Consider the following 57416-nt stretch of genomic DNA (forward strand, 5'->3'; position numbering starts at 1 on the left):
GCTCCTCAACCCGCCGACGGGCGTTCAGCCGGCGGTTTCGAGACGCGTCCTCCTGCGTCGGGCGCTCCTCAACCCGCCGACGGGCGTTCAGCCGGCGGTTTCGAGACGCGTCCTCCTGCGTCGGGCGCTCCTCAACCCGCGAACCTCTCGCGCCGCGGCCTCCTCGGCCTGTTCGGTGCGGGCGCCGCCGGAGCGGCCGTGGGCTTCGCCGGCGGTGCGGCTGCCGTGGGCGCCGCGATGTCGTCGGCCGCCGCGGGCGCCGCCGGCTCCGGGGCATCCTCGTACGCCTTCTACGGCGCGCACCAGGCGGGCATCACGACGCCGGCGCAGGATCGCCTGCACTTCGCCGCCTTCGACGTGGATGCCTCGCTCGATCGCGACGGCCTGATCGAGTTGCTCACCGACTGGACCGACGCCGCCGCCCGGCTCACGCAAGGCCTCGACGTCGAGGAGGGCGGCGCGGTCGGCGGCTCCGACTATGCACCGCCCGCCGACACCGGCGAGGCCCAGGGGCTACCCGCAGCCGGGCTGACGCTCACCTTCGGCTTCGGCCCGGGCCTGTTCGTCGATGCCTCGGGTGCCGACCGCTTCGGACTCGCGAGCCGTCGCCCGCCCGAGCTCGCTGCGCTGCCGCGGTTCCAGGGCGACGCGCTCGAGCCCGCCCGGACCGGCGGTGACCTCTGCATCCAGGCGTGCGCCGACGACCCGCAGGTCGCGGTGCACGCGATCCGCAACCTCAGCCGCATCGCGTTCGGCCGTGCGACGCTGCGCTGGTCGCAGCTCGGCTTCGGCCGTACCTCGTCGACGTCGACCACGCAGGCGACGCCCCGCAACCTGTTCGGTTTCAAGGACGGCACGGCGAACGTCAAGGCCGAGGAGACCGACGTCGTCGACGACCAGGTCTGGGTCGCAGCATCCGACGGCCCCGCGTGGATGGCGGGCGGCTCGTACCTCGTCGCGCGGCGCATCCGCATGATCATCGAGAACTGGGACCGCGTGCAGCTCGGCGAGCAGGAGTCGCTCGTGGGTCGGTCGAAGGGGGCGGGGGCGCCGCTCTCGGGCGGCACCGAGTTCACCGAGCCCGATTTCGCAGCCGAGGGCGCGACGGGCGCCCCGCTCATCGCCGAGCACTCGCACGTGCGGCTCGCGCACTCGTCGAACAACGGCGGTGCCCGCATGCTGCGCCGCGGCTACAACTTCGTCGACGGCAACGACGAGCTCGGCCGCCTCGACGCCGGGCTGTTCTTCCTGTCGTTCCAGCGGGCGCCGCAGCAGTTCATCGACATCCAGACCTCGCTCGCGACCGACGGGCTCAACGAGTACCTCAAGCACGTCGGCTCGGCGATCTTCGCGGTGCCCGGCGGCATCGCCGAGGGCGAGTTCGTCGGGCAGAAGCTGTTCGCCTGAGGGCGCCGTCAGCAGCCGGCGAGGTCGGAACTCGCCGCGCTCAGAACTCGACGACCTCCCACTGGTCGGCCGAGATGTGCCGCAGTTCGCCGAGCTCGCCGTGCTGCCCGTCGCGCACGCCGTTGAACGCGAGCACGGGCTGCCCGCCGGAGCGCTCGTCGCCGCCCGCCCAGATCTCCGCCTCGGAGTAGCCGAGCGACGCGAGCGCGACCCGCTGCGCCGCGGCATCCCATGACTGCGACATGCCCCAGGTCATGAGCCCGCCGGCGACGACGGCGCCGAGGGCGACGAACACCCCGAGCTCGATCAGGGGCGACCGCTTGCGGCGGACGCCCACGATCACGACGGCGGCGGCGCCGGCCAGCACGAGCAACGGAAAGACGAGCGGCCACGGATTCCAGCCCGCGATCGTCACGATCTCGTTCATGCCGCCTCCTCGTCGCGCCGGTGTTCCAGATGCTACCGGGCGGGCCCGCTGATGGGGAGTGCTCCCCATTCACCCCGATTCGGTGGGGCGGTTATGGTCGAACATGTCGCCCGGTCAGGGGTGGCGAAGGTTTCTACGGATGGGGTTGATGATGGCTGATTTCAAAGCGTCGTACGGTGAGATGGAGTCGATGGCGGGCCGTCTCGACACGGGTCGTGAGGAGATCGGCGACGTGCTGCGTCGTCTGAAGGACGACGTCGACCGTCTGCTCGGTGACGACTTCAAGACGCAGCACGCGTCGGGCAAGTTCGGTGAGGGGTACACCGAGCTGACCACGGGTCTGGAGAAGGCGATCGAGGGCATCAGCGACATGGGCGAGTCCCTGCGCAAGATGATGCAGGCCATCAAGGACACCGACCAGGCCCTCGCCGGCAACTGATCGCACCACGCGCAGTCACGAAGGGAAGCGGCGTCGCCGCTTCCCTTCGTCGTCTCCACGATGTTCGCGGCCGCCGGCTCGATGGGTGCGGCGGCCGCGGCATCCCGCTCAGTCGGCCTCTTCGACCTCGGTGACCTGCCATCGGTCGCCGCCCGTGCTCTTGAGGAACCCTCGCACGCGCTCGCCGTCGCGCTCGGCCTGGAAGGCGACGACGCCGGGCTCGCCGGGTCCCACGATCTGCTCGGCTGAGAACGTCGGCGTCTCGTAGCCGAGGCCGATGAGCGCGTCGGCGCGGGCGCCCTGGTCCCACGAGCCGGGCATGAACGCGAACATGGCCGCCCCCGCGAGCGCCGCGAGCACGAAGATCGCGCTGCCGAGCTCACGCACGGGCTTCGAGCGGTGGCGGGTGCCGCGACTCGACACCACGATGCCGACGATCGCGATCACGATCGGGATCGCGAGCGGCCAAGGGTGCCACGGGGCGACCGTGACGATCTCGTTCATGTGCGGACTCCGGTCGGTGCGAGGGGTCGCGGCGACGGCCGCGACGCGGAAGAACCGCCGCCCCCGACGGCGACCCGCGCACCTCTGATGATCCCGCCGCGTCGGGGACGACGCAAGAGGCGACGGATCGCGGTCATGCGATCGCGTGGGTGGCGAGGATGCCGCGGGCGATCGTCGCCACGCGCTCGAGCGCCGCGGTCAGGGCGAGGTCGCCGACGGCGGCGTAGCCGATCACGATGCCGGCGGGTCCAGTGGTCGGCGGCGGGGCCGGGTGCCCGAGCGAGGGATTCGCGCCGGCGCCGGCGGAGTACGAGCTCAGGGCGGCGACGACGATGCCGTCGGCGGCGAGCCCGGCCACGAGCTCGCGCTCGTGCGCTTCGCCGGGCAGCTCCAGCACGGCGTGCAATCCGCCGTCGAGGGCCCGCAACCGGGCACCGCTCGACTCGAGGGGTTCGAGCGCCGCGAGCACGAGCTCGCGGCGATGCCGGTACTCGCGGCTCGACGCGGCGATGTGCCGCCGCAGTGCCCCGCTCGAGATGAGGTGCGCCATCGCCAGCTGCACCGGGCCGGCCACGGGGGTGTCCAGCCGATCGCGAGCGGTCACGAGGGCGGCGCGCAGTTCGGGATGCCTCGGCAGCACGAGGTAGCCGAGCCGGAGCCACGGCGTCAGCACCTTCGAGAAGCTGCCGACGAGCACCACCCGCTCGCCCCCGTCGAGCGAGGCGAGCGCGGGCAGCGGTGCGCCGGTGTGCCGGAACTCGCTGTCGTAGTCGTCCTCGATCACGAACGCGCCGGCGTGGTCGGCCCAGTCGAGCAGGGCGAGCCGGTCGGCGACGGGCAGCCGGCCGCCGAGCGGGTACTGGTGGCTCGGCGTGACCATGATTGCGTCGACTCCGTCGGCCGCACCGGCGGTCACGGCGGCGACGTCGAGTCCGTCGGGCGCGAGCGGCAGCGGCAGGAGGTCGGCGCCGTGCTGCAGCAGGGTGCGGCGGCCGTTGCGATAGCCGGGACTCTCGACACCGATGCGCGGCGCGGCGCCGCGCATCGCGCGCAGCGCGTGCGCGACGAGGATGAGCCCTTCGCTCGTGCCGGCCGCGACGACGATGTCGTCGGCGTCGACCGCGACTCCGCGCGCATGTCGCAGGTGCTCGGCGATCGCGGCCCGCAGTTCGGGAACCCCGGGCGACGGTGGCGCGGAGCCCGACGGCGAGGCCGCGGCGGCGCGCCAGGCGGCCCGCCAAGCTCGCTCGTCGATGCGGGACACCGAGGGGATGCCGGGGGAGAGGTCGATCACGGCCGGGGCGGCCCGCCGGGCCGTGCCGGCCGGCCCGGTGCCGGCGGCGGCATCGGCAGCGTCGGCGGGTGCGGCCGCGGGCGGCGTCGTCCTCGGAGCGGGCACGTCGGGCCGATCGGCGGGGCCGCGCTGCGTGTTGGCCGCGACGCGGGTCGCGGCGCCCTGCCGCAGCTCGAGGTACCCCTCGCCGGCGAGCTGCTCGTAGGCGGCGACGACCGAGCTGCGTGCGACGTGGATCTCCGCCGCGAGGGCGCGGGTCGAGGGCACGGGGTCGCCCGCGCGCAGGCGGCCCTCGAGGATGCCGTGGCGGAGGCTCTCCACGAGCTGCGCCACGACGGTGCGTTCGGCCGTGCGGTCGATGACGAGCAGCGGGCCGTCCATAACCCTCCACTGGTCGGCATGAATTCGTGAGAACTGGTCTTCGGATGCTACCAGTCGGCGGCGCACGATCGAAGCATGACCACGATCACCGCTTCGCACCAGACCGCTCCCCGCACGCGCTCGCGCGACGGCGACGCCTCGCCCCGAGGCATCCGTCGCAAGCCCGATCGCCAGCGCACCGACCGCGCATCGATCGAGGCGCTGCTCGACCAGGAGTTCGTCGGCCACCTCGCCGTCGTCGCGCACGGCGCGCCGATCATCGTGCCGACCGGCTACGCGCGAGTGGGCGACCACATCGTCATGCACGGTTCGACGGGTGCCGGGTTCGTGCTGCGCGCCGCGGCCGAGCGCGCGACCGTCGCGTTCTCGGTCACCGCGCTCGACGGGATCGTGTTCGGGCGGTCGACGTTCGACAGCTCCATGAACTACCGCAGCCTCGTCGCCTACGGCGTGCTCGAGGAGCTCACGGGCGAGGAGGAGCGGAGTGCGCTCGTCGCGATGACCGACCGGCTCATGCCGGGCCGCTCGAGCGAGGTGCGCGCCGCCACGAAGAAGGAGTACGCGCAGACGCGGGCGCTCCGGCTCGCGCTCGACGACGTCGTCATGAAGGTGCGCGACGGCGGCGTCTCGGAGGAGCCCGACGACGGCGAGGACCACGACGTGTGGGCCGGCGTGCTGCCGCTCGCGCGCGCCTGGGGTGCGCCGCGTCCCTCAGGGCTGACCCCGGCGGGCACGCCCGTGCCCGGTTCGGTGCGCGCGCTGATGACGCGACCCGACGACTCGCGAATGCTCTCCTGACGGAAAGGACACCACTCATGCTCTTGCTCATGCTCGCCCTCGGAATGCTCGCCGTCTCGGCGATCGTCGCCGCGGTCGTCGAGGTCCGCCTCGACGGGCTCGGCCGCCCTCGACAGGTTCACGGCGCACCCGGTTCGCGGTCGTCCTGAGGCCGCCGGCCGCTCCCGGCGGAGAAGGAAATAGGGCGATCGTCCGATGAGCCGCAGAGGCCTTAGCGAGGAATCTGAGGTCATCGATCGGGGCGGTCGATGCCGACACAGGAGGAACCATGCAGTACTCAGCAGATCTCGTCGCGGTTCGCACCCATGAGGCGAACGTGCTGCTCGCCGAGCGTCGCCTGGCGCAGCGCCTCGCGCTCGAGGAGCAGGCGGCCGAGGCCGACGCCGCGGGCGCGGCCCGGTCCGTCGGCGCCGGGCGGCTCCGCCGTCTCGGCCACCGTTCGCCGCAGCTCGCACTGCGGTGAGCATCGCCGCGATCGAGGAGATCGCGACCACCCCGGGTGTCACCGGCCCGTGGGACGATGGGTTGGTGACCACCGCCGCGTCCAGCGCCACGATGATCGGCCGCGATGCCGAGCTCACCTGGCTCGACGGCCTCCTCGACGAGGCCGCGGCCGGCGTGCCCCGCACCGTCGTCATCGGCGGTGAGGCCGGCATCGGCAAGAGCCGCCTCATCCGCGAGTTCCGGCAGCGGGCCGAGCGCACCGCTCGCGTGGTGCTCGGGCAGTGCGTCGACCTCGGCACGGTCGCCGCGCCGTACGCGCCGATCAAGGCGGCGCTGCGCGCGCTCGTCGCCGAGGTCGGCGCAGAACGCGCCCTCGAGATCGTCGGGCCGGGCCGCGCGGCCTTCGTCGCCCTCCTGCCCGAGCTCGGCGGCGTCGGCGAACCCATCGACGCCGGTGCGATCGCGGGTGGAGCCGGGGCCAGCGGCCAGCTGCACGAGGCGATCGCCGTGCTGCTCGAGACGCTCTCGCACGAGCGACCGATCGTGCTCATCGTCGAAGACCTGCACTGGATCGACCCGGCCAGCCTCTCGCTGCTGCGCTTCTTCCTCCGCATGCTCGCCTCGAGCCGGGTGCTCATCGTGCTGAGCTACCGCAGCGAAGACGTCACCCGCGGGCACCTGCTGCGCCCCTTCCTCTCCGAGCTCGAGCGCGACCGGTGGGTCGAGCGCCGCGAGCTCACCCGGCTCTCGCGCGACGAGGTGCGCGAGCTCGTGGCATCCATCGCCGCCGAGTCGCCGACCGAGGGCGCGCTCGACGTGCTCTTCGGCCGCAGCGACGGCGTGCCCTTCTTCGTCGAAGAGGTGCTCGGACTCGACGGGTGCCGCGACGACTCCGACCTGCCCGACACCCTGCGCGAACTGCTGCTCGCGCGCTACGAGCGGCTCTCCGACGCCGCCCAGCAACTGCTCCGCCTCATCGCGACGGGCGGCGTTCGCGTGCCGCACTCGATGCTCACCTCGGTGTTCCGCGGCGGCGAGGCCGAGCTCGACGAGGCCGCCCGCGAGGCGATCCTCGGCGGCGTGCTCGTGGTCGACGGCGACGACTACGGCTTCCGGCACGCGCTCGTGCGCGAGGCGATCCTGGCCGACATCCTGCCGGGTGAGCGCGCCCGCTACCACGCGCGGTACGCCGAGGCCTACGAGGCCCTGGCCGCGGGCGGCACGCGCCGTCTCGCCGCCGAGATCTCGTACCACTGGCTCGGTGCGAACAATGCGACCAAGGCGTTCCCCGCGACCGTGCAGGCGATGCACGAGGCACGCCGCTCGACGGCGTTCGCCTCGGCGGCGCAGCTCGGCGAGCGGGCGCTCGCCCTGTGGGACGTGGTCGACGACGCCGCGCAGATCGCGGGCATGAGCCGCACCGAGTTCATGGGCCGCACCGCCTCGCACCTGCGCAACGCCGGCGAGAACGAGCGCAGCCTCAAGCTGCTGAAGTCGGCGCTCGCCGAGTCGGCGCCCGACGACCCGAACTTCCCCCGGCTGCTGCGCGACGAGGCGCTCAGCCTCGCCGGCGCCGGGCGTCCCGGATCGATCCCGCTGCTCGAACAGGCGCTCGAGGTGCTCGGCGACGAGCCGTCGCTCATGCGCGCGACGGTGCTCTCGGCGCTCGCCGGCCGGCAGATGATCGAGGGCCGGCTGCGGCAGGCGATCGACACGGCCGAGTGCGCGCTCGAACTCGCGCTGCACGAGGGGTCGGCCCGCACGGCCTCGGTGTCGCTCAACGTCGCGGCCGTGTGCCGGGTCAACCTCGGCGAGGTCGAGCGCGGCCTCGCCGACCTCGAGCGCAGCCGCGAGATCGCCGACGGCGACGGGCCCGCGCTCCTGCGGTACTGGGTCAACGCCTCCGACGTGCACTACCTGATCGGCGAGTACGCGCGTGCCGTCGAGCTCGCCGAGGCGGGCCTCGTCCGTGCCCGACAGCTCGGCCTCGAGCGCAGCTCGGGCGTGATCCTCGCCTCGAACGCGGTCGACCCCCACTATGCGCTCGGCCAGTGGGAGCAGGCGGCTCCGCTCATCGAGCGCGCACTCGCGCTCGACCCGCCGATGCAGTTCAAGGTCTACCTGCTGCGGGCGAAGATGTGGGCACGACTCTGGCAGGGCGACGTCGAGGGCGCCGACCGGGAGTTCCGGTCGCTCCGGCCGATCACGGTGCATCCGGTCGACATCGAGATGCAGACGCGACTCTCGATCGGGCGGTTCGCGACGGAGCTCGCCCTCGCGCGCGGTGATGTCGCGGGCGCATGGCGCGAGGCTCAGGGGCTCTTCGACCCTCGTGAGCGGCCCGCCGTCGCGCTCGGCCTGCCCTACGCGTGGGCGGTCGCCCGCGTCATCTCCGCGGCGAAGTCGGGTGCCGGCGCCGCCGACGCCGAAGGCGCCGCACTCGTGGCCGAGGCCGCGTCGGCCGAGCCGTCGCTCCGTCGACTCCTCGACGGCTTCGACGAATGGCCGCTCGCCCCCCTCTGGTCGTCGCTCATCGACGCCGAGCTCGCCGAGCCCGCGCCCGGAGAGCGGGTCGGCACCGACGTCGAGGCCTGGCGCACCGCGGTCGCCGCGGCGTCCGAGCGCACCGCGGAGGCCTACCTCAGGCCGTACGCGCTGCTGCGGCTGGGCGAGGCCGAGCTCGCGGCGGGCGACCGCGCGGCTGCGCGCTCGACCCTGCAGTCGGCCCACGACGAGGCCGAGGCGGGCGGCGTCGGCTCGGTGGTCGCGTCGATCATGCGCGTCGCGTCCGCGGCCGGGCTCTCGCTCGAGGCCGATCGGCGGGTCGGCGCCGAGGTCGTCGGCGTGACCGACGGCATCGCCGCATCGACCGATGCCGCCGCCGAGCTCACCGCCCGCGAGCGGCAGGTGCTCGAGCTCATCGCCGAGGGGCTCAGCAACCGGCAGATCGGCGAACGGCTGTTCATCAGCGGCAAGACGGCGAGCGTGCACGTGTCGGCGATCCTGCGCAAGCTCGGCGCCTCGACGCGCACCGAGGCCGCATACCGGGCGGGCGCGCTGCGCTGAGCATTGCGAAATGCCGCTCGTCGTGGGTGCAGCACGCCCTCCGGCGGCCGCGGGAGAGATCGATCGCCGTGAGCGGTGGTGAAGCAGAGAAGTGGTGCGGCCATGCCGGTCACCGGGTCCGATAGCGTCGAACCCATGACGCGTCGCATCACCTGGGCCGGGCTGCCCAACACGTGGGATCTCGGCGGACTCGACGGGGCACTCGGCACGACGCGGCACGGACGGGTGTACCGGTCGGCCATGCTCGACGAGCTCGACGAGTCCGGGCGCGCCGAGCTGTACGACGGGGGTGTGCGCACGATCATCGACCTGCGCAACGACGACGAGGTCGACGCGGCGATCGATGCGCCGTTCATCCGGCACCACCGGCCGGTCGAAGACCAGACGAACGCCGAGTTCATGGCGCGGTGGGAGACGCTCGACTCGCCCGGCTACTACCCCGAGGTGCTCGAGCGCTGGCCCGAGCTCATCGTCGCCGTGTTCGCCGAGCTCGCCCGAGCCGAGGAGGCGCACGATTCCGGGGCCGTGCTCGTCCACTGCGCGCACGGCCGCGACCGCACGGGCATGATCACCGCGATGCTGTTGCAGCTCTGCGAGGTCGACCGCGGCGCGATCGTCGCCGACTACCTCGCCGCGGTTCGCGCCATCGACGCGCACGAGCGGGTCGTCGCCGCCGACCGGGTGGCTCCGGCCGCGGAGTTCGAGGCGCTCAATTCGCGCCGCGTGCGCGAGCTCGATGAGTTCCTCGACGGCCTCGACGTGCCCGGCTACCTCGTCGGCGGCGGGCTCGACGCCCGCGACCTCGACCGCGTGCGAGCCCGGCTGCTCGGCTGAGCGGCCGCCAGGCCGCCGGCAGCCCGCAGACGCGGGATACCCTCATGACGTGCAGACTCCCGCGACCCCTCCGGTGATCCGTGCGGCCCGCGCGGGCGACGCGCCGCACATCGCCCGCATGCACTGGGACATCCACCAGTCGACCTACATCGAGTCGGGCGCGGTGGCCCGCGAGCGCATCGAGGCGTGGACCCTCGAACAGCGCACCGCCGGCTGGGAGCGAGTGGTCGAGCAGGCGACGAGCGGCGAGCGCACGGTCGTGCTCGCGGTCGACGGCGATCGCGTGATCGGCTTCGCCGACGCCAGCCCCGCCGACCCCGCCGAGCAGCCGGAGCCGCCGCGCGACCTCGAGCTCAAGGGTCTCTACCTGCTCGACGAGTACCAGGGCTCGGGGCTGGGCCAGGCCCTGCTCGATGCCGCGATCGGCAGCAGGCCGGCGTTCCTGTGGGCCATGGCGGGTGAGACGCGGGCGCGCGCCTTCTACCGGCGCAACGGGTTCGAGCCCGATGGCGTCGAGCAGTTCTTCGAACCCTGGGACATCATGACCGTGCGGCTCGTGCGCTGAGCCGCGCGCACGCCCGGTAGCGTTGAGGGTCGACCACGAGGAGCACCCCCGCACATGAAACCCGGCCCCAGGCGCAGCGTCAGCCAGTCCGACATCGTCGACGCCGCGTTCGAGATCCTCGAGGAGAAGGGCGTCGCCGCGGTCTCGGTGCGCGGCGTCGCCGCGGCCCTCGGCCTCACGCCGACCGCGATGTACACGTACTTCTCGTCGAAGAACGCGCTGCTGCAGGCGATGGTCGAGCAACTGCTGGCGGGCGTCGCGACGAGCTTCGAGCACGGTGCGGATGCCTCGGCCCCGGGTTGGCGCGAACGCGTCGTCTCGATCGCGCTGACCCTCAGGGCGCGCCTCGCCGAGCATGCCGGCTCGATCGTGCTCGTGACGAGCGGACCGCTCGACGGACCGAACGCGCTCGGTGTGGCCGAGACCCTCATCGAGGCTTTCGTCGAGTCGGGCCTCGAGGTCGACGACGCCGCGCGAGCGGCCCACGCGGTGCGCGCCTGCACCTTCGGCCAGGCGGCGCTCGAGGCAGCCCGCCGTGCGGCGCCGGTCGAGGCATCCGTGCAGCAGCCGCTGTGGTCGGACTCGCGCCACCCGCTCGTGGAGCAGACCGCCGGACTCGATCTCGATGGCGAGGGCGACGCCGAGTTCGCCGCCGCGCTCGGTCGGCTCATCGACGGCTTCGTCGGGGCGCCGGCCGCCTAGCGGGCGAACCGCACCGTGGCGCGCCTGCGCGGTCGGTGCTGCCCGGGCGCGCCACACTGGTGGCGTGCTGCACTTCAGGATGATCGTGCCCGTCGAGCTCATGCTCTCCGTCGACGCGGTGCTCGCCGAGCACGACGACGTCGTCTCGAACGTCATCGTCCTGCCGCAGGCGGGCGCCTCACCGAAGGGCGACGTGATCCTGTGCGACGTCGCGCGCGGAGCGGCGAGCGACCTGCTGCAGGAGCTGCACCGCATCGGGCTCGACCGCACCGGGTCGATCACCGTCGAATCGCTCGACCTCGCCCTGTCGCGGCGCGCCAAGCACACCGCCGACTCGGTGTTCGGCGGCGACGACGATGCCATCGTCTGGCAGGAGGTCGAGGCGCGCGCCGGCGACGAGGTGCGGCTCTCGGCGACCTTCATCGTCTTCATGGCGGTGGCGACCATGATCGCAACGGTCGGCGTCGTGAGCGACCAGCCGATCCTGATCGTCGGCGCGATGGTCGTCGGCCCCGACTTCGGGCCGCTCGCCGCCATGGCGGTCGGCATCGTGCGCCGCAAGTGGCGGGTCGTCGGGCGCTCCGCGCTCGCCATCGGCGTGGGATACGCGTCGGCCATCGTCATCTCGATCGGCTTCACGTGGCTCATGGTGCTGATCGGCATCTTCCCGCGCGATCCGCTGTCGACCGATCACCCGATGACCGAGTTCATCTGGACGCCGAACGTGCTGAGCTACATCGTCGGCCTGCTCGCCGGCATCGCCGGGGTGCTCTCGCTCACGTCGGCGAAGTCGGGCGCACTCATCGGCGTGCTCATCTCGGTGACGACCGTGCCCGCGGCGGGGGCTGCGGCGCTCGCCTTCGCCTCGGGCGAGTGGGTGCTCGCCGGCACCTCGTTGTGGCAGCTGCTCGTCAACCTCATCGCGATCGTGACCGGCGGTGCGATCACGCTCGCCGTGCAGATCACGGTCGTGCGGCGCAACGACCGGCGGCGACGCGAGCTCGCGGAGGCCGCGGGGGCGCGCTGAGCGCCGACGAGCCCCATCGCGGAACGCGGCGAGGCGCCGACCCCGGAGGGGCCGACGCCTCGTCGGTGTTGCGAAGGTACTGCGGTCAGCCGGCCGCCGGGGGCACGACGCGGATGAGCGCCGCCGTGTTGCCCTTGAAGGCCTTCTTGACCTGGATGACGGTGCCGAAGCCCACGCCGTCGTCGGCGGGGTTGCCCGAGCCGAGGACACCGATGCCGCTGAGCTCGGCCCCGTAGAGGTCGGTCAGCGGGTTGCCCTGCATGTCGTAGATCGGCACGCTGTACGGCGCGTTGCCCACCGAGGGGACGACGGTCGAGGCGTCGCGGTCGCGGTAGAAGAACGACTTCCCGTTGAACGCGAAGCCCGGCACCCAGCTGCGGTCGTCGGTGAAGGTGCTCACCGGGTCGAGCGCGGGGATGTCGGTGCAGTACTCCTTGAGCGCCGCGTCGGTGATGCACTCCGTGAAGGGGTGCGTCTTCTCGAGGCCGAACGCCGCGTTCGAGGACTGCGCCCGCGAGGCCATCACGTTGAGCGTCGACGGGTCGACGTCAGCCGCCCCACCCGTGCGCTGCAGCGGGTTGAAGTGGCTGTCGACGATGAGCAGGCCGCCCTTCGCGCCGTAGCTCGGCAGGGCCGACTCGTTCGCGATGGGCATGTTCGTGTTGCCGTACGTCGTGTCGCGGTACCAGATCAGTGCACCGGGGGCGTTGTAGGCGAGCTTCGCGACCTTCCACGCGCCGTCCTGGTAGATGCTGTTGTAGCCGTACTTCAGGCCCTCGTCGAAGCCGTCGAAGTTGCGCCACTCGACCAGGTAGTACTGCGCCTTGGTCGAGGTGCCCGAGTCATGACGCCAGCCGGGGCCCGAACCGTCGACGAACGTCGTCGCCTCGGCGGTCCAGCCGTTGTCGCCGTTCTCGACGTCGTCGCTCCACGTGGTGGCGCCGCCACCCGTGACCGCGAAGTCGTCGCTGAACCAGCCGCGCTCCTGGAACGCCTCGTCGGTGGCCATGCGCAGGCGCACCTGCACGGTCTGGCCTGCGAACGACGACAGGTCGACGTAGTCGTGGCGCCAGCCGTTGGTCGAACCGGTGAGGCCGTACTTCTTGCCGCCGAAGTCCGTCATGCGACCGTTCGGGTCGGAGTAGCCGTCGTTCGTCGAGACGAGCGTGCCGGCCTCGTTGTAGACCTTCTGCTCGGTCCAGGTGGTGCCGCCGTCGGTCGAGACCTCGACGAACCCGTAGTCCCAGTCCGCCTCGATGACGTAGTCGTTCCACATCCAGAACTTGGCGTCGGCCGCGTCGGGCACATCGACCGTGCGGCTCAGGCGCAGGTCGGCCCACGCGTAGTCGGCTCCCGTGTACCACATGTCGTCACCGCTGTGCGGCGTCGCGAGGGTCACGACCTTGTTCGGCAGGTTGACCTTGATGCCGTCTTCGCTGCCCTTGGCGGGGCGCGACGACTGGCCGACCTTGATCGACAGCTCGTCGTCGCCGGGGTTCACGACCTTCGGGTCGGCCCAACCGAGCACCCACTTGTCCCAGAGGCCCATGTGGGTCGGCATCGACTGGAAGATCGGCCCCGAGTGCGAACCCGAGCTCATGAGGTCCCAGAAGTCGACGTCGCTCGAGGCGGCGTTCGAGGTGTCGTAGAGGTCGGGCAGACCGAGGTCGTGGCCATACTCGTGCGCGAACACGCCGACGCCCGAGTCCTCGGGCTGCACGATGTAGTTCGACAGCTGGAGGTCGGTGCCGGGGATCTTCGCGCCGCCGACGACCGACGACGAGTGCGCCCAAATCGCGTAGGTGCCCTGGTCACCGCCGCCGCCCGACTTGTCCTTGCCCGCGTGCACGAGCACGACGTGGTCGATCACGCCGTCGGGCTCGTTGACGTCACCGTCGCCGTCGCGGTCGCCCTGGTCTTCGATGTCGTAGTCGGCCCACGGGAAGTCGGGCTGCTGCGCCGCGAGCGCCGCGACCGCGTCGATCGGGAGCTGGCCCGGGCCGAGCTTGTTGGTCGGCGTGTAGCCCTGCTGATCCTGCATGGGGCCGGCGACCCATTCGCCCTTGTCGTTCTGGTGGCAGACCGTGGCGCCGTAGTACGCCTCGGAGTGCGGCACCGTCACCCACGGGGTCGCCGCGCCGTGCACCGTGTAGGCGCCGCGCGACATCTCCTCGTACATGTTCTTCATCGTGTAGCCCGAGATGTCGAAGCCCGGCTGCCCGTCGGGACCCGTCAGGTCGGTGCGCACGCGCTCGGTAAGGCCTTCGTCGGTGAAGAGCATCTTGTTGTAGTGCTCGCTCGAGAAGTCGGGCACCCACATCGAGTTGTTGTCTTCGAGCTCGTACGACGCGGGGTCGGGGATGTTGTTGTGCAGGGGGCCCGACTGGGGCGCACCCGGCTTGCACGTCGTCGCACCGAACTCGGTCGGCACGTACAGGTCGCTGAAGTCCTCGGAACCGCCGAACTCGACGAGGATCGTGAGGAGCTTCGCCTCTTGCGTGCCCTTGGCCTGCTTGAGGCTCTTCGGGCTCTTGCCCGTCTTCTGGGCCTTCGCCTCGGTCTTCGCCAGCTGGCGCGCGGCGACGGGGTTGCCCTGCGCGAACTTCTGGTCGACCGACTTGGCGAGTTCGAGCGGCGACTCGGCGCTCGGTGCGCCCGCCTTCGCGCCGGCGACATCGACTTCTTCGTCACTCGTGCCCAGCTCGGACTCGACCTGCGGTGCGACGTAGTTCATGTAGTACTCGTCGGCGCCGATCACCGGCGCGGAGGTGTGCGATGGCGACGCGTTCGCGGGCACTGCGCCGAAGGTCGCCAGACCGGCGGCCGCGAGCGCAAGCGCGGAAGTCGTCGCCACCACGCGCCTGCGCGCGCGAGTGGAGTTTCCAGACATGCTTCTCCCTTCGAGTGCCGCGGCGGGGGGTGACCGTCGTCGGCACACACGGCGCCCGTCGGTAGACGGACGTAATCGGCATCCTGCCGTTAACGTGCGCGCCTATGGAAGACCTGAATACCGATCTGTGGAGAACTCCGTCCATCCGTCGCGCGGACGGCGGCGATCAGGTCACGATGTCCGCGATCGCTTCCACATGGCGGGAGCGTCGAATAAACTCCGACCTTCCGGTCGGTCGGTGGGAGTTTCGCGCCGGAGAACGCGGTTCGGCGGGGTCGGCTCAGCCGATGAGCAGCCCGCGCAGCTGGTCGGTCGAGTGCACGATCGCCATGGCGTCGCCGGCCTCGGCGGGCGAGCCGTAGCCCCACTCGACGAGGATCGTCGGCACGCCGTTCGCGAGCGCGCCGATCGTGTCGTGGCTGCGGTCGCCCACCATGACGGCGTGCGAGGTGTCGATGCCGTCGTCCTGCAGGCGGCGCAGCGCCTCGGCGACGACCTGCGACTTGGTGCCGCGCGTGCCGTCGGTCGTGGCGCCCGTGATCACGGTGAAGTACTGCGCGAGCCCCGCGTTGTCGAGCACGGCCCGGGCGGTCGGCTCGGGCTTCGACGTTGCCAGGGCGATGGGCACGCCCGCGGCGTGGAGTCGCTCGAGCAGTCCCCGCACACCGGGGAACACGGGCGACGAGAGCACGTGGTCGGCGTAGTGGGCGCGGTAGGTCGCGACGGCCTCGTCGGCCAGCGCGTCCTCGAGGCCGTGGCCGGCGCCGAACACGTCCCGGAGCGGCGGGCCCACGTACGAGCGCAGCGTCGCGTCGTCGGGAACGGGCAGGCCGAGGGTGCTGAACGTGTGGGCGAGGGAGGCGGTGATGTCGGCGGCCGAGTCGATGATGGTGCCGTCGAGGTCGAAGAGCACCGCCGACCAGGTGCGGGTGAGCGTGGGGGTGGGGGAGGTCACCGTGACATCCTAGAGTCCCCGAATGCGAGTGATGCTCAGAGTTCGCCCAGAACTGGGTCGGGTGACCCAATTCGCCGCGGCGACGCAGACGTGCCGGAGCGGCTCAGAACAGCCGCGAGTGCCCGTCGTCGACGCCGCGCATCGCGTCGTAGTCGAGCACGAGGCAGCGGATGCCGCGGTCTTCGGCGAGGGTTCGAGCCTGCGGCTTGATCTCCTGCGCGGCGAACACGCCCTTCACGGGTGCGAGCAGCGGGTCGCGGTTCATGAGCTCGAGGTAGCGCGTGAGCTGCTCGACGCCGTCGATGTCGCCGCGGCGCTTCAACTCGACCGCGACGCTCGCGCCCGAGGCATCCGTCGCCAGGATGTCGACCGGGCCGATCGCCGTCATGTATTCGCGTCGCACGAGGCGGTGGCCTTCGCCCAGCAGTTCGATCTGCTCGGCCAGGAGCTTCTGCAGGTGCGCCTCGACCCCGTCCTTCTGGAGGCCCGGGTCGATGCCGAGGTCGTGCGCGGAGTCGTGCAGCACCTCGTGGATCGACACGATGAGCCGGTCGGCGGTCTTCTTGTGCGTGACCGTCCACAACTGCGTGATGCCGGCCTCGCGCTGCTCGTCGTCGGGCTGGGCCGTCTCGAGCGTGCACGGCGGGCTCATCCAGTTGAGCGGCTTGTAGCTGCCGCCGTCGGAGTGCACCAGCAGGCTTCCGTCGCCCTTGACCATGAGCAGCCGGGTCGCGAGGGGCAGGTGGGCTTGCAGCCGCCCCGCGTAGTCGACGGAGCAGCGGGCGATGACGAGGCGCACCCGACGAGTCTACCGGCGGGGTCGGGCGACGCCCGCGTGCGGGCCGGTCAGGCCCGACGGTACGCGACGAGCACGGTGCCGTTGTCGAACCGCTGCGTCTCGGCGAGCTCGAGCGACTGCCGCACCCCGTCGGGCAGTGCGCGAGTGCCGCCGCCGACGATCTCGGGCACGAGGTACAGCTCGACGTCGTCGACGATGCCCGCCCGGAAGGCCTCGGCCGCGAGCGTCGCCCCGCCGACGAGCACATCCGCGTCGGACGCCTCGACGAACGCCCGCACCTCGTCGGCGTCGAACCGGGGCTCGAGCCGGGTGCGCGGCGTGGTCGGCTCAGTGAGCGTCGACGAGTAGACGACCTTGTCGGCCCCGCGCCAGACCGCGGCGAAGTCGGCCTGCATGGGCGGCAGCTCGGCGAGGTCGACCTCGTGCCAGAACGCCATCACCTCGTACAGCCGGCGGCCGTAGAGGTGCGTGCCGATGCCGCGCATGCGGTCGTTGATGAAGGCGTGCAACTCGTCGCTCGGCACGCTCCAGTCGAAGCGGCCGCCTGCATCGGCGATGTAGCCGTCGAGCGAGCAACTGGTGGAGTAGATGAGCCTGGCCATGCGGCACCTCCCGCCGCCCATCGTGCTCCGTCGGGCGGGATTCCGCCAGAGGCGCAGCGATTCCGCGAGGTCGGGCCTGCGCGCCGGGTCGGCACCGGTCAGGATGCCGCGGTGCGGGCGTTCTCGCGGGCCGCCGGCGCCGCGAGGAAGGAAAGCACGAGCAGCACGAGGATGACGAGCAGCGCGTTGAGGATGCCGAAGTGCTGGCCGATGAAGCCGAGCAGCGGCGGACCGGCGAGGAACGCGCAGTAGCCGATGATCGCGACGGCGCTCACGCGGGCGGCGGAGTCGGTGGGGTGGTCGGCGGCGGCCGACATGCCGACCGGGAAGCCGAGCGACGAGCCGATACCCCAGAGCACGGTGCCGACGACGAGCATCCACGTCTCGGTGCCGAAGATGAAGAGCGAGAGCCCGGCGATGCCGACGACCGCGAGCGTGCGCAGCACGGGGACGCGGCCGAACCGGTCGAGGATCGGGCCGCCGACGACGCGGCCGGCCGTGATCGAGACCGTGAAGACGCCGAACATGAGCGCGCCGGTCGTCGCGTCGAAGCCGTGCCCGTCGACGACCGCGAGCGCCAGCCAGTCGTTGGCGGAGCCCTCGGCGAACGACATGCCGAGCATGATGACGCCGATGAGGAGGAGCCGCACGTCGGCCCAGACGGCGAGGTTCGCCTTCAGCCGCTCGGTCCACGGCGGACGAGGGCCGGTGTGCGTGTCGTCGCCGACCTCGGCGCGCACGGGCACGTAGCGCACGGCCACGAAGATGCCGGCGGCGATGCCGAGCGCCATGACGCCGAGGTGCCACGAGACGGGGATGTCGAGGGAGGATGCGGCGGCCGCGACACCGGCGCCCGCGACCGTGCCGAAGGAGAAGAAGGCGTGCATCATCGGCATGACCGTGCGGCCGATCTCGCGCTCGGCCTCGGCGCCCTCGACGTTCATCATCACGTCGACGGTGCCGTTGCCGAAGCCGAAGAGGGCGAGCCCGATGACGACGAGCGGCACCGAGGGCAGCAGGTCGGAGCCGCCGACGCCCGTGAACACGAGCCCCACCGACACCGTCACGAGCGCGCTGATCATGCCGAGGCGCGCGCCGAGGCGGGCGAGCAGCCACGGGGCCGCGACGAGGCCGGCCACGGCGCCGATCGACGAGGCGAGGATGACGAGGCCGACACCCTGCGTCGTGAGCCCGGTGTCGTCGCGGATCGCGGGGATGCGCGCCACCCAGCTCGCCATCGCGAGCCCCGAGAGGAAGAAGATCGCGAAGATCGCGTTGCGCCAGGCGACGAGCTCGCGCGTCGAGCGTGGCACGGTCGCGCTCGTGCGGGGGGTCTCGGTCATCGTGCTTCCCGGGGTCGGCCGGCGCCGTCGGACGCCTATCGAATCGATTCGATCGCACTCTATCCGGGGGTTTCGCGAGCCGCAAGCCGTGCCGCGACGGCGGCGGGGTGAGCGCGGCGCGCGCAGCCGATCGTCCCGGATCTCGCCGACGCGCTTGCGCGAGTGGCGCGTGCCTCGCTACTGTCTCGTGTTAATCGTTTAGCTAAACGATTAACATCCGCGGGCTCCGCACCGCACCCCTTCACCAGAGAGACAGATCCAAAGGAGGATCGGATGCTTCGACGTGCAATCACCCGCCGCGGTGCTGCCGCACTCGCCGTGGCCGCGACCGCCGCGCTCGCGATGAGCGCCTGCAGCGGCTCGGGTTCGAACGGAGGCGACGGCGAGGACGTCACCATCACGTACGGGATCTGGGACGAGAACCAGCAGCCCGCGATGGAGGAGATCGCCGCGGCGTTCACCGAAGAGCACCCGAACGTGACGGTCGACATCCAGCTCACGCCGTACAAGGAGTACTTCACGAAGCTGCAGACCTCGGTCTCGGGCGGATCCGCTCCCGACGTGTTCTGGATGAACGGCCCGAACTTCCAGCTCTACGCATCGAACGGCGTGCTCGCCCCGCTCGACGACCAGGGCGTCGACGCCGCCGATTACCCGCAGGGCCTCATCGACCTCTACACCTACGACGGCTCGCTCTACGGCGCCCCCAAGGACTTCGACACCGTCGCGCTCTGGTACAACAAGGAGCTCTTCGACGCGGCCGGCGTCGAGTACCCGAAGGCCGGCTGGACGTGGGACGACCTGAAGGCGGCCGCCGCGAAGCTCACCGACCCGGCGAAGGGCCAGTACGGCATCGCCGCGAGCCAGTACGGCCAGGAGAACTTCTACAACTCGATCGCCCAGGCCGGCGGCCAGGTCATCAGCGCCGACGGCACCGAGTCGGGCTACGGGTCGCCCGAGGCCCTCGCCGGCATCGAGCTCTGGACGGACCTCATCGAGGCCGGCTCCTCGCCGACGGCGCAGCAGATGACCGACACGAACCCCGAGGACTTCTTCCTCTCGGGCAAGGTCGCCATGTTCCAGAACGGCTCGTGGGCCGCGGTCGCGTACGCCGACAACGCCGACATCGCCGACAAGGTCGACGTCGCACCCCTCGCCGAGGGCGCCACCGGCAACCAGAGCGTGATCCACGGCATCGGCAACGTCGCCAACGCGAAGGGCGAGCACGTCGACGTCGCCAAGCAGTTCGCCGCGTTCGCCAGCTCCGAGCAGGCCGCCGAGATCCAGGCGGAGACCGGCACGGTCATCCCGGCCTTCAACGGCACCCAGCAGGCGTGGGTCGACGCGCTCCCGCAGTACGACCTGCAGGTCTACATCGACGCGCTCGACACGGCCGTCGCCTACCCCGTCTCGAAGAACACCTCCGCGTGGACCTCGATCGAGAGCGAGGTCCTCTCGCAGGTGTGGGCCGGCACCGTGACGCCCGAAGCGGGGCTCCAGGACCTCGCCGAGCAGATGCAGGCGGCGCTGGACGCGGAGTCGGAGTAACGCCATGTCTGATCTGATCGCGCAGCGCACGAGCGCGCCGATCACCGAGCTCGACCGGGAGCGGCCCGCGGCCGCTCCCGGCCGGGGGCGGCGCGGCGGGCGCGGACCGGGCCAGTCGCCGTGGTGGGCGCTGCTCTTCATCGGGCCGACCGCCGCAGGCCTGCTCGTCTTCTACCTGTGGCCGACGGTGCGCACCTTCCTGATGTCGTTCACCGAGTCCGGCCCGTTCGGCGGGTCGGAGTTCGTCGGACTCGACAACTACGCACGGCTCGTCCAGGATCCCGAGCTCATCGAGGCCCTGCGCAACACCGCGGTCTACACGGTGATCGCACTCATCGGCATCCCCATCGCGATCGCGATCGCCGCCCTGCTCAACACCGCAGGTCTGCGCGGCCGAGGCGTGTACCGCACGCTCTACTTCATCCCCGTCGTCACCATGCCCGCGGCGATCGCGCTGGTCTGGCGCATGATCTACAACGGCGACTACGGCGTGCTCAACGCAGCGCTCGCCGTCTTCGGCATCGAGGGCAAGAGCTGGCTCACCGACCCGAACACGGCGCTCGTCGCCATCGCGGTCGTCGGCATCTGGGCCGGACTCGGCACCAACATCGTGATCTTCCTCGCGGGCCTGCAGGGCATCCCCGACACGATCATGGAGGCCGCCGACCTCGACGGCGCCGGCCCCGTGCGCAAGTTCTTCTCGATCACCATCCCGCTGCTCAGCCCGAGCATCTTCTTCGTGAGCGTCATCAGCGTCATCGGCGCGCTGCAGGTCTTCGACCTCATCTACATGATGCTCGGCCGGTCGAACCCGGCGATGCCGAGCACCCGCACGATCGTCTACCTCTTCTACGAGGCGGGCTTCCTCGACAACCAGCAGGGCTATGCGGCGGCGATCGCCTTCCTGCTGCTCGTCATCATCCTCGTGCTGACCGTCGTGCAGTTCCGGCTGCAGAAGAAGTGGGTGCACTATGAGTGACCTGGCCGTCGACACCCGTGCCATGACGGGCGCCCCGCCCGAGGCATCCGCCCCGCGACCCGGCCGCACCGGCCGGGGCCGCAAGCAGGGCCACTGGCTCGTGCACCTGCTGCTCGCCGGCGGCGCCGTGCTCATGATCTTCCCGTTCGTGTGGCAGACGCTCACCGCGTTCAAGACGTTCCAGGACTCGGTGCAGGTGCCGCCCGTCGTGTTCCCCGACCCGTGGGTGTGGACGAACTTCGCCGAGGTCTTCGAGTCGATGCCGTTCGGCCAGATGTTCCTCAACTCGGTGCTGCTCACGATCGGCCGCACGGTCGGCCAGGTGGTGCTCTGCACGATGGCGGGCTACGCGTTCGCGCGCATCCCGTTCCGCGGCCGCAACGTCGTGTTCGTGCTGTTCCTCTCGGTGCTGATGGTGCCGTCGCAGCTCTACCTGCTGCCGCAGTACGAGATCATCCAGAACCTCGGCTGGCTCAACACCCTGCAGGCGCTCATCGTGCCGGGCATCTTCAGCGCCTTCGGCACCTTCCTCATGCGGCAGTTCTTCATGTCGATGCCGGCCGAGCTCGAAGAGGCGGCGCGCATCGACGGCGCGAACCCGTGGCAGACGTTCTGGCGGGTCATGGTGCCGCTCGCGAAGCCCGGCATCGTCGCCCTCACCGTCTTCACGGTGCTGTGGTCGTGGAACGACCTGCTGTGGCCGCTCGTGGTCACGACCGACCCCGAGAAGATGCCGCTGTCGGTGGGCCTGTCGCAGCTCGTCGGCCTCCACGGCACTGACTACCCTGTGCTGATGGCGGGCGCCCTGCTGGCGACGCTGCCCATGCTGGTCACGTTCATGATCCTGCAGAAGCAGTTCATCCAGGGCATCGCCTTCTCAGGGACGAAGGGGTGACGTGATGGTGCGGGCGAACACTGGCGGACCGACCGGGCACGGCAGCTCCGGCCCCGGGGGAGGCGCGAACGCACGCCGCCGCCCCACGCTGCGGATGGTCGCCGAGCTCGCGGGCGTCTCGACCGCGACCGTGTCGTACGTGTTCTCGGGGCGCTCGGGCGGCGGCTCGGGCGTGGCCGAAGCCACGGCCAAGCGCGTGCTCGAGGCCGCCGAGCAGCTCAACTACCGGCCCAACCGCGCCGCCCGCACCATCCGCACCGGACGCAGCGACACGGTGCAGCTGTCGCTGCACATGCTGAGCGACCCGTGGTCGCTCGCCGTCGCCGCCGCCGTCAACGAGGAGGCCAACCGGCACGGCCTCACGACGCTCATCCTCGCCGACGGCGACTGGTACGCCGCGCTCGACCGCGTCGAGAGCGACGTCGCCTACCTGGACGCGGCCGTCGGCACCGACGAGGTGCGTCGCAAGCTGCAGGCGCTCGCCGAACGCGGCCAGCGGCTCGTGGTCTTCAGCGAGACGCTCGAGCCCGACGGCTACGACGTGATCCGCTCCGACGCGATCCCCGGCTGCTACCTCGCGATGGACCACCTGCTCGAACGGCACACGGCGATCGGATGCCTCGCGGCCGACGACGCCGTCAAGGCACCCGAGCGCTCGCGGTACGCACCGTACCTCGCCAGGATGCGCCAGCGGGGCCTGCCGATCGTGCCCGAGCACACCGCCACGTACTCGAACACGCAGGCGAGCGCCTTCGCGGCGGCCGTCGCGCTCCTCTCCCGCGACGACCGGCCGACCGCGATCTACGCGACGACCGACTTCGCGGCGATCGCGGCGATCAACGCCGCGCACATGCTCGGCCTCCGCGTGCCGCACGACGTCGCCGTCATCGGCGTCGGCAACACGCCCGACGCGCAGTCGATCGCGCCGACCCTGACCACCGTCGGTCCCACCGACTTCTACCGCCGGCAGGCCGAGATCATCGTGGCCCGCGCGCTCGACTCGGGTGCGAGCGAGCCCGGCCTGCACGAATTCCCCTGGTCGCTCGTCCCGGGCGGCTCGACCGACCTCGACGCACCGCCGCGCGCGGCGCGCACCCTGTAGCCCTGCCTGCGCAGGAACATCTTCGAAGGAGCACCACGCCGTGGATCTGAACATCGGCATCGTCGGCTTCGGCGCGCGCTCGACCCTCGCCATGGAGGCCCATCGGCCCGGCCGGGGCTCGCGGGTGACCGCCGTCTGCGACCTCTCCGAGCGCTCGCGCACCGAGGCGCGGTCGGCCCTGCCCGAGGCATCCGTCACCGATTCGATCGACGAGCTGCTCGCGAGCGGCATCGACGCCGTCATGGTGCTGACGCCCGACCACCAGCACGCGACCGTCGCGATCGCGGCGCTCGAGGCGGGCGTGCCCGTCTTCTGCGAGAAGCCGCTCGCGGTGACGGTCGCCGACGCCGACGCCATCCTCGAGACGGCGCGTCGCACCGGCACCCGGCTCTACGTCGGCCACAACATGCGCCACATGTCGGTCGTGCTGCTCATGCGCCGGCTCATCCTCGAGGGACGCATCGGCGAGGTGAAGGCGGTCTGGTGCCGCCACTTCGTCGGCAACGGCGGCGACTTCTACTTCAAGGACTGGCACGCGGAGCGGGCGAAGACGACGGGCCTCCTGCTGCAGAAGGGCGCGCACGACCTCGACGTCATCCACTGGCTCGCCGGGGCGTACACGACCGAGGTGCAGGCGATGGGGTCGCTGAGCGTCTACGGCGACATCGACGACCGTCGCGACCGTTCGGGCGAGCGCATGCGCGACTGGTTCAGCCTCGACAACTGGCCGCCGACCGCCCAGACGGGCCTCAACCCGGTGATCGACGTCGAGGACATCTCGATGGTGAACATGCGGCTCGGCAACGGCGTGCTCGCGAGCTACCAGCAGTGCCACTTCACGCCCGACTACTGGCGCAACTACACGGTGATCGGCACCGAGGGCCGCATCGAGAACTTCGGCGACGTGTCGGGCTCCGAGGTGGGGCTCTGGAACCGCCGCCACCAGGGCGCGGCGCCCGCCGACGAGACGTTCATCGTGCCCGAGTCGCCCGAGGACGTCGGGCACGACGGCGCCGACGCGCTGCTCGTCGCGGAGTTCCTGCGCTTCGTGCGCGACGGCGGACTCACCGAGACGTCGCCCGTCGCCGCGCGCGAGGCGGTCGCGGTCGGCATCCGGGCGACCGAGTCGCTGCGCGGCGACGGCGGCACCCTCGAGATCGCGCCGCTCGACCCCGAGCTCGTCGCCTACTTCGAGGCCGGACAGGTCGAGCCGGCGGCGGCGCGGGCCTGAGTCATCCAGCCGCCGACCGCTGCCAGCGCCGGTACGATGGCTGAGTCATCCGGCGCACCCACCGGACCACTCGCATGAGCCGCCGCACCCAGCGGTTCGTGCGCCGAACAACGGAGTTTTCGAAGCGATGAAGGCCCTCTACAAAGCCGCCCCCGGCGCAGGTTTCGAGTTCGTCGAGCGGCCCGAGCCCGAGCCCGGTCCCGCCGACGTGAAGATCCGGGTGCTGCGCACCGGCATCTGCGGCACCGACCTGCACATCGAGAAGTGGGACGACTGGGCCGCGTCCGAGATCCGCACGCCGTTGATCCCCGGACACGAGTTCTACGGCGAGGTCGTCGAGGTGGGCTCGCTCGTGCACGACGTCGCCGTGGGCGACAAGGTGTCGGGCGAGGGACACGTCGTCTGCGGCATGTGCCGCAACTGCCGCGCGGGGCGCCGCCAGATGTGCATTCGCACGCAGGGCGTCGGGCTGCACCGCGACGGCGCGTTCGCCGAGTACGTCGTGATCCCCGGTGAGAACGTCTGGGTGCACCACTCGCCGGTCGACCCCGAGGTCGGCGCGATCTTCGACCCGTTCGGCAACGCCGTGCACACGGCGCTCGCCTTCTCGGTCGTCGGTGAAGACGTGCTCGTCACGGGCTGCGGGCCGATCGGGCTCATGTCGATCGCGGTCGCGCGCCACGTCGGCGCGCGGTTCATCGTCGCCTCCGACGTGTCGCCAGCGCGCCTCGAGCTCGCACTCGAGATGGGCGCCGACGCGGTCGTGGACGTCTCGAAGGAGCGCGTGCGCGACGTGCAGCAGCGGCTCGGCATGCGCGAGGGCTTCGACGTCGGCTTCGAGATGAGCGGCTCGCCCAAGGCGCTGCCCGAGATGATCGAGAACATGAACCACGGCGGCCGCATCGCGATGCTCGGCCTGCCGAGCGAGCCCTACGCGATCGACTGGGGCAAGGTCGTCACCCACATGCTCACGCTCAAGGGCATCTACGGGCGCGAGATGTTCGAGACGTGGAACTCGATGTCGGCGATGCTGCAGACGAGCTCGGAGCTGCGTTCGCGCGTGGCCTCGATCATCAGCGACCGGTTCGCCGCGCGCGACTGGCGCGAGGCGTTCGACGTGGCGGCGTCGGGCGGCGTCGGCAAGGTCATCCTCGACTGGACCCAGGTCTGAACGGAGCGTTCTGAGATGTACGGAGATGTGAAGGCGCAGCTGCGCGCGGAGCTCGACGAGATCGAGGCCGCCGGGCTCACCAAGCGCGAGCGCGGCATCCAGGGCCCGCAGTCGTCGGCGATCGACGTCGCGGGCCGCGAGGTGCTGAACTTCTGCGCGAACAACTACCTCGGCCTGGCCGACGACCCGCGCATCGTGGCGGCTGCGCACCGCGGCCTCGACGAGTGGGGCTACGGCATGGCGAGCGTGCGCTTCATCTGCGGCACGCAGGAGCAGCACCTCGAGCTCGAGCGGGCCGTGTCGCAGTTCCTGGGGTACGACGACACGATCCTGTTCTCGTCGTGCTTCGACGCGAACGGAGGCGTCTTCGAGACCCTGTTCGGGGCCGACGACGCGATCATCTCCGACGAGCTCAACCACGCGTCGATCATCGACGGCATCCGCCTCTCGAAGGCGCAGCGCTTCCGGTACAAGAACCGCGACATGGCCGACCTCGAGGCGAAGCTGCAGGAGGCGTCGGGCGCCCGCCGCACGGTCATCGTGACTGACGGCGTGTTCTCGATGGACGGGTACATCGCCCCGCTCGAGGAGATCTGCGACCTCGCCGACCGCTACGGCGCGCTCGTCTTCGTCGACGACTCGCACGCCGTCGGCTTCGTCGGCGCGAACGGCCGCGGCACGCCCGAGTACTGCGGTGTCGAGGGCCGGGTCGACATCACGACCGGCACCTTCGGCAAGGCGCTCGGCGGCGCGTCGGGCGGTTACGTCGCCGCCCGCCAGGAGATCGTCGACCTGCTGCGCCAGCGTGCCCGCCCGTACCTGTTCTCGAACACGCTCGCGCCCGCGATCGTCGCGGGCACGCTCGAGGCGCTGTCGCTGCTGGCCTCCTCGGGCGAGCTGCGCACGCGCCTGAACGCGAACGCCGCGCTGTTCCGGGAGCTCATGGATGCCGCGGGCTTCGAGCTGCTGCCCGGTGAGCACCCGATCGTGCCCGTCATGTTCGGCGATGCCGCGCTCACCGCACGCATCGCCGACGCGCTGCAGGAGCGCGGCGTGTTCGTGACGGCGTTCTCGTACCCCGTCGTGCCCAAGGGGGCCGCACGCATCCGCGTGCAGCTCTCGGCGGCGCACTCCGAGGACGAGATCCGCCGCTGCGTCGCGGCCTTCACGGAGGCGCGCGAGGCGGTCGCGGCCGGCTGAGGCCGGCCGCCGGTGTCGCGTATCTGCAAGACGCGCGCGATCGCCCGGCGTAGCCTGAGGCCGACCATGAGCGGAGACCGCCTGCGGGCGGTGACGCGAGAGGAGGCGGATCATGGCCGAGCGATTCGACGCGGTCTCGAGCATCACGATCGATGCGCCGCGCGAGCGCGTCTGGGCGGTGATCACCGACCCGGCCGCCGCACGGGAGTTCATGTTCGGCACCGAGCTCGAGACCGACTGGTCGGTGGGCGGCGCGATCAGGTGGCGCGGTGAGTGGAAGGGCGAGGCGTACGAGGACCACGGCGTCGTGCTCGAATTCGATCCGCCCGGTCGACTCGTGCACACGCACTTCAGTCCGCTGGGCGGCGAGGCCGACGTGCCCGAGAACCATCACACCCTGACGTGGACCCTCGACACCGCCGCCGGGGCGACCGTGCTGACGCTCACGCAGGACAACAACCCGACGGCGGAGGCGGCCGAGCACTCGAAGGGGATGTGGGACTCGCTCGTCGCGAAGGTGAAGCAGCTGGCCGAGGGCTCGTGACGAGCGGCCGCGCCGCCAGGTGGCGCGGCGCCGCACTCGGCCGGCTTCGAATCGATTCGGCCTAGAATCGGGCGCATGCAGCCCGAACCCGCAGCCCCGGCCGCCCCGCGGCCGACGCTCGCCGACGTCGCCGCGAAGGCCGGTGTCTCCGCGTCGACGGCCTCGCTCGCGTTCAGCGGCTCCGGCCCCGTGTCGGACGCCACGAAGCAGCGCGTGCTCGACGCCGCGGCTGCGCTCGGCTACGGCGGACCCGACCCGCGCGCGCGGTCGCTCCGCCGCGGACGCTCGGGCATCGTCGGCGTCGTGCTCGAGGAGCGCGTGCGGGCCGCCTTCCTCGACCCCGTGAAGATCCAGATGCTCGACGGCATCACGGAGGGCATCGCCCCGCTCGGCGCGGGCCTGCTGCTGCTGACCGACACGGGCGAGCCGGGCGAGAACGCCGTCGACATCGAGAGCGCGCCCGTCGACGCGGTCGTGCTCATCGGCTGCAGCCCGAGGCTCGCGGTCTCGATCGAGGCACTGCGACGCCGCGGCATCCCCGCCGTCGCGATCGAGGGCGACACCGGAGCCGACCTGCCCGAGATCTCGATCGACAACCACCAGGCGACGCGGCGCGGCGCCGCGTACCTGCGCGAGCTCGGCCACGCGCGCGTCGCGCTCGTCACGCTGCCGTTCGACGCGGCGCGCACGCGCGGCCCGCTCACGCCCGAGCTCGAGCGCGCGGGCACGGCGGCGACCGCGCGCGAGCGGCTCGCCGGGGCCCGCGAGGTGTTTCCCGGCATCACCGGGCAGGTGGCCGGAGCGAGCTCGATCGAAGAGGGGCTCGAGGCCGGGCGCGCGTTGCTCGCCGACCCGGCGAACCGCCCGACGGCGGTCATCGCGCAGAGCGACCTGCTCGCGGCCGGCGTCATCCGCGCCGCCGAGGAGCTCGGCATCGCCGTGCCCGCCGAGCTCAGCGTCATCGGGTTCGACGGCATCACCGTCGACGGCCTGCAGCACGACCTGACGACGCTGTCGCAGCCGTCGGTCGCGAAGGGCCGCGCGGCCGGCGAGGCCGTCGTGAGCCTGCTCGCGGGCGAGTCGCCCGAGTCGGTCTGCTTCACGAGCACCCTGCACGTCGGCGACACGACGGCCCCGCCGCCCGCCCGCTGATCGGTCGGCCCGGGTCGTAGGCTGGCCCGCATGAGCCTCGACCTCGCCGCCGTCTACCGCGACCTGCACGCCAACCCCGAACTCTCGTTCCAGGAGCACCGCACCGCCGGCATCGTCGCCGAGACGCTCACGGGGCTCGGCTTCGAGGTGATCACGGGCCTCGGCCGGACGGGCGTCGCGGGCGTGCTCGCCAACGGCGACGGCCCGACGGTGCTGCTGCGCGCCGACATGGACGCCCTGCCCGTGCTCGAGGACACCGGCCTGCCGTACGCGAGCACGGCGCGCGGCGTCGACCCCGACGGCAACGACGTGCCGGTCATGCACGCGTGCGGCCACGACGTGCACGTGACGTGCCTGCTGGGCGCTGCCGAGCGCATGGTCGACGAGCGTCCGGCCTGGTCGGGCACGCTCGTCGTCGTATTCCAGCCGGCCGAGGAGCTCGGCGGCGGAGCCGAGTCGATGATCACCGACGGGCTCTACGCACGCGTGCCCAAGCCCGACATCGTGCTCGGCCAGCACGTCGCCCCGCTGCCGGCGGGCTTCGCGGGCGTGCACCCGGGCGTCGCGATGGCGGCGGCCGACTCGCTGACGGTGCGCGTGCACGGCGTCGGCGGCCACGGCTCGCGCCCCGAGGCCGGCGTCGACCCGGTGCTGCTCGCCGCCGCGATCACGGTGCGCCTGCAGGGCGTCGTCGCCCGCGAGGTCGCCGCGACCGACGCCGCGGTCGTCACCGTGGGACAGCTGCACGCCGGAACGAAGCACAACATCATCCCGTCGGAGGCGATGCTCGGCATCAACGTGCGCAGCTTCGACGAGGCGGTGCGCACGCGGGTGCTCACCGCGATCGAGCGCATCGCGAAGGGCGAGGCGGCGGCGTCGGGCGCGCCGCGCGAGCCCGACTTCGACTACATCGACCGCTTCCCCGCGACGGTCAACGATCCGGATGCCTCCGAGCGCACCGCCGCGGCGCTGCGACGCGCGCTCGGCGAGGGGCGCGTGTTCGACCCGGGCGTGGTCTCGGGCAGCGAGGACGTCGGCGTCTTCGCCACCGAAGCGGGCGTGCCGCTCGTCTACTGGTTCCTCGGCGGGTTCGACCCGTCGCTGTTCGACCCGGCCGCGCTCGCCGCGGGCCGACTGCCCGAGGACCTGCCGTCGAACCACTCGCCGAAGTTCGCGCCGGTCATCGACCCCACGCTCGACAGCGGCGTCACCGCCCTCGTCGCCGCAGCGCGCGAGTGGCTGGGGGCGCCGGCCGCCTGACCGCGGTTCAGGCCGGCGCGCCTGTGACCATCCACCGGGTGCCGCGCGCCCGCAGCGAGAGCGTGACGGCGCGCGCCGCCAGGTAGCCGATCGCGAAGGCGGCCATGAGCCACGCGGGCCCTGCGGCGCCGGGCGGCGCCACCGACACCACGCCGAGCGCGAGCGGCACGAACACCGCGAGGTTCACCACGCCCGTCCACGCGAGATAGCGCGCGTCGCCCGCGCCGATGAGCACGCCGTCGAGCACGAACACGAGCCCGCCGAGCGGCGCCGACAACCCGAGCACGACGAGCGACGGCGGCAGCAGGGCCGCGACCTCGGCCGAGCTCGTGAAGAGGCCCGGCAGCACCCAGGCCGAGGCGATGAGCAGCGCGCCGATGACCGCGCCGGAGCCGATGCCCCACTCGACGCAGCGCCGCAGCACGCGCCGGACCGCTGCGACGTCGCCCGCGCCGAGGCCGCGCCCGATGAGCGCCTGCGCGGCGATCGCGAGGGCGTCGAGCGCGAACCCGAGCGTGAAGTAGATCGTCATCGCGACCTGGAACGCGGCGAGCTCGTTCGACCCGAGCGAGGTCGCCGCCCACGTCGCGAGCAGCAGCGCGACGCGCAGGCTCGTGGTGCGGATGAACAGCCAGCCGCCCGACGCGGCACCGCGCAGCACGCCGGCATGATGGGGCCACGGGCTCGCACCCGCCCGGCGCGCATGGGCCGCGACCACGACGAGGTAGACCGCGACCATGCCCCACTGCGCGATGACGGTGCCGACGGCCGACCCCGCGATGCCCCAGCCCGCGACGTAGATGAACACGTAGTTGAGCGCGATGTTGACGGCGAAGCCGATGCCCGCGACCCACAGCGGGGTCTTCGTGTCCTGCAGGCCGCGCAGCAGGCCGGTCGCCGCGAACACGATGAGCATGGCCGGCAGCCCCGCCATCGAGATCGAGAGATAGGCGGATGCCTCGGCCGTGACCGCCTCGGTCGCGCCGAAGAGCCCGACGAGCCATGGGGCCGCGAACCAGCCGGCGACGCCGAGCACGACGCCGATGCCGAGGGCGAGCCACAGTCCGTCGATGCCCGACGCGACCGCACCGCGAAGGTCGCCGGTGCCGAGGCGGCGTGCCACCGCCGGGGTCGTGGCGTACGCGAGGAACACCATGAGCCCGATGATCGTCTGCAGCACGGCGCTCGCGAGCCCGAGCCCCGCGAGCGGGTCGGCGCCGAGATGGCCGACCATGGCCGTGTCGGCGAGCAGGAACAGGGGCTCGGCGATGAGGGCCCCGAGCGCCGGGATCGCGAGACGCAGGATGTCGCGGTCGACGGCACGGTCGATCGCGCGCGGCGCGGAGGAGGGGTTCGAGGTCTTCATGTGCCCCACGAGCCTACGTCGGCCCGGTGACACGACCGGATGCCGGCCGGGCTGCCCGGCATCCGGTCGGCTTCGGGACGCGGCGCGTCGGGTTCGCACCGGCCCGGCTCATGCGGCCGCGCGCACGCCCTTCTCCTCGCCGCGCTCGACCCGGTCGACGGCGGCGACGCCGCCGCCGACGAAGGCCGTCACGGCGTCGAGCGTGCGGTCTGCGGCGAGCAGCCTGACGTGCCCGGACCCGCTCGAGAGCAGCATCCTCGACCGATCGCCGTGCGCCGCGTGCAGCAGCTCGCTCTGGGCGGCGTCGATCTCGCGATCCTCCCGGTCGTGCAGCAGCAGCAGCTCGACGGAGGCCGGCAGCGGCGCGGCGACCGTGTCGAATCGCCGCCACGGGTCGGAGACGCCGGGGAAGACCCGCCGGGTGTAGCGCGTGCGCTGGATCTCGGCGGCGCGTGCGCTCAGCCCGATGGCGTGCGCGAAGGCGTCGAACAGGTACCGCCCGGAGGCCATCGGCGCGAGGCCGACGACCCCGCGCGTCGACACGCCGTCGCGCACCGCGGTCATCGTCGTGAGGGCGCCGAGCGAGTGCCCGATGATGGCCTCGAACCGCCCGTACTTGAGATGCAGCCGGTTGATCGCCTCCACCCACGATCGGATATCGGTGCTGCGCCCGCCGGCGTCGCCGTGCGCCGGGGCGTCGAAGGCGACGAGGTGGTACCCGGCCGCACGCAGCTCGCGGATGATCGGCGCGAACTGCGAGGCGCGCCCGCGCCAGCCGTGCACGAGCAGCACGGTGCGGGGGCCGGTGCCCCACTCGTAGAGCACGCCGTCGCCGTGCGGCAGCGGCAGCGGGTGCCGTTCGGCGGCGAGGTGCACGGGCTGCTCGCTCGGCTGCACGACGCGCGAGGGGCGGGTGCGTTCGAACATGGGGCCGGCGATGCTCGCGGCGAGGCCGGGCGAGACGTGGTCGGCGGTGCGCACCGCGCCGAGCGCGGCGTTCGTCATCGGGACGGAGGTCGACAGAGCCATTGCTGATCCTTTCGGGGAGTGGCTCGCGTAGGGGCGCGCACCGCATACTCTGCTCCGGCGCAATCGTCGCCGACATGGACCCACGTCCTGTATCGACGCCGCGCGGGAACCCAGAACGGGGGGTCTCGGGTCTCGCCGGGTGGTTTCGAGACGCTCGTTCGTCGCTCCTCAGCCGGCTGGACTGCTCAGTCGGCCGCGCCGTCGAGGTAGCGGATCACCGCGAGCACCCGGCGGTGGTCGTCGGCCGTGACCGGCAGCCCGAGGGCGTCGTAGATGCCCGACGTGTGCTGCACGATCGCCTTCTCGGTGAGCACGAGCCGCTGGCTGATCCACGCGTTGCTGCGCCCCTCGGCCATGTACGCGAGCACCTCGCGCTGGCGCTTCGTGAGCTGCCGCACGACGCCGTCGCCGCGCCCCGCCCGCGAGATGAGCACCGCGACGACCTCGGGGTCGAGGGCCGTGCCGCCGTCGGCGACGCGGCGCAGGTCGTCGCGGAACGTGCCGACGTCGGCGATGCGCTGCTTCAGCAGGTACCCGATCCGGGATGCCTCGCCGTCGAGCAGTTCGAGCGCGTAGCGCCGCTGCACGTACTGGGAGAGCACGACGATCGCGATCCCCGGGCGCTCGTGGCGGATGCGGAGCGCCGCCCGCAGGCCCTCGTCGGTGTGCGTCGGCGGCATCCGGATGTCGGTGATGACGAGGTCGGGGGAGTGCGCGGCGACGGCGTCGAGCAGCTCCTCGGCGTCGCCCGTCGCCGCGACGACCTCGAACCCGCCCTCCTCGAGCAGCAGCCTGAGTCCCTGTCGCAGGAGGGTCTCGTCCTCGGCGATCACGACGCGCACGGCAACTCCGCGGTGAGCCGGGTTCCCCGGTCGGGGGAGTTGTGCAGCGTCATCCGACCTCCGATCGCGTCGATGCGGTCGGCGAGGCCCGCGAGCCCTCGACCGCGGTGCACGCCCGTTCCGCCTACGCCGTCGTCGGCGATCTCGACCGTCAGCACGTCGCCGTCGCGGGCGAGATGCACCGAGGCGGATGCCGCGCGCGCATGCTTGGCCGTGTTGGCGAGGCCCTCGGCGACGACGAAGTAGGCGACGTTCACCACCGTCGGCGGCAGTGGCGCGTCGAGCCCGTCGGCCACGAGCGTCGTGGGGATGGGCATGCGGTCGACGAGGTCTTCGGCGGCGAGCACGAGACCGCGCTCGACGAGCGCCGACGGCATGACCTCGTGCACGAGCCGGCGCAGCTCGTCGGCGGCCTCCTCGATGCCCTGCCGGAGGTGGAGCGCCCGCTCGCGCACGTCGTCGCGCACCGCCTCGTCGTGGATGCGGCCGGCTTCGAGGGCGAGCAGCACGAGCTGCACCTGGAGGCCGTCGTGCAGGTCCTTCGCGATGCGCGCCCGCTCGCGGTCGGCCGCCTCGACGAGGCGCACGCGCGAATGCCGAAGTGCGGTCTGGCTCGCCCGCAGCTCGGTCGTCAGCCGTTCGCGAGCGATCGCGATCGCCGCGACCCGGCCGACCGACTGCACGCGCTGGGGGTCGGCGACGAGCCGCGCGTCGTAGACGATCGCCCCGGCCGGGGCGCCGTCGGACTCGATGACGGCGAAGCCGCGACCGGGATCGTGGGGCGGGTCGACGCCGATGCCCTGCTCGTCGACGAACCCCTCGCGCACCGGCAGCCAGTAGACGAGCTCGACGCTCGGGTCGCCGAGCGCCCGGGCGATCGCCGAGCGCAGGGGTTCGCGACCCGACTCGGTGCCGAGCCACGCCGCGAGCTCCTCGAGCTCGGCCGTGCGCTCGAACCCGCCGACGAGCACGCCGACCGTGAAGGCGATCGCGACGCCGGCGATGAGCGCGAGCTGCACGAAGAGGATCATCTCCGCGCTCAGCCCGAGCCCGAGGTTGGCGATCATCGGGATGAGCACGATCGACGCCATGCCGTAGAGGTAGAGCGGTGCGAGCACCCGTCGGCGCGGCGGCGACGCGGCGTGGAGTCGTACGCCCAGCACGACCGCGGTCGCCACGACGACGGCGAGGCCGGCCCACCGCTGCACCTCCACCCCGATCGTGGCCAGCTCGGCGTTCGGCTCGACGAGGGGCGCGAAGAGGCCGGCGCCCCACACGTAGAGCGGGATCTGCAGCACGAGCGCGACGATGTAGCCCGCGATCGCGATGACGCGCGAGATCGGGTCGGGGAGCAGCCCCGACGGGAACGCGAGCAGCAGGTGCACGATGACGGCGAGGATGGCGGTCGCGAAGACGTTGCCGACGACGACGCCGAACTCGATGCCGGTGGCGAAGAGGCCGCCCGCGAGGAGCGAGACACCGCCGATCCAGATCAGCAGACCCGTGCGGCTGCTCGGCCGCCGTCGCCACGCGATCGTGCCGGCGATGAACCAGGCGAGCGCGATCGCGGGGAACAGGGCGTCGGCCCAGCCGTCGGGCAGGATCGGCACGAGCAGTGCGAACTCGAGCGCGGCGAAGAGCACCCCGAGCACCATCATGAGGGTGAGCGCGGCGCCGAGCGACCGCGCGAGCGGCGGCGCCGACCAGTCCGATGCCATGGCGCCTCACCTCCGGGCGCCGGGACGCACCCAGCCCCATCTTGGCCGAGCCCGCTCCCGAAGGGAATGGACCCAGGTCGCGTCAGGCGTCGACGATCTCCTTGCCGAGCGGGGCGAGCGAGACGGGCACGAGCTTGAAGTTCGCGATGCCGAGCGGGATGCCGATGATCGTGATGCACAGCAGCACGCCCGAGATGAGGTGCTCGAGCGCGAGCCACCATCCGGCGAGGATCACCCAGATGACGTTGCCGATGAACGACCAGGCGCCCGACGTCGGCTTCTGCACGACCGTTCGCCCGAACGGCCACAGCGCGTACGCGGCGATGCGGAACGAGGCGATGCCCCACGGGATCGTCACGATCAGGATGCACATGATGACGCCCGCGAGCACGTACGACAGGAAGAGCCAGATGCCCGCGAGCACGAGCCAGATGATGTTGAGCAGGGTCTTCATGTCGATGTTCAGCCTACGCGGCGGTGCCCGAGCATAGGCTGGTGCGCATGACCGACGTCGCGCTGCCCTCCGGAATCACGCTTGACGAGCTCGACCCGGGCGTGCGCCCGCAGGACGACCTGTTCCGCCACGTCAACGGCAGGTGGATCGAACGCACCGACATCCCCGCCGACAAGGCCCGCTACGGCTCGTTCTACGTGCTGCACGAAGCGGCCGAGGAGGCCGTGCGCGAGATCATCGAGGAGTCGCAGCAGGCCGAGCCCGGCACCGAGACGCGCAAGGTCGGCGACCTCTACGCGAGCTTCATGAACGAGGACCGCGCCGAGCTGCTCGGCGTCACGCCCATCGCGGGGCAGCTGCTCGAGGTGTCGCTCGTGAACTCGATCCCGACCTTCGTCGAGACCCTCGGCCGCCTCGAGCGCCAGGGCGTCTCGGGCTTCGCGCAGCTCTACGTCGACAACGACCCCGGCGACCCCGAGCGCTACCTCGTGTTCGTCGAGCAGGGCGGCATCGGCCTGCCCGACGAGAGCTACTTCCGCGAGGAGCGGTTCCAGCCCATCCGCGAGGCCTACCGCGCGCACCTCGAGCGGATGCTGCGGCTCGCGCAGCTCGACGACGCCGCCGAGCGGGCCGCCCGCGTGTTCGAGCTCGAGACCGAGATCGCGAGGGCGCACTGGAACAACGTCGACTCGCGCGACAGCGAGAAGACCTACAACCTGAAGAGCTGGGCGGATGCCTCGGCGCTGGCGTTCCCGGGCTCCGAGCCCGCCTCGTCGGGGCTCGCGGTGTGGCGCGACGCGATGGGCGTGCCGGCGGGCGCGTTCGACGAGCTCGTCGTGCGCCAGCCCTCGTTCGTGCAGGGCCTGGGCGAGCTGCTCACCGCCGACCGCCTGCCCGCCTGGAAGGACTGGCTCGCGTGGCAGGTCGTTCGCTCGGGCGCCGCCTACCTGTCGAGCGACCTCGTCGAGGCGAACTTCGACTTCTACGGACGCACGCTCACGGGCACCCCGCAGATGCGCGAGCGGTGGAAGCGCGGCGTCTCCCTCGTCGAGGGGGCCATGGGTGAGGCCGTCGGCCGCATCTACGTCGAGCGGCACTTCCCGCCCGCGGCGAAGGAGGCGATGGACGAGCTCGTCGCGAACCTCGTCGAGGCGTACCGGCAGTCGATCGAGGGTCTCGACTGGATGGGGAAGGCGACCAAGAAGAAGGCGCTCGACAAGCTCTCGAAGTTCACGCCGAAGATCGGGTACCCCGTCAAGTGGCGCGACTACTCGTCGCTCGAGATCGACGCCGCCGACCTCGTCGGCAACGTGCGCGCGACCGCCGAGTTCGAGTTCAACCGCGAGCTCGGCAAGATCGGCAAGCCGATCGACCGCGACGAGTGGTTCATGACCCCGCAGACGATCAACGCCTACTACAACCCGGGGTTCAACGAAATCGTCTTCCCGGCCGCGATCCTGCAGTTCCCGTTCTTCGACGCCGGCCGCGACGCCGCCGCGAACTACGGCGCGATCGGCGCGGTCATCGGACACGAGATCGGCCACGGCTTCGACGACCAGGGCTCGAAGTACGACGGCGACGGCCGCCTCACCGACTGGTGGACCGCCGACGACCGCGGCGCGTTCGAGGAGCGCACCAAGGCGCTCATCGAGCAGTACGACGCGCTCGTGCCGGCCCAGCTGGCCGACGGCGCCTCGGAAGCGACGACGCCGGCCGACGACGGTGCCGGCGACGAGGCATCCTCGACGGGCGAAGCCGGCGCGGCGGGTGCGCCGCATGTGAACGGGGCGCTGACGATCGGCGAGAACATCGGCGACCTCGGCGGCCTCTCGATCGCCTGGAAGGCGTACGTGCTCTCGCAGGGCGGCGACGTCGACGGCGCCCCCGAGATCGACGGCTACACGGCGGTGCAGCGGTTCTTCCTGTCGTGGGCGCAGGCCTGGCAGCAGAAGGCCCGCGACGAAGAGGTGGCCCGCCTGCTCGCGATCGACCCGCACTCGCCGAACGAGTTCCGGTGCAACCAGATCGTCCGCAACATCGATGAGTTCTACACTGGCTTCGGAGTGACTGAAGACGACACCCTCTGGCTCGACCCTGCCGAGCGGGTGACCATCTGGTAGTCGCAGATCCGAAACCCGAGTATCCGAACATCTCGAGCGCGCCGCGGCCTGCGGTGGGGGAGCGCCGACCGTCCGAGGAAGAGCGTGCAAGCACCGTGGTGACGTCGTCGCAGGGATCCGAGCGACGCGCACGTCATGCCGATCTGCGCAAGGGCAAGCACCGCACGGAGGAACCCGGGGAGAACTTCGCCCGCGGCTTCGCCGCGCTCGGCGAGCTCGCGCTCGCCGGCGTGCAGGTGTCGGCGCGCGCGACCGACCTCGCGACCGGCAAGGTGCTCTTCTCGGTCGACGACCACGTCGTGATGCCGACGGCGTCGATCGGCAAGGTGCTGCTGCTCGTCGAGGTCGCCTCGCGCCTCGTCGGGGCGAGCACCGAGACGTTCACGGTGCTCGACCGGGCCCCGCGCGACGCCGCCGGCGACTCGGGCATCTGGCAGCACCTGCAGTCGCCGTCGCTGCCGATCGCCGACCTCGCCGCGCTCGTCGGTGCGACGAGCGACAACCTCGCGACCAACGTGCTCATCCGCCACATCGGCCTCGAGGCGGTGCGCGCGCGCACCGAGACGCTCGGGCTCACGCGAACGGCGCTGCTCGACCTCGTGCGCGACCACCGCGGACCCGACGACGCCCCGCAGCTCTCGATCGGCTCGGCGAAGGAGCTGACGTGGCTCTTCGCGTCGCTCGCCCGCGGCGAGATCGTGTCGCCCGAGGTGTCGCAGCGCGTCGTCGGCTGGCTCTCGCTCAACGCCGACCTCTCGATGGTCGCCTCGGCGTTCGGCCTCGACCCGCTCGCGCACCGCACGCCCGACCACGGCGTGCTGCTCATGAACAAGACCGGCACCGACGGCGGCGTCCGCAGCGAGGTCGGCGTGCTGCGCGGCCCGCGGGCGAGCGTCGCCTACGCCGTCTCGATGTACTACGCCGACACGATGCTCTCGTCGCGCCTCGCGGTGCTCGACGGCATGCGCCAGGTCGGCATGGACCTGCTCGAGTTCGTGCACTGAGGGGCCGGGGATGCGCGGCCGCCGACGGGCGGACCCGAACCGGAGCATCGAGTCCGAATCGTGATGCTCCGGTGCAGGTAAAGGCTCCTTCGTCACGTAGAGTCGTCGCAGTCCGCCCACCCGACCGGGCGGTCGTCGTGACCCGAACGAAAGTGACGCCGTTGTCCCTCACCTCTTCGCGCGTGCGCCTCGCCGCGCTCGCCGCCGCGGCGGGCCTGCTGCTCGCCGGCCTCGCCGCCTCGCCCGTCTCGGCCGAAGAGCTGCCCGCGCAGCCCGAGACGTCGACCACGCTCCCTGCCGACGAGACCGAGCCGACGCCCGACGAGGGCTCGACGCCGACCCCGCCGCTCGGCCCCGACGGCACCCCGCTCGATCCGCCCGTCGTGGAGGTGCCGACGGAGCCGTCGCCCGAGACCGAGCCCTGGCCGCCGATCTCCGACCTTCCCGCGCCCGTGATCGAGGTCGAGAACACCGTCTACCCCGAGGGCGACTGGCTCGACGGCATCCACGTGACCGGGTCGGGCTTCGTGCCCGGCATCGAGCTGACGCAGCTCGGCGTCCGCGCGGGCGAGGGCTCGTTGCTCGGCCAGCTCATCGAGGTCGCTCCCGACGGCACCATCGACGTCACCGTCATGCCGGTCGACTTCGTGCGGGCCGATACGGCCGACCGGCCGAAGTTCATGGTCAGCGTCTCGCAGGTGCTCGATGACGGCAGCTTCCTGTTCTCGAACGAAGTGCAGCTGACCATCACCTCGACCGCCGTCACCACCCCGCCGACCGGGCCGGCCACGCCCGTCGAGCAGCCCGTCGTCGAGACCCCGGCCGCACCGGCAGCCGAGTCGACGACCGACGGGCCCCAGCTCGCCGAGACGGGTTTCGACGCGGTCGGTTCGGCGCTCGTCGCGCTCGTGCTCGTCGCAGCCGGCGGGCTCGCGCTCGCGCGTCGTCGGGTCGGGGTGACCCGCTGACGGCTCGATCCGAGATGCCGAGCGGCGTCGCGCCGGGCGTGATGGTCCGAGCGTACCGGGCTGACGATCGCACCGACGTCGACCGACTGCTCGGCGTCGCCTTCTCCGGGCCGCAGCCCGACGGGTCGCCGGCGGCATCGCCGCCCGTCGAGGTCGTGCTCAACACGGCGCTGCTCGAGTCGGCCGGGTTCCTGCCGCACCTCGCGCTCGTCGCCGAGGTCGACGGTGCGGTCGTCGGCTACTGCATCACGACGCGCGGCGAGGTCGGCGGGTCGCCGGCACTCGGCCTCGGGCCGATCGGGGTCGACCCCGCCGCGCAGGGGCGGGGCGTCGGGTCGGCGCTCGTGCGCGAGACGCTGCGCATCGCCGCCGAGCGAGGTGAACGCGTCGTCGCCCTCCTCGGCGCGCCCGCGTACTACGGCCGGTTCGGCTTCGTGCCGAGCACCGACCTCGGCATCACGCCGCCCGATCCCGCGTGGGGCGCGTACTTCCAGGCGGTGCGGCTCGACGACGATGCGCCTGACGCCCCGGTGGGCCTGTTCCGCTAGGCCGCGCCGTTCGACGCGCTCTGACGCCTAGTCGGCCACCGCCGCATCGGGTGCACCGGCCGGGGCGCCGTCGGCGAGGTGGTGGATGCCCGTGAGCACGGCGTCGACCGTCTCCTGCGCCCCGAGCACCCGGAAGTGCCCGGCGACCGGCACCTGCACGTTGGTCGCGCCGTCGAGCGCGCTGCCCTCCGGCACATGCGGATCGAACGGGCCGAACACCGAGACGATCCGCGCGTTCACCGAGACCCCGTCGGCGAGCTCGACGATGATCGGTCCGTCGGGGTCGAACTCGCGCAGGGCGCGGTCGAGCATGAATCGCGAGAAGATCGATCCGCCGAACGGCGTGGCGATCGCGACCATGCCGAGCAGCCCGAGCGACGTGTCGTGGTCGTCCAGCAGCATCCGCTTCGCAACCAGCCCGCCCTTCGAGTGCGCGACGAGCACCTGGCCGGCCGCCGGGATCGAGATGCGGGCCAGCGCGCGCGCGACGCGGGTCGCGGTCTCGGGGATGTCGAGCAGGTTGGCACCGAGCCCGTGCACGATGCGGATGCGGTGGCCGCGTGCGTTGAGCTCGTCGCCGAGCAGTCGCAGGAACGACCAGTGCTCGTACACGCCGGGGAGGAGCACGATGGTCGGGAGCCCGGGATCGCCGCGCGACCACTTCGCCGGGACCTTCCAGGCGCCGAGCACCGCGAGCTGGCGCCACCCCGCGTAGAGGTAGTCGAGCGCCCACCAGCGGACGACCTTCGTGAGCGGCGGCCGGCGGCGGGCCGGCACGATCGCGGCCCCGGCGTCGGGTTCGGCGGCGAGGCCGACCACCTCTCCGCGGGCATGCCGCGCGATGAGATGCGCGACCCGCACACCGGCCGTGATCATCGTCTCGTGGCCGCGGCCCGGCACCTCGGCGTAGCGTCCGTGCTGCACGAGCTTCGCCACCTGCTCGGCCCACTGCCGGGGCACGAGCCGATCGTGCTCGCCGCGGATCACGAGCGTGCGCGCCGCGACCTCGGGCAGGGTCAGCTCCAGGCGGTGGGCCATGACGGGCGGCAGGCTCTCGAGGTACCACCCGACACCAGCCTTCGCGTACGAGACGACACCGAGCCCGAGCACCTTCGGTCGCGCGAGCGAGAGGTCCTGCAGCAGCCGGAGGGCCTGCATGCGCGACGTGCGCTCGCGCGGGTTGACGGTCGGCCCGATGAGCACGATGCGGTCGAACAGGCCGGGATGCCGCGCCGCAGCCTCGGCCACCGCCTGGGCGCCGGCACTGTGGCCGACGAGTACCGGGTCGGCGATGCCCTCGGCCCGCACGAGCTCGGCGAGCAGCTCGCCGGCGCCGGGCATCGTGAGCGGCTGGTCGGGTTGGGGCGTGTCGCCGAATCCCGGCAAGTCGAGGGCGTAGACGGTGCCCGTGCGGCCGAGCTCGGCCGCGACGTCCGACCAGTACTCGTGGGCCATGCCGATGCCGTGCACGAGCACGTAGCCCGGCCCGTCGTCGCGACCGCTGCGGGTGATGCGCGTGACGCGGTCACCGCTGTGGAACTCGCGAATCGACGCCATGCGTCGAAGTCTATGGGGCGCGTTCGTGTCGGGCCGGGTTTCGAGACGCCCTCCTTCGTCGGGCTCCTCAACCCTCCATCGGGTCAGTCGATCAGGCCGTTCGCGGCGAGGCGGGTGAGCACCTCGCGTCCGGCGGGCGGGCAGCGGTCGAGGTCGGCCGTCGTCACCCAGTGCAGGCTGCCGACCTCGGCGGAGGGTGCCGGCGCGGCATCCGTCTCGGTCTTGAACACCGTCATGCGCACGAGCCGGCCGTCGGGTTCGCCGTGGGCCTGGGTGACGACCTCGAAGAGCTCGTCGAGCGAGGCCGGGTCGAGCTCGAGCGCGACCTCTTCGAAGGCCTCCCGCGCGGCCGCCTCGGCGGCGGTCTCGCCCGCGTCGATCTTGCCGCCGGGCATGTAGTAGACCTCGCGGTCGCGCGCCGTGACCATGAGCACGCGGCGGTCGCGCACGAGCGCGATCGCGGAGACGAGGAGGTCGGGCAGCTGGGGCATCCGTTCAAGCCTAGAGCCGCGTCGCCCGTAGGATGGTGGCACCGCCGGGCTGTCCGCCCGAGATCTCCACCCCCTCGACCATTGGAGCCACCGTGGCCGCACCCAGCCGTCTCGAATCCGTCATCGCCCTCGCCCAGCACCGGGGGTTCGTCTTCCAGGCCGGCGAGATCTACGGCGGTTCGCGCTCCGCATGGGACTACGGCCCCCTCGGCGTCGAGCTCAAGGAGAACATCAAGCGGCAGTGGTGGCGGTACATGGTCACGCGTCGCGACGACGTCGTGGGCCTCGACTCGAGCGTCATCCTGCCGAAGCAGGTCTGGGTCGCCTCGGGCCACGTCGGCGTCTTCACCGACCCCCTCGTCGAGTGCCTGCACTGCCACAAGCGCTTCCGCGAGGACCACCTGCTCGAGGCGTACGAGGAGAAGAAGGGCCGCGCCCCCGAGAACGGCATGGGCGACATCGCCTGCCCCAACTGCGGCACCCGCGGCGAGTGGACCCCGCCCCGCGACTTCAACATGATGCTGCAGACCTACCTCGGCCCCGTGCAGGACGAGAGCGGCCTGCACTACCTCCGCCCCGAGACCGCGCAGGGCATCTTCACGAACTTCGCCAACGTGCTGCAGGCCGCCCGCATGAAGCCGCCGTTCGGCATCGGCCAGATCGGCAAGTCGTTCCGCAACGAGATCACGCCCGGCAACTTCATCTTCCGCACGCGCGAGTTCGAGCAGATGGAGCTCGAGTTCTTCGTCGAGCCCGGCACCGACGACGAGTGGTTCCAGTTCTGGCTCGACTACCGCTGGAACTGGTACGTCGACCTCGGCGTCGACCCCGAGAACCTGCGCCTCTTCGAGCACCCGAAGGAGAAGCTCAGCCACTACTCGAAGCGCACCGTCGACATCGAGTACCGCTTCGGCTTCACGGGCGGCGAGTGGGGCGAGCTCGAGGGCGTCGCGAACCGCACCGACTTCGACCTCTCGACGCACTCCGAGCACTCGGGCAAGGAGCTCAGCTACTTCGACCAGTCGAAGAACGAGCGCTGGATCCCCTACGTGATCGAGCCCGCGGCGGGCCTCACCCGCTCGCTCATGGCCTTCCTCGTCGACGCGTACCACGTCGAGGAGGTGCCGAACGCGAAGGGCGGCACCGACACCCGCACCGTGCTCAAGCTCGACCCGCGCCTCGCGCCGGTCAAGGCCGCGGTGCTGCCGCTCAGCCGCAACGAGAAGCTCTCGCCGCTCGCCCGCGAGGTCGCCGCGTCGCTGCGCCAGCACTGGAACGTCGACTTCGACGACGCCGGCGCGATCGGCCGCCGCTACCGCCGTCAAGACGAGATCGGCACCCCGTTCTGCATCACGGTCGACTTCGACTCGCTCGACGACGACGCCGTGACGGTGCGCGACCGCGACACCATGGAGCAGCAGCGCGTGCCGCTCGCCGAGCTCGAGGGCTTCCTCGCAGCCCGGCTCATCGGGGCGTAGGGGCTTGTCCGAGGCAGCGGCGGCCGTGTCCGCACCGGCCGCGGCGTTCCCGTTCGACATCGCGTCGATCGAGGGCGCCCCGCTGCGGACCGACCGCCTGACCCTGCGGCCGATCGCGCCCGGCGACAGCGACGACATCTGGGAGTACCAGCGCCTGCCCGAGGTGCTGCGCTACATCCCGTGGCCGCCGCGCAGCCGCGAGGACGCCCACGTGCACACGCTCAAGCGCGCCGGCATGCGGGTGCTCGCCGCCGACGGCGACGCGACGCACTTCGCGATGGTGCTGCACGGCGAGCCGTCGGTCGGCGTGCCCACTGCGAGCGGCGCCGGCGCCGAGGCATCCGGCCCGCACGACCGGGTGGTCGGCGACGTCATGCTGCGCGTGGGCAGCATCGAGAGCGCTCAGGTCGAGATCGGCTGGGTGCTGCACCCCGCGTTCCAGGGGCGCGGGCTCGCGCTCGAGGCGGCCGCCGAGGTGCTGCGCTTCACGTTCGAGGTCATCGGCGCGCACCGCGTGTTCGCCCACCTCGACGCGCGCAACACGGCGTCGGCGGCGCTCTGCCGGCGGCTCGGCATGCGGCTCGAGGGCACGATGCTCGAGGAGATCCTCGAGGACGACGGCTGGCAGGACTCGGAGCTCTACGCGATCCTGCGGCGGGAGTGGATGTCGCGGGGCTGACGTCGCGCCCGGGTCGCGCGGGCTCCCGAGTGCAGTCGTCGCCCGGTTCCGGGGCGAGGACTGCACTCTCGTGATGAGTTTCGCGACGAGTCGTCCGTCGGGGACCTGTCGAGAGTGCGGTGATCGCCCGCGTCGGGGCGTCGAGTGCACTTTGGGGGAGGAGGGTGCGCAGGACCGTGCGTGCTCGGCCGTCCGTGCCTCAGCCGGCGTGGGCCGCCGTGCTCGAGCGGATCACGAGCTCGGCCGCGACCTCGGTCGACGCCGGCGGCGCGGTCGGGTCGTCGATGCGGCGCAGCAAGTGCTCGACCGCGAGGGCGGCGATGTCGCCGAAGGGCTGTGCGACCGTCGTGAGCGCCGGGCTGCAGTACGCGGCCAGGGCGATATCGTCGACGCCCACGACCGACAGGTCTTCGGGCACGCGCCGGCCGAGCTCGTGCAGGGCGCGGATCACGCCGAACGCCATCTCGTCGCTCGCGACGAACACCGCCGACGCCTCGGGGATGCGGCCGAGCAGGAGGCCGGCCTGGTAGCCCGACTCGGGCGACCAGTCGCCGTGCAGGAGCGGCGGCACCTCGCGGCCCGCGGCCTCGAGCGCGGCGCGCCAGCCCGCAGCGCGTCCCGTCGAGTCGAGCCACTCGTCGGGGCCGGCGACGTGCCAGACGGTGGGGTGGCCGAGCCCCAGGAGGTGCTCGGTCGCGAGCCGGCCGACCTCGGACTGGTCGATTGCGACGACCTCGCTCGACCTCGTGCGCGAGCCGTCGATCGTGACGGTCGGGATGCGGCGGGCGATCGCCTCGACCTCGTCGGTGCCGGTCGGCACGGGCAGGGCGAGCACGATGCCCTCGACCGACTGCCGGTCGAGCCGGGTCATCGCCGTGGCGATGGCGGCCGGGTCGAGCGAGCTCGCGGTCGAGATGTTCACGGCGTAGCCGGCACGACGCGCCGCCGACTCGACGCCGTGCGTGACGGCCGAGCTCGAGTAGTCGACGGTGGGCAGCACGACGACGCCGATCGTGCGCGTGCGACCCGACGAGAGCGACCGCGCGGCGTTGTTCATGCGGTAGCCGAGCTCGTCGACCGAGGCGAGCACGCGGTCGCGCGTCGCGGGCTGCACGTTCGGGTGGCCGCTCAGCACGCGCGAGACGGTCTGCGCCGAGACGCCGGCGTGCGCGGCGACGTCGGCCATGCTCGGCGTGCGCGCACGACCGTTCACGTCAGGTCGCCGCGTCGTGCTCATCTCATGCCCCTTCGCCAGGCCAGCCCCCATGCTACCGAGAACATGCTATCTCGAAGACCGGGCCGATTGTCCCGCGTATTCGTCAGGATTCCGTGCTTGTTATCGATAACAACATGTGGCACCATCGTGAGCACGCCCCGCGGCATCCCGCACCCGAGACCGCGCGGGCCCGGTTCGTTGCACGACGCATTCCGAGCTCATTCAAAGGAGAGGCAGCAGTGAAGAAGACAGTCATGCGCACGGTGGGCATCACCGGCGCGATCGGCATCGGCCTGGCGCTTGCCGGCTGCGCCGGTACCGCGCAGCCCGAGCAGTCGGGCCCCGCCGAGGTCACGTTCTGGGGCTGGGCCCCGGGCTACGCCGACGCCGTCGACGCGTTCAACGCGTCGCAGGACGACGTCGTCGTGAAGTACGAAGAGGTGGCCCCCGGTGCCAAGGGCGGCTACGACAAGATGCTCAACGCCGTGACGGCCGGCAACGCGCCGTGCCTCGCGCAGGTCGGCTACGAGACCCTCACGAGCTTCGCGGCGCAGGGCGCCCTCGAAGACGTCGCCGAGTTCGCGAACGCGAACGAGGACGAGTTCACGCCGGCCACGTGGTCGGCGGTGAGCATCGGCGACGCCGTCTACGGCGCGCCCGTCGACCAGGGCCCGATGGCCCTCTTCTACAACAAGGCGGTCTTCGACGAGCTCGGCATCGCCGTGCCGACCACGTGGGCCGAGTACCAGGCCGCGGGCGAGAAGCTGAAGGCGGCGGGCAAGTCGCTCTCGGCGAGCTACCTCAACTACGACTACGCCGGCTTCGACTGGCAGGCCGAGGCCCCGTGGTTCTCGGTCGACGGCGACAGCTGGAAGGTCTCGATCGACTCGCCCGAGGGCCAGAAGGTCGCCGACTACTGGCAGGGCCTCACCGACGCCGGCCTCATCAGCCAGGCCCCCATGTGGGACCAGTCCTGGTACACGGGCCTCGGCGACGGCTCGATCGCGACCCACGTCGGCGCGGTCTGGATCGCCGGCATCCTGAAGGGCAGCGCGCCCGACGGCGCCGGCAAGTGGGCCGTCGCCCCGATGCCGCAGTGGGAGGCCGGCGAGAACAAGGTCGGCAACGTCGGCGGTTCGGCCACGGCCGTGCTGAAGGGCTGCGACAACCCCGAGGCCGCGTGGACGTTCGCGCACGCGATGAGCACCGACCCCGACCTCTACACGGGCCTCATCGAGGCCGCCGCGCTCTACCCCGCGGCGACCGACCTGCTCGACCTGCCGGCGCTCACCGAGCCCGACCCGTACTTCGGCGACCAGGTCATCTTCGACGTCTTCGCCGAGGCCTCGCCGAACGTCACCACCGGCTGGACCTGGGGCCCGAACATGCCCGAGACCGTCGGCTTCCTCGACGACGGCCTGGGCAAGGCCTGGTCGAAGCAGGGCACCTTCGCCGACGCGCTGAAGAACACCCAGCAGCAGACCGTCGACGCCCTCGAGGCCCAGGGCCTCTCCGTCTCGGAGTAGCCCGCCCGACCCGGACCGGGGCGGGCGAGGATCCCGCCCCGGTCCGCCACCTCGCACCATCACCACGCACCGACAGATCACGCAGGACGACATGCTCACCTCATCGACCCGGGCGGTCACGACCGCCGACACGGGGCGCCGCGCGCGCACCGGGCCCGGCGGGCCCGAGTCGCCGGCCCCCGGCGGCCGCGCCCAGCGGCGCGGCGGCGGCCGCTGGCGCATCCCGCTGCTGTTCCTGCTGCCGTTCGGCGTGCTGTTCGTCGCGATGTACGTCGTGCCGATCGTCTACGCGTTCGTGCAGAGCCTGTTCACGCTCGAGCGTTCGGGCCTCGGCCTCGAGGCGCCGACGCTCGAGTTCACGCCGCTCGCGAACTACGCGCGCCTGCTGGGCGACGCCGACTTCATGGCCTCGCTCGGCCGGGTCGCCGTGTTCGGCCTCGTGCAGGTGCCGGTCATGCTCGGCGTCGCGCTCGGCCTCGCACTGCTGCTCGACTCGAAGTCAGCGCGAGGCAAGGGCTTCTTCCGCCTCGCGGCGTTCCTGCCGTACGCGGTGCCGGGCGTCATCGCCGCGGTCATGTGGTCGTTCCTCTACTCGCCCGTGACGAGCCCGATCAACACCCTGCTCGAGCGGGTCGTCGGCACCGGCATCCCCTTCTTCGCACCCGAGATCGTGCTGTGGGCCGTCGCGAACATCGTGACCTGGGGCTGGACGGGCTACAACATGCTCATCATCTACTCGTCGCTGCAGACGATCCCCGCCGAGACGATCGAGGCGGCACGCCTCGACGGCGCGGGCGCCTGGCGCATCGCGTGGAGCATCAAGATCCCCATGGTGCGGCCCGCGCTCGTGCTCACTGCGGTCTTCTCGATCATCGGCTCGGCCCAGCTCTACAACGAGCCGAAGGTGCTGCAGACCATCTCGGGCGGTGCGATCAGCAACACCTTCACGCCGCTCATGGCCGCGCAGGCGCAGGTCACCGCGCAGAACTACCCGTACGCGGCGGCGCAGTCGGTCGTGCTCGCGCTCATCGTCGGCGTGCTCTCGTTCACGTTCTTCAAGCTCATGAATCGAGGCGAGCGATGAGCGCCCCCACTCTCGTGTCGGCCGAGCGGCCGCCGCGATCCGACCGGCCGGATGCCGCGCGCCCGGGTCGATCCCGTCGCGAGGCGAATCTCGCGAGCCGCCTCGGCGTGTTCGCCCTGCTGGGCCTCTCGGCCCTCTACTTCATCGTGCCGATCTGGTGGCTCGTCGTCGCCTCGACGAAGCCCGCCGGGCACCAGTTCTCGGAGCCGGGCCTCTGGTTCGACGGATTCGGGCTGTTCGACAACATCGCGCTCGTCTTCGCCGAGTCCGACGGCATCTTCGGTCGCTGGATGCTCAACAGCGTCTTCTACGCGGGCACCTCGGCGCTCATCGGCACGCTGCTGTCGGCGATGGCCGGCTACGCGCTCGCGAAGTACGAGTTCCGCGGACGCGGCGTCGTCTTCGGCGTCATCCTCGCCGCCGTGCTCATCCCCAAGGTGATGTTCACGCTGCCGCTGTTCCTGCTCTTCAACCAGGTGGGCCTGCTCAACAACCCGCTCGCGGTGCTGCTGCCGAGCGTCGTGAGCCCGTTCGGCGTGTACCTCGCCCGGGTGTTCGCGGCCCAGTCGGTGCCCGACGAGCTCATCGAGGCCGGCCGCATCGACGGCGCGGGCGAGTTCCGCATCTTCTTCTCGATCGGCGTGCGCATCATGTCGCCCGCACTCGTGACGATCTTCCTCTTCCAGTTCGTCGAGGTCTGGAACAACTTCCTGCTGCCGCTCATGGTGCTCAACGACAGCTCGCTGCAGCCCGTGACCGTCGGCCTCGTCGGCTGGGCGGGCAGCAACGGGCAGGTGCCCGCCGGCACCGTCGTCGTGGCCGCGCTGCTCTCGGTCGTGCCGCTCATCATCGCGTTCCTCAGCCTGCAGCGCTTCTGGCGCGCGGGCCTGACGGCGGGGGCGGTGAAGTGACCGACACGCACGCCCGCGTCGCGACCGCGGCGCTCACCTTCGACGACGGCGCCTTCCTGCGCGACGGACGTCCGCATCGCATCCTCTCGGGCTCGCTGCACTACTTCCGGGTGCACCCGGCGCAGTGGCGCGACCGTCTCGAGCGCATGGTCGCGCTCGGCCTCAACACGGTCGACACGTACGTCGCGTGGAACTTCCACGAGCGCCGCCGCGGTGAGGTCGACTTCACCGGCTGGCGCGACCTCGAGCGCTTCCTCGCGCTCGCCGCCGAGGTCGGCCTCGACGCGATCGTGCGGCCCGGACCGTACATCTGCGCCGAGTGGGACAACGGCGGCTTCCCCGCCTGGCTCTCGGGAACCCCGGGCCTCCGCCTGCGCTCGAGCGACCCCGGCTACCTCGCAGCGGTCGACGCGTGGTTCGGCGAGCTGCTGCCGCGCCTCGTGCCCCTGCAGGCGAGTCACGGCGGCCCCATCGTGGCCGTGCAGCTCGAGAACGAGTTCGGCAGCTACGGCGACGACGCCGACTACCTCGCGTGGCTGCACGAGCGGCTCGTCGCGGGCGGGGTCACCGAGCTGATCTACACCGCCGACGGCCCGACCGAGCTCATGCAGGACGGCGGCAGCGCGCCCGGCGTGCTCGCGACCGCGACGTTCGGCTCACGTGCCGCGCAAGCGGCGTCGATGCTGCGCGAACGCCGCACCGGGGAGCCGTTCATGTGCGCCGAGCTCTGGAACGGCTGGTTCGACCACTGGGGCGACCCGCACCACGTGCGCACCCCCGAGGGCGCGGCGGGCGTCGTCGCCGACATCCTCGCCGAAGGCGGCTCGCTCAGCCTCTACATGGCGCACGGCGGCACCAACTTCGGCCTCTGGTCGGGCGCGAACCACGACGGCGTGCGCCTGCAGCCGACGCAGACGAGCTACGACTCGCACGCCCCCATCGCCGAGAACGGCGCGGTGACCGAGAAGTTCCGTCGCATCCGCGACGTGCTGCGGGATGCCACGGGGCTGACGCCGGCCGAGGCATCCCCGACCCCGCCCGTGCTGGCGGCGGCGACCCTGCCCGTCCGGCCGGGCGCCGAACTGCTCGACGTGCTGCGTGCGGCCGGCGAGCCGGTGCGCGCCGCGCACCCGCCGACGTTCGAGGAGCTCGGGCTCGATGCGGGTCTCGTGCTCTACGAGGCGCGGCCGATCGTTCCGTCGGGCGGAGCGCTCCTCACGATCCGAGGACTGCGCGACCGTGCGCTCGTCTTCGTCGACGGCGAGCGGGTCGCCGTGCTCGACGCCGAGCAGGCGGCCGCGGGCGTGCGCCTCGAGGGTGCTGGCCGGGCCGTCGCGCTCGAGCTCGTCGTCGAGAACCAGGGACGCATCAACTACGGCCCGCTGCTCGGCGAGGGCAAGGGCATCCTCGGCGGGGTGCAGCTCGACCGCCGGCTCGTGCAGCGCTGGACGGCGCGGGCCCTGCCGCTCGACGAGTGGGGCGAGCGCGAGCTCGACGGGCTCGCCACCGCCACCCTGACCGTCGACGAGCCGGCCGACGCGTTCCTCGCCTTCCCGGGCTTCGGCAAGGGCTTCGTGTGGGTGAACGGGTTCCTGCTCGGTCGCTACTGGGAGATCGGGCCGCAGCAGACGTACTACGTGCCGGCGCCGCTGCTGCACGCGGGGCGCAACTCGATCGCGGTGCTCGAGCTCGAGCACCTCGGCGAGGTCGTCGAGCTGCGCGAGCACGCCGAGCTCGGACCCGAGCAGGAGTACATCGAGACCTTCGACTGAGCTGCGCCGTCGGCGCAGGTCGATGTGGACGCGTCGTCACGACGCGGGAATGGAGACGAAGATGCCTTCATCACGACCGCCCGGTCGCCTCTGGCGACTCGGCCTCGGGTGCGCGATCGCCGGTGGCGTGATCGCGCCGCTCGGTGCGATGCCGGTGCACGCCGCGCCGCTCGTGCCCGACGGGTACACCGTCGCGGCCGCCGGCGAGACGTTCGCGCTGCAGAGTCGCGACCTCGCGGTGACCGCGTCGGCGGGCTTCCCGCAGGTCGTCGCCTACACCGACCGCGACTCGGGAGCGACGATGCGCGGCAACGACGCGACGATCTCGTCGATCACGGTCAACGGCAAGGCCGAACCCGTCGAGGTCGCCTCGCGCGTCGACGACGGCGACGCCCGGTACGTGCTCACGCCGACGGCACTCGCCGGCGTCTCGATCGAGGCGACGCTCTCGGTGAAGCACAACGTCGTCACGATCCGCGTGACGAAGATCACCGACCCCGACGGCGTCGTGAAGACGCTGCAGATCCCGAACCACCGGCTCGTCACCGTCTCCTCCGGCGAACCCGGCTCGGCGGTCGCGGCCGCGAACCTCTCGGTCGACCGCGGGGCGTCGGGCGACGTGTTCATCCCGGTGACGGCCGACACCCCGCTCGATGCCGCGCCGAAGGGCTCGAACGCGATCATCGCCAACACGGGCGAGCTCGCCGCGGCCTTCGCGACGAACGCGCTCTACGACACCTCGTCGGGGCCGAGCTCGAAGGACTCGGGCAACTTCTGGCGCCAGGCCGTGGCCGCGGGCGACGGCGTCGAGGTCGGCATCGCGAGCGGGCCGTGGCTCTACCGGGCCCAGGGCCAGGACGGCACCGAGGAGCTGCCGTGGGTCAAGGTCGCGATCACGCCCGACGCCAACGGCGACGACGTGGTCGACTGGCAGGACGGCGCGATCGCGATGCGCGACATCCGCGTCGCCCCGAACAAGGGCGACCAGACGCCCGAGAACGTCATCACGCACATCCCGTTCAACTTCGCCTCGCAGGCGACGCACCCGTTCCTGCGCACGCTCGACGACGTCAAGCGCATCGCGCTCAACACCGACGGGCTCGGTCAGGTCGCGATGCTCAAGGGCTTCACGAGCGAGGGCCACGACTCGGCGAACACCGACTACGGCGACAACTTCAACGAGCGGGCGGGCGGGCTCGACGAACTCAACGCGGCCGTGAAGGCGGGCAAGAAGTGGAACGCCTCCTTCGGCGTGCACCTCAACGCGACCGAGATCTACCCCGAGGCCAACTCGTTCAGCGACGAGATCGCGAACGAGAACTCGAAGGGCTGGAACTGGCTCGACCAGTCGTACTACATCGACCAGCGCTACGACCGCGCCTCGGGCGAGCTCGACGAGCGCATCGGCGAGCTCGCCGACGCCACCGACGACAACCTCGACTTCGCGTACATCGACGTCTACTACGAGCACGGCTGGCTCGCCCAGTCGCTGCAGGACTCGCTCGTGAAGCACGGGTTCCGCGTCGGCTCGGAGTGGGCCGACAAGCTCGCCGAGAACAACACGTGGTCGCACTGGGCGAACGACGAGAACTACGGCGGTTCCTCGAACAAGGGCGTGAACTCCCAGATCCTGCGCTTCGTGAACAACACGCAGGCCGACGTCTGGAACCCGCACCCGCTGCTCGGCACGAGCCACATCGTCGAGTTCGAGGGGTGGACGGGACAGAACGACTTCCCGGCGTTCCTCGAGAACGTGTGGACGGCGAACGTGCCCGCGAAGTTCCTGCAGCACCACGAGATCACTCGCTGGGCCGCCGACCGCATCGACCTCGAGGACGGTGTGACCGTCACCGGCACGACGGCCGCCGACCGCGTCATCACGGTCGACGGCACCGAGGTGCTGCGCGGCGGCACCTACCTGCTGCCGTGGTCGTCGACGGCGGGCACGACCGCCGACAAGCTCTACCACGTCAACCCGGCCGGCGGGCAGACGACCTGGCAGCTCACCGACGGCTTCACGGATGCCTCGTCGCTGCAGCTGTTCGCGCTCGGCGACGCCGGCCGCTCGAAGGTCGCCGACCTGCCCGTGGTCGACGGTGCCGTCACGATCGACGCGGAGGCCGGCCAGGCCTACGTGCTCGTGCCGGGCACGAAGGCGACCGCGGGCACGACGCTGCCGAAGAAGGTCTCGTTCGGCCAGGGCACTCCCGTGAAGGACCCCGGTTTCAACGAGGCGACCCTCGACGGTTGGAGCCCGAGGGGCGCCGCGAGCATCGAGCGCGACGACCTCGGACGCCGGGCCGCCGTGCTCGGCGCCGGCGAGGCCTCGATCAGCCAGCGACTCGGCGAGCTCGCTGCGGGCACCTACGCGGTGTCGGCCGACCTCGGCATCGCCGACGGAGCCGCACGAGCGACGACCGTCTCGATCGAGGTGCCCGGAGGCGAGAGCGCGACGAACACGGTCGAGCGCTCGACCGTGCGCAACGCGGTCGCCGCCGACGAGTGGAACGGCACGAACCTCCAGCGCATCCGCACCTACATCACCGTCCCGGCGGACGGCGTGCGCCCGACGCTCACGATCGCGGCCGCCGACGGCGACGCGGCGGTGCGCGTCGACAACGTCCGCGTGGTCGCGACCGACGACCCGACGGCGAGCGCCGCAGGCGAGGGTGAGCGCGCCCTCGTCGACGAGGACTTCGAGGTCGTCGACCAGGGCTGGGGTCCGTTCTTCAAGGGCGACTCGGGAGGCACGACCGACCCGCGCACCCACATCGCGAAGCGCAACGAGCCCTACACCCAGCAGGGCTGGAACGGCCGCAAGTTCGACATGGTGCTCGGCGGCGACTACTCGCTCATGGCGCACGAGGAGAACCGCGGGCTCGTCTACCGCACCTCCGAGTACACCGTGCCGTTCGAGGCGGGCCACCGCTACCGGGTGAGCTTCGACCACCAGAGCGGCGTCGCCGGGGCGTACTCGTTCGTCTCGGGCGTCGACCAGGTGATCGGCGGCACGTCGAAGCCGGTCGAGCTCACCTCGACCCCGTTCGGCGAGCAGCTCACGACGGCCGAGTTCGCGGTCGAGTTCGACGCCCCCACCTGCGGCACGCCGTACGTGGGCGTGCGCCGCAACGCCGTGGGCGGCACGGGTGCCGACCTGATCGTCGACGACGTGCGCATCGTCGACCTCGGCGAGAGCACCGAGGCCGCTTCGTGCGCGAAGCTCGACGTCGTCGGGCCGTCGGGTCTCGTCCCCGGTGAGGCGAACGCCTTCACGACCTCGTTCACCAACCACGAGGCCGAGGCCGCGACCGCGGTGTCGACGTCGATCGAGGTGCCCGAGGGGTGGACGGCGAAGGCCTCGAGCGCAACCGAGTTCGCGTCGGTGGCTCCGGGCGCCACGGTGAAGACGACGTGGCGCGTGACCGCGCCGGCCGACCTCGAGCCGGGTCGCTACCCCGTCTCGGCGACGGCGGCCTACTCGGTCGCCGACGGGCAGCGCACGGTCGAGGCATCCACGAGCGTGCCGACCCTGCCGGCGGGGCTCATCCCGCAGTCGCGCCTGTCGATCGCGGGCGTCAGCGACGCCGAGCCGGGCACCGGCGACGGCAGCGCGGGGGCCGCCCTTGACGGCAACACGGCGACGATGTGGCACTCCGCCTGGTCGCAGGTGAACCCCGACACGCCCTACCCGCACTGGATCGCGCTCGACCTCGGCGACACCTACACGGTCGACGGGTTCGACTACCAGGTGCGCCGCGGCAACGGAGCGATCAAGGACTACGAGCTCTACCTCTCGAGCGACGGCACGAACTGGGGCAGCCCGGTGAAGAAGGGATCGTTCGCGTCGACGACCGAGGTGCAGCACCTCGCGCTGACGGCGACGAGCGCGCGCTACGTGAAGCTCGTGGGCCTCAACGCCATCAACGGTGCGGCGTTCGCCGGCGCCGGCGAGCTCAACGTGTGGGGCACGCGCCAGGCGGCGCCGACCCCGCTGCCGAAGGAGGGCATGTCGATCGCCGACGTCGACTCCGAGGAGACCGAGGGCGAGGACGGCGCCGCCGCCAACGCCATCGACGGCGACACCGCGACCTACTGGCACACCCAGTGGCTCGGCGGATCGCCCGCGTTCCCGCACCACCTCACGGTCGACCTCGGCGAGGCGAACGACCTGCGCGGCATCTCGATCCAGCAGCGGCCGGGCACCGAGCCCAACGGCCGCATCAAGCAGTACGAGGTGTACGTGAGCGCCGACGGCGAGAGCTGGGGCGCCCCGGTCGCCGCCGGAACGCTCGCCGCGACCGGCGGCGCGCAGGCGGTCATGTTCGCGCAGCCGGCCGCCGGCCGGTACGTGAAGGTCGTCGCGCTCAACTCGCACAACGGGCAGCCCTGGGCGGCCATCGGCGAGCTGGAGTTCTTCGGCGCCGAGTGAGAGCCGGCGCCGGGGCGGGCGGGTGACCGCCCCGGCGCCCACCGGCACGAACGCCCCCGCGATCCTCACCGCGGGGGCGTTCGTGCGTCTACCCTGTGGGTCATGCACTCCGAAGGCGGATTCTTCGATCGGCTGCCGGCGCCCCCCGAGCCCGAGGCGCAACCGGCGATGCCGCCGTGGTGGCAGCCGCCGGCCGGCGAGCTGCCCGGCCGGCTCGTGCTCGACGAGGTGCTCCACCGCGACGAGCGTGCGGTCGTCGTGCTGCGCGAGCTGCGGCGCTTCTCGAACGGGCTCGAGGTGCGCTTCGGCTGGGTGGTGCGTCGACTCGCGCTGGACCGGCGGGAGTGGGAGGACCTGCTCATGCGCCGGATCCACGAGCCGCCGGGCGCGGCGACGGGCGGGTTCCGACTGGGCATGCAGCTCGCCGACGGCACCCCGGTGTTCCCGCTCGGGTTCGCGGCGTTCGACCCCGGCCCCGACGACCCGATGCCGCCGACGCTGAGCGCCCACCACACCGGCGGCGAGGGCGACGAGCACGAGCACCGCGGGGGATTCCGCGGGTGGATCTGGGCGCCCGGGGGTGTGCCTCGCTCATCGCAGCTCGTGGTCGAGTGGCGCGACCTCGGGGTTCCCGAGCTCCGGCGCGTGCTCGACGATCGGCTCCTCGACGCCGTCCCCGCCGAGCGCCCGCTCTGGCCGGCGGGAGACTGACCTCGCCTGCTGCCGGTGTGGAGGACTTCTGTGCGACTCGTCGTGCGGACCGTGCCATCACCCCGGGGTGTCGCCGACTTCGTCCGACAGGTCGCGCGCCGGCGCGCCGTGACGGGCGGTGGGCGGAATGCGGCGCCTAGTGCGACTCGTCGGCGCGCACGCCGAACACGGCCTCGAGGCCGTCGATCCACGCGCGCTGCTCGCCCGCGCGGGCGTACTCGCGCGAGCGCACCATCGGCGTGTGCAGCAGCACGCCCGCCATGTGCCGGAGCGCCGCCTCGACCCGCTCGTCGGAGGCCTCGTCGCCGGTGCCGCGCGAACGGGCGCGGGTGATCTCGGCCTCGAGCACGCCCTGCACGTGCGCACGCAGCGCCACGACCGAGGGCGCGAGGTCGAGCTCCTCGCCGACGGCGCCGAAGTTGCGGGCGGCGCGCTCGATGAGCACGCGGGCGTCGTCGGAGGCGCCGAGCTCCTCGAGCGGCGCATGCCGGCGGATGGTCTCGAGATCGAGCAGCTCGACGCCGTCGACCTCGACGACGTCGGTCGCGACGTTGCGCGGCATGCCGAGGTCGATCACGAGCTGGCGGGCGCTCTGGGCCGCCTCGGGCACGGGGCACCAGGCACGGAATTCGGCGAGCACGCCGGCGTCGGAGGGCGCAGTGGCCGCGGCATCCGGCCCCGATGACTGCGTCTCGGAGGCGGCGAGTGCGGTGTGCGAGGCGGCGAGCGTCGCCCGTCCGCCCTCGAGCAGCACGCGGTCGACGACGTGGTGCTCGGCGGTCGTGCACGTGATGATGACGTCGGCGGCCGCCGCGGCGATCGCGTAGCCCGCGTGCGAGACGGCGGTGATGTCGTGGTTGCGCGCGAACTTCGCGGCCCGGCCCGAGGGGGAGTAGACGCGCACGTCGTTCGCGCCGCGGTCGCGCAGCGCCGCGAGCGTCGCACCCGCGTACTGGCCCGTGCCGACGAGGAGGACGCGTGCGGCCGGCCAGTCGGTGACACGGCTCGACGCGAGCTCGAGGGCGAGGCGCACGAGCGAGCGGCCGGCGCCGCCGATGCCGGTCTCGTTCTTCACGCGACGCGAGGTCTGCGAGGCGCGCTGGAAGAGGCGTTCGAGCTCGGGGGTCGTGGTGCCCTCGGCGCGGGCGCGCTCGAGCGAGCGGCGAACCTGGCCGGCGATCTCGCCCTCGCCGACGACGACCGACTCGAGGCCCGAGGCCACCGAGAAGAGGTGTCCGGCGACGGCGTTGCCGTGCACGAAGCCGAAGGTGGAGCGCAGCTCGTCGGGCTCGACGCCGGCGGCGTCGCCGACCGCGCGGATCGCGGCGTGCACGGCGGGAACGGGCGAGTCGCCCTCGGCGGTGTCGAGGTCGAGGTAGGCCTCGAAGCGGTTGCAGGTCGCGACGACGACCGCGCCCTGGAGCGAGTCGTGTCGGTCGAGGATGCGCGGCGCGGCGGAGTCCGCGTGCGCCGAAAGCCGTTCGAGGGTGTCGAATGCGGCGTTCTTGTGGCTCGCGGTCAGGCAGATGAGCACCAGACGATTCTACCCGCGGTCGAAAGCGAGGATGACTCGGGGCGCAACAGCCCGTCGACGTGGGGTCGCGGGGGAGCCGCGACCTCTACCGGGCCCCGGCGTAGACCGCCCCGGGCCGGATCACCGGAATCGCCCCCGTCACGGGCGGCGGCTCGATGCCCTCGGCCTTGAGCGCCTCGCGGTGCAGCGCCTTCCAGCCGCGCACGAGCGCGAAGAACGGGGCGTCGCCGAGCGCGTAGGCGCCGGGCCGCGGAGCGCTGAACACGATCGGCAGCTCGACGCTCGTGCCGCCGCGGCGCACGCGCAGCACGAGCACCGAGACGCGCGCACCGCCGATGACCATGGCGTCGGACCGGATGTTGCGCACCTCCCGCCACGGGAAGAAGATCGCCCGACGCGGACGCCGGCCGCCGTTCCAGA

At 71.9% G+C, this 57416-nt stretch carries 50 protein-coding genes (1 of these 50 running past the window's edge); 32 read left to right on the forward strand and 18 right to left on the reverse strand.

Annotated elements, in window-relative coordinates; translation table 11 throughout:
• Positions 1 to 1407: iron uptake transporter deferrochelatase/peroxidase subunit (gene efeB, locus AC3RJ6_RS01600; RefSeq protein ID WP_491425106.1), on the forward strand; the 1407-nt coding region annotated here is incomplete at its 5' end.
• A 40-nt stretch (positions 1408 to 1447) separates the two neighbouring features.
• On the opposite strand, the gene AC3RJ6_RS01605 is transcribed toward efeB, so the two are convergent.
• Positions 1448 to 1834: a hypothetical protein gene (locus tag AC3RJ6_RS01605; RefSeq protein WP_491425108.1), complete on the reverse strand. Its 387-nt coding sequence runs from the start codon at positions 1832 to 1834 to the stop codon at positions 1448 to 1450.
• Between the two features lie 151 nt (positions 1835 to 1985).
• On the opposite strand from AC3RJ6_RS01605, the gene AC3RJ6_RS01610 reads away from it, so the two are divergent.
• Entirely contained in the window at positions 1986 to 2273 is a 288-nt protein-coding gene (locus AC3RJ6_RS01610) for a WXG100 family type VII secretion target (RefSeq protein ID WP_491425109.1), read from the forward strand.
• Between the two features lie 108 nt (positions 2274 to 2381).
• On the opposite strand, the gene AC3RJ6_RS01615 is transcribed toward AC3RJ6_RS01610, so the two are convergent.
• Together AC3RJ6_RS01615 and pdxR are read right to left on the reverse strand one after the other, a co-directional pair.
• On the reverse strand, positions 2382 to 2777 hold the full coding sequence (locus tag AC3RJ6_RS01615; RefSeq protein ID WP_491425110.1) for a hypothetical protein: 396 nt from the start codon (positions 2775 to 2777) through the stop codon (positions 2382 to 2384).
• 133 nt (positions 2778 to 2910) lie between these two features.
• The gene (gene pdxR / locus AC3RJ6_RS01620; RefSeq protein WP_491425111.1) at positions 2911 to 4452 is read right to left on the reverse strand and encodes a MocR-like pyridoxine biosynthesis transcription factor PdxR; all 1542 of its coding nucleotides are present in this window, start codon (positions 4450 to 4452) and stop codon (positions 2911 to 2913) included.
• Between the two features lie 75 nt (positions 4453 to 4527).
• Here pdxR and AC3RJ6_RS01625 point away from each other — a divergent pair, with 75 nt between their 5' ends.
• The 8 genes from AC3RJ6_RS01625 (at position 4528) to AC3RJ6_RS01660 (ending at position 11888) form a co-directional block, all read left to right on the forward strand.
• The gene (locus AC3RJ6_RS01625; RefSeq protein ID WP_491425112.1) at positions 4528 to 5250 is read left to right on the forward strand and encodes a pyridoxamine 5'-phosphate oxidase family protein; all 723 of its coding nucleotides are present in this window, start codon (positions 4528 to 4530) and stop codon (positions 5248 to 5250) included.
• A gap of 17 nt (positions 5251 to 5267) precedes the next feature.
• Positions 5268 to 5399: a hypothetical protein gene (locus tag AC3RJ6_RS01630; protein WP_491425113.1), complete on the forward strand. Its 132-nt coding sequence runs from the start codon at positions 5268 to 5270 to the stop codon at positions 5397 to 5399.
• Positions 5400 to 5518: 119 nt separating this feature from the next.
• On the forward strand, positions 5519 to 5713 hold the full coding sequence (locus tag AC3RJ6_RS01635; RefSeq protein WP_491425114.1) for a hypothetical protein: 195 nt from the start codon (positions 5519 to 5521) through the stop codon (positions 5711 to 5713).
• Positions 5714 to 5778: 65 nt separating this feature from the next.
• Positions 5779 to 8760, forward strand: coding sequence for a helix-turn-helix transcriptional regulator (locus AC3RJ6_RS01640; protein WP_491425115.1), 2982 nt, complete (start codon positions 5779 to 5781; stop codon positions 8758 to 8760).
• A gap of 135 nt (positions 8761 to 8895) precedes the next feature.
• A complete protein-coding gene (locus AC3RJ6_RS01645; RefSeq protein ID WP_491425116.1) occupies positions 8896 to 9594 on the forward strand; it encodes a tyrosine-protein phosphatase in 699 nt (232 codons plus the stop codon).
• Positions 9595 to 9643: 49 nt separating this feature from the next.
• The gene (locus AC3RJ6_RS01650; RefSeq protein WP_491425117.1) at positions 9644 to 10159 is read left to right on the forward strand and encodes a GNAT family N-acetyltransferase; all 516 of its coding nucleotides are present in this window, start codon (positions 9644 to 9646) and stop codon (positions 10157 to 10159) included.
• 54 nt (positions 10160 to 10213) lie between these two features.
• A complete protein-coding gene (locus AC3RJ6_RS01655; RefSeq protein ID WP_491425118.1) occupies positions 10214 to 10861 on the forward strand; it encodes a TetR/AcrR family transcriptional regulator in 648 nt (215 codons plus the stop codon).
• Positions 10862 to 10925: 64 nt separating this feature from the next.
• Positions 10926 to 11888 carry a DUF389 domain-containing protein gene (locus AC3RJ6_RS01660; protein WP_491425119.1) on the forward strand — a complete coding sequence of 321 codons (963 nt, stop codon included), beginning with the start codon at positions 10926 to 10928 and terminating at the stop codon, positions 11886 to 11888.
• Between the two features lie 85 nt (positions 11889 to 11973).
• Here the strand turns inward: AC3RJ6_RS01660 and AC3RJ6_RS01665 are convergent, their stop codons facing one another.
• The 5 genes from AC3RJ6_RS01665 to AC3RJ6_RS01685 all read right to left on the reverse strand — a co-directional run bounded on the left by AC3RJ6_RS01665 (position 11974) and on the right by AC3RJ6_RS01685 (position 18477).
• On the reverse strand, positions 11974 to 14742 hold the full coding sequence (locus AC3RJ6_RS01665) for an immune inhibitor A domain-containing protein (RefSeq protein WP_491425120.1): 2769 nt from the start codon (positions 14740 to 14742) through the stop codon (positions 11974 to 11976).
• 316 nt (positions 14743 to 15058) lie between these two features.
• On the reverse strand, positions 15059 to 15733 hold the full coding sequence (locus tag AC3RJ6_RS01670) for an HAD hydrolase-like protein (RefSeq protein WP_491425121.1): 675 nt from the start codon (positions 15731 to 15733) through the stop codon (positions 15059 to 15061).
• A gap of 103 nt (positions 15734 to 15836) precedes the next feature.
• Positions 15837 to 16532 (reverse strand): endonuclease NucS, encoded by a 696-nt coding sequence (gene nucS, locus AC3RJ6_RS01675; RefSeq protein ID WP_491425122.1) that lies wholly within the window; start codon positions 16530 to 16532, stop codon positions 15837 to 15839.
• 47 nt (positions 16533 to 16579) lie between these two features.
• Positions 16580 to 17134, reverse strand: a complete 555-nt coding sequence (locus AC3RJ6_RS01680) for a dihydrofolate reductase family protein (protein WP_491425123.1) — start codon at positions 17132 to 17134, stop codon at positions 16580 to 16582.
• 98 nt (positions 17135 to 17232) lie between these two features.
• Positions 17233 to 18477 (reverse strand): MFS transporter, encoded by a 1245-nt coding sequence (locus AC3RJ6_RS01685; protein WP_491425124.1) that lies wholly within the window; start codon positions 18475 to 18477, stop codon positions 17233 to 17235.
• 273 nt (positions 18478 to 18750) lie between these two features.
• Between AC3RJ6_RS01685 and AC3RJ6_RS01690 the strand changes: the two genes are divergently transcribed.
• The 10 genes from AC3RJ6_RS01690 to AC3RJ6_RS01735 all read left to right on the forward strand — a co-directional run bounded on the left by AC3RJ6_RS01690 (position 18751) and on the right by AC3RJ6_RS01735 (position 29559).
• Complete coding sequence (locus tag AC3RJ6_RS01690) at positions 18751 to 20025, forward strand: ABC transporter substrate-binding protein (RefSeq protein ID WP_491425125.1); 1275 nt, start codon at positions 18751 to 18753, stop codon at positions 20023 to 20025.
• Between the two features lie 4 nt (positions 20026 to 20029).
• Positions 20030 to 21004: a carbohydrate ABC transporter permease gene (locus AC3RJ6_RS01695; protein ID WP_491425126.1), complete on the forward strand. Its 975-nt coding sequence runs from the start codon at positions 20030 to 20032 to the stop codon at positions 21002 to 21004.
• Positions 20997 to 21899, forward strand: coding sequence for a carbohydrate ABC transporter permease (locus AC3RJ6_RS01700; RefSeq protein WP_491425127.1), 903 nt, complete (start codon positions 20997 to 20999; stop codon positions 21897 to 21899). The genes AC3RJ6_RS01695 and AC3RJ6_RS01700 overlap by 8 nt, the downstream gene beginning before the upstream one ends.
• Positions 21900 to 21903: 4 nt before the next feature.
• On the forward strand, positions 21904 to 23001 hold the full coding sequence (locus AC3RJ6_RS01705; protein WP_491425128.1) for a LacI family DNA-binding transcriptional regulator: 1098 nt from the start codon (positions 21904 to 21906) through the stop codon (positions 22999 to 23001).
• Between the two features lie 40 nt (positions 23002 to 23041).
• Positions 23042 to 24232: a Gfo/Idh/MocA family protein gene (locus AC3RJ6_RS01710; protein WP_491425129.1), complete on the forward strand. Its 1191-nt coding sequence runs from the start codon at positions 23042 to 23044 to the stop codon at positions 24230 to 24232.
• A gap of 127 nt (positions 24233 to 24359) precedes the next feature.
• Positions 24360 to 25403, forward strand: a complete 1044-nt coding sequence (gene tdh / locus AC3RJ6_RS01715; RefSeq protein WP_491425130.1) for an L-threonine 3-dehydrogenase — start codon at positions 24360 to 24362, stop codon at positions 25401 to 25403.
• A 15-nt stretch (positions 25404 to 25418) separates the two neighbouring features.
• Entirely contained in the window at positions 25419 to 26603 is a 1185-nt protein-coding gene (locus AC3RJ6_RS01720) for a glycine C-acetyltransferase (RefSeq protein WP_491425131.1), read from the forward strand.
• A gap of 112 nt (positions 26604 to 26715) precedes the next feature.
• Positions 26716 to 27147, forward strand: coding sequence for an SRPBCC domain-containing protein (locus tag AC3RJ6_RS01725; protein ID WP_491425132.1), 432 nt, complete (start codon positions 26716 to 26718; stop codon positions 27145 to 27147).
• A 75-nt stretch (positions 27148 to 27222) separates the two neighbouring features.
• Positions 27223 to 28299 carry a LacI family DNA-binding transcriptional regulator gene (locus AC3RJ6_RS01730; RefSeq protein ID WP_491425133.1) on the forward strand — a complete coding sequence of 359 codons (1077 nt, stop codon included), beginning with the start codon at positions 27223 to 27225 and terminating at the stop codon, positions 28297 to 28299.
• Positions 28300 to 28329: 30 nt separating this feature from the next.
• Positions 28330 to 29559, forward strand: coding sequence for an amidohydrolase (locus tag AC3RJ6_RS01735; protein WP_491425135.1), 1230 nt, complete (start codon positions 28330 to 28332; stop codon positions 29557 to 29559).
• A 7-nt stretch (positions 29560 to 29566) separates the two neighbouring features.
• Here AC3RJ6_RS01735 and AC3RJ6_RS01740 read toward each other — a convergent pair whose 3' ends face one another.
• The 5 genes from AC3RJ6_RS01740 to AC3RJ6_RS01760 all read right to left on the reverse strand — a co-directional run bounded on the left by AC3RJ6_RS01740 (position 29567) and on the right by AC3RJ6_RS01760 (position 34968).
• On the reverse strand, positions 29567 to 30925 hold the full coding sequence (locus AC3RJ6_RS01740) for an MATE family efflux transporter (RefSeq protein ID WP_491425136.1): 1359 nt from the start codon (positions 30923 to 30925) through the stop codon (positions 29567 to 29569).
• Positions 30926 to 31033: 108 nt separating this feature from the next.
• Entirely contained in the window at positions 31034 to 31954 is a 921-nt protein-coding gene (locus tag AC3RJ6_RS01745) for an alpha/beta hydrolase (RefSeq protein WP_491425137.1), read from the reverse strand.
• Positions 31955 to 32139: 185 nt separating this feature from the next.
• On the reverse strand, positions 32140 to 32796 hold the full coding sequence (locus AC3RJ6_RS01750; protein WP_491425138.1) for a response regulator transcription factor: 657 nt from the start codon (positions 32794 to 32796) through the stop codon (positions 32140 to 32142).
• A complete protein-coding gene (locus AC3RJ6_RS01755; RefSeq protein ID WP_491425139.1) occupies positions 32784 to 34514 on the reverse strand; it encodes a sensor histidine kinase in 1731 nt (576 codons plus the stop codon). The genes AC3RJ6_RS01750 and AC3RJ6_RS01755 overlap by 13 nt, the downstream gene beginning before the upstream one ends.
• An 82-nt stretch (positions 34515 to 34596) precedes the next feature.
• Complete coding sequence (locus tag AC3RJ6_RS01760; protein ID WP_491425140.1) at positions 34597 to 34968, reverse strand: YccF domain-containing protein; 372 nt, start codon at positions 34966 to 34968, stop codon at positions 34597 to 34599.
• Between the two features lie 47 nt (positions 34969 to 35015).
• Here AC3RJ6_RS01760 and AC3RJ6_RS01765 point away from each other — a divergent pair, with 47 nt between their 5' ends.
• From AC3RJ6_RS01765 to AC3RJ6_RS01780, 4 genes are all read left to right on the forward strand, one after another.
• Complete coding sequence (locus AC3RJ6_RS01765) at positions 35016 to 37088, forward strand: M13 family metallopeptidase (RefSeq protein WP_491425141.1); 2073 nt, start codon at positions 35016 to 35018, stop codon at positions 37086 to 37088.
• Positions 37089 to 37186: 98 nt separating this feature from the next.
• The gene (locus AC3RJ6_RS01770) at positions 37187 to 38092 is read left to right on the forward strand and encodes a serine hydrolase (RefSeq protein WP_491425142.1); all 906 of its coding nucleotides are present in this window, start codon (positions 37187 to 37189) and stop codon (positions 38090 to 38092) included.
• 161 nt (positions 38093 to 38253) lie between these two features.
• On the forward strand, positions 38254 to 39060 hold the full coding sequence (locus AC3RJ6_RS01775; protein ID WP_491425143.1) for a hypothetical protein: 807 nt from the start codon (positions 38254 to 38256) through the stop codon (positions 39058 to 39060).
• 41 nt (positions 39061 to 39101) lie between these two features.
• Positions 39102 to 39608, forward strand: a complete 507-nt coding sequence (locus tag AC3RJ6_RS01780; protein ID WP_491426207.1) for a GNAT family N-acetyltransferase — start codon at positions 39102 to 39104, stop codon at positions 39606 to 39608.
• Between the two features lie 27 nt (positions 39609 to 39635).
• Here the strand turns inward: AC3RJ6_RS01780 and AC3RJ6_RS01785 are convergent, their stop codons facing one another.
• The gene (locus AC3RJ6_RS01785) at positions 39636 to 41165 is read right to left on the reverse strand and encodes an alpha/beta hydrolase (protein ID WP_491425144.1); all 1530 of its coding nucleotides are present in this window, start codon (positions 41163 to 41165) and stop codon (positions 39636 to 39638) included.
• A gap of 83 nt (positions 41166 to 41248) precedes the next feature.
• Positions 41249 to 41656, reverse strand: coding sequence for an NUDIX domain-containing protein (locus AC3RJ6_RS01790; protein WP_491425145.1), 408 nt, complete (start codon positions 41654 to 41656; stop codon positions 41249 to 41251).
• A 92-nt stretch (positions 41657 to 41748) separates the two neighbouring features.
• On the opposite strand from AC3RJ6_RS01790, the gene AC3RJ6_RS01795 reads away from it, so the two are divergent.
• Together AC3RJ6_RS01795 and AC3RJ6_RS01800 are read left to right on the forward strand one after the other, a co-directional pair.
• Positions 41749 to 43134: a glycine--tRNA ligase gene (locus AC3RJ6_RS01795; RefSeq protein WP_491425146.1), complete on the forward strand. Its 1386-nt coding sequence runs from the start codon at positions 41749 to 41751 to the stop codon at positions 43132 to 43134.
• Between the two features lie 25 nt (positions 43135 to 43159).
• A complete protein-coding gene (locus tag AC3RJ6_RS01800) occupies positions 43160 to 43813 on the forward strand; it encodes a GNAT family N-acetyltransferase (protein WP_491425147.1) in 654 nt (217 codons plus the stop codon).
• A 199-nt stretch (positions 43814 to 44012) separates the two neighbouring features.
• Here AC3RJ6_RS01800 and AC3RJ6_RS01805 read toward each other — a convergent pair whose 3' ends face one another.
• The gene (locus AC3RJ6_RS01805) at positions 44013 to 45050 is read right to left on the reverse strand and encodes a LacI family DNA-binding transcriptional regulator (RefSeq protein WP_491425148.1); all 1038 of its coding nucleotides are present in this window, start codon (positions 45048 to 45050) and stop codon (positions 44013 to 44015) included.
• A 218-nt stretch (positions 45051 to 45268) separates the two neighbouring features.
• On the opposite strand from AC3RJ6_RS01805, the gene AC3RJ6_RS01810 reads away from it, so the two are divergent.
• From AC3RJ6_RS01810 to AC3RJ6_RS01835, 6 genes are all read left to right on the forward strand, one after another.
• Entirely contained in the window at positions 45269 to 46555 is a 1287-nt protein-coding gene (locus tag AC3RJ6_RS01810) for an ABC transporter substrate-binding protein (RefSeq protein ID WP_491425149.1), read from the forward strand.
• A gap of 91 nt (positions 46556 to 46646) precedes the next feature.
• Positions 46647 to 47639, forward strand: coding sequence for a carbohydrate ABC transporter permease (locus AC3RJ6_RS01815; RefSeq protein WP_491425150.1), 993 nt, complete (start codon positions 46647 to 46649; stop codon positions 47637 to 47639).
• Positions 47636 to 48550 (forward strand): carbohydrate ABC transporter permease, encoded by a 915-nt coding sequence (locus tag AC3RJ6_RS01820; protein ID WP_491425151.1) that lies wholly within the window; start codon positions 47636 to 47638, stop codon positions 48548 to 48550. The genes AC3RJ6_RS01815 and AC3RJ6_RS01820 overlap by 4 nt, the downstream gene beginning before the upstream one ends.
• Positions 48547 to 50322, forward strand: a complete 1776-nt coding sequence (locus AC3RJ6_RS01825; protein ID WP_491425153.1) for a glycoside hydrolase family 35 protein — start codon at positions 48547 to 48549, stop codon at positions 50320 to 50322. The genes AC3RJ6_RS01820 and AC3RJ6_RS01825 overlap by 4 nt, the downstream gene beginning before the upstream one ends.
• Positions 50323 to 50383: 61 nt before the next feature.
• A complete protein-coding gene (locus AC3RJ6_RS01830; protein ID WP_491425154.1) occupies positions 50384 to 54751 on the forward strand; it encodes an endo-alpha-N-acetylgalactosaminidase family protein in 4368 nt (1455 codons plus the stop codon).
• Between the two features lie 102 nt (positions 54752 to 54853).
• Entirely contained in the window at positions 54854 to 55462 is a 609-nt protein-coding gene (locus tag AC3RJ6_RS01835; RefSeq protein WP_491425155.1) for a hypothetical protein, read from the forward strand.
• A 136-nt stretch (positions 55463 to 55598) separates the two neighbouring features.
• Here the strand turns inward: AC3RJ6_RS01835 and AC3RJ6_RS01840 are convergent, their stop codons facing one another.
• Complete coding sequence (locus AC3RJ6_RS01840; RefSeq protein WP_491425156.1) at positions 55599 to 56996, reverse strand: glutamyl-tRNA reductase; 1398 nt, start codon at positions 56994 to 56996, stop codon at positions 55599 to 55601.
• Positions 56997 to 57081: 85 nt separating this feature from the next.
• A protein-coding gene (locus AC3RJ6_RS01845; RefSeq protein WP_491425157.1) for a hypothetical protein crosses the window boundary here: on the reverse strand, positions 57082 to 57416 show its 3' portion. 397 nt of this gene lie beyond the right edge of the window; only the last 335 of its 732 coding nucleotides appear in the window; its start codon lies off the right edge, out of view; the stop codon is at positions 57082 to 57084.

The organism is Agromyces cucurbitae, from assembly GCF_058349945.1.

Excerpts from the sequence above, each read along its gene's own strand:
- AC3RJ6_RS01605 (WP_491425108.1), bottom strand. The coding sequence starts at position 1,834 with ATGAACGAGATCGTGACGATCGCGGGCTGGAATCCGTGGCCGCTCGTC.
- AC3RJ6_RS01610 (WP_491425109.1), top strand. The coding sequence starts at position 1,986 with ATGGCTGATTTCAAAGCGTCGTACGGTGAGATGGAGTCGATGGCGGGC.
- AC3RJ6_RS01615 (WP_491425110.1), bottom strand. The coding sequence starts at position 2,777 with ATGAACGAGATCGTCACGGTCGCCCCGTGGCACCCTTGGCCGCTCGCG.
- pdxR (WP_491425111.1), bottom strand. The coding sequence starts at position 4,452 with ATGGACGGCCCGCTGCTCGTCATCGACCGCACGGCCGAACGCACCGTC.
- AC3RJ6_RS01625 (WP_491425112.1), top strand. The coding sequence starts at position 4,528 with ATGACCACGATCACCGCTTCGCACCAGACCGCTCCCCGCACGCGCTCG.
- AC3RJ6_RS01630 (WP_491425113.1), top strand. The coding sequence starts at position 5,268 with ATGCTCTTGCTCATGCTCGCCCTCGGAATGCTCGCCGTCTCGGCGATC.
- AC3RJ6_RS01635 (WP_491425114.1), top strand. The coding sequence starts at position 5,519 with ATGCAGTACTCAGCAGATCTCGTCGCGGTTCGCACCCATGAGGCGAAC.
- AC3RJ6_RS01645 (WP_491425116.1), top strand. The coding sequence starts at position 8,896 with ATGACGCGTCGCATCACCTGGGCCGGGCTGCCCAACACGTGGGATCTC.
- AC3RJ6_RS01655 (WP_491425118.1), top strand. The coding sequence starts at position 10,214 with ATGAAACCCGGCCCCAGGCGCAGCGTCAGCCAGTCCGACATCGTCGAC.
- AC3RJ6_RS01680 (WP_491425123.1), bottom strand. The coding sequence starts at position 17,134 with ATGGCCAGGCTCATCTACTCCACCAGTTGCTCGCTCGACGGCTACATC.
- AC3RJ6_RS01685 (WP_491425124.1), bottom strand. The coding sequence starts at position 18,477 with ATGACCGAGACCCCCCGCACGAGCGCGACCGTGCCACGCTCGACGCGC.
- AC3RJ6_RS01690 (WP_491425125.1), top strand. The coding sequence starts at position 18,751 with ATGCTTCGACGTGCAATCACCCGCCGCGGTGCTGCCGCACTCGCCGTG.
- AC3RJ6_RS01695 (WP_491425126.1), top strand. The coding sequence starts at position 20,030 with ATGTCTGATCTGATCGCGCAGCGCACGAGCGCGCCGATCACCGAGCTC.
- AC3RJ6_RS01700 (WP_491425127.1), top strand. The coding sequence starts at position 20,997 with ATGAGTGACCTGGCCGTCGACACCCGTGCCATGACGGGCGCCCCGCCC.
- AC3RJ6_RS01705 (WP_491425128.1), top strand. The coding sequence starts at position 21,904 with ATGGTGCGGGCGAACACTGGCGGACCGACCGGGCACGGCAGCTCCGGC.
- tdh (WP_491425130.1), top strand. The coding sequence starts at position 24,360 with ATGAAGGCCCTCTACAAAGCCGCCCCCGGCGCAGGTTTCGAGTTCGTC.
- AC3RJ6_RS01720 (WP_491425131.1), top strand. The coding sequence starts at position 25,419 with ATGTACGGAGATGTGAAGGCGCAGCTGCGCGCGGAGCTCGACGAGATC.
- AC3RJ6_RS01725 (WP_491425132.1), top strand. The coding sequence starts at position 26,716 with ATGGCCGAGCGATTCGACGCGGTCTCGAGCATCACGATCGATGCGCCG.
- AC3RJ6_RS01730 (WP_491425133.1), top strand. The coding sequence starts at position 27,223 with ATGCAGCCCGAACCCGCAGCCCCGGCCGCCCCGCGGCCGACGCTCGCC.
- AC3RJ6_RS01735 (WP_491425135.1), top strand. The coding sequence starts at position 28,330 with ATGAGCCTCGACCTCGCCGCCGTCTACCGCGACCTGCACGCCAACCCC.
- AC3RJ6_RS01740 (WP_491425136.1), bottom strand. The coding sequence starts at position 30,925 with ATGAAGACCTCGAACCCCTCCTCCGCGCCGCGCGCGATCGACCGTGCC.
- AC3RJ6_RS01745 (WP_491425137.1), bottom strand. The coding sequence starts at position 31,954 with ATGGCTCTGTCGACCTCCGTCCCGATGACGAACGCCGCGCTCGGCGCG.
- AC3RJ6_RS01755 (WP_491425139.1), bottom strand. The coding sequence starts at position 34,514 with ATGGCATCGGACTGGTCGGCGCCGCCGCTCGCGCGGTCGCTCGGCGCC.
- AC3RJ6_RS01760 (WP_491425140.1), bottom strand. The coding sequence starts at position 34,968 with ATGAAGACCCTGCTCAACATCATCTGGCTCGTGCTCGCGGGCATCTGG.
- AC3RJ6_RS01765 (WP_491425141.1), top strand. The coding sequence starts at position 35,016 with ATGACCGACGTCGCGCTGCCCTCCGGAATCACGCTTGACGAGCTCGAC.
- AC3RJ6_RS01780 (WP_491426207.1), top strand. The coding sequence starts at position 39,102 with ATGGTCCGAGCGTACCGGGCTGACGATCGCACCGACGTCGACCGACTG.
- AC3RJ6_RS01785 (WP_491425144.1), bottom strand. The coding sequence starts at position 41,165 with ATGGCGTCGATTCGCGAGTTCCACAGCGGTGACCGCGTCACGCGCATC.
- AC3RJ6_RS01790 (WP_491425145.1), bottom strand. The coding sequence starts at position 41,656 with ATGCCCCAGCTGCCCGACCTCCTCGTCTCCGCGATCGCGCTCGTGCGC.
- AC3RJ6_RS01805 (WP_491425148.1), bottom strand. The coding sequence starts at position 45,050 with ATGAGCACGACGCGGCGACCTGACGTGAACGGTCGTGCGCGCACGCCG.
- AC3RJ6_RS01815 (WP_491425150.1), top strand. The coding sequence starts at position 46,647 with ATGCTCACCTCATCGACCCGGGCGGTCACGACCGCCGACACGGGGCGC.
- AC3RJ6_RS01820 (WP_491425151.1), top strand. The coding sequence starts at position 47,636 with ATGAGCGCCCCCACTCTCGTGTCGGCCGAGCGGCCGCCGCGATCCGAC.
- AC3RJ6_RS01830 (WP_491425154.1), top strand. The coding sequence starts at position 50,384 with ATGCCTTCATCACGACCGCCCGGTCGCCTCTGGCGACTCGGCCTCGGG.
- AC3RJ6_RS01835 (WP_491425155.1), top strand. The coding sequence starts at position 54,854 with ATGCACTCCGAAGGCGGATTCTTCGATCGGCTGCCGGCGCCCCCCGAG.